The organism is Pseudoalteromonas piscicida (genome assembly GCF_002744175.1).
Taxonomy (GTDB): domain Bacteria; phylum Pseudomonadota; class Gammaproteobacteria; order Enterobacterales; family Alteromonadaceae; genus Pseudoalteromonas; species Pseudoalteromonas piscicida_B.
The window spans coordinates 1-57,671 of the sequence record NZ_NKHF01000050.1 but is presented as its reverse complement, the minus strand read 5'-3'; the positions used below and the strand labels follow the sequence as shown (position 1 = coordinate 57,671).

48 protein-coding genes are annotated in these 57,671 nt (G+C 44.0%); 20 read left to right on the top strand and 28 right to left on the bottom strand.

All coding sequences use genetic code 11. The features are described 5' to 3' along the window. The first annotated feature begins 64 nt into the window (after positions 1–64). The gene (locus tag CEX98_RS11475) at positions 65–793 is read left to right on the top strand and encodes a transporter substrate-binding domain-containing protein (protein ID WP_099642207.1); all 729 of its coding nucleotides are present in this window, start codon (positions 65–67) and stop codon (positions 791–793) included. A 232-nt stretch (positions 794–1,025) separates the two neighbouring features. Here CEX98_RS11475 and CEX98_RS11470 read toward each other — a convergent pair whose 3' ends face one another. The 5 genes from CEX98_RS11470 to tesB form a co-directional block, all read right to left on the bottom strand. Beyond that, a complete protein-coding gene (locus tag CEX98_RS11470; RefSeq protein ID WP_099642206.1) occupies positions 1,026–1,826 on the bottom strand; it encodes a VOC family protein in 801 nt (266 codons plus the stop codon). 82 nt (positions 1,827–1,908) lie between these two features. Beyond that, entirely contained in the window at positions 1,909–2,568 is a 660-nt protein-coding gene (locus CEX98_RS11465; protein ID WP_099642205.1) for a DUF799 domain-containing protein, read from the bottom strand. Then, positions 2,565–2,918, bottom strand: a complete 354-nt coding sequence (locus CEX98_RS11460; RefSeq protein ID WP_099642204.1) for a DUF4810 domain-containing protein — start codon at positions 2,916–2,918, stop codon at positions 2,565–2,567. Before CEX98_RS11460 ends, CEX98_RS11465 begins: the two co-directional genes overlap by 4 nt. 3 nt (positions 2,919–2,921) lie before the next feature. After that, positions 2,922–3,590 (bottom strand): CsgG/HfaB family protein, encoded by a 669-nt coding sequence (locus tag CEX98_RS11455; RefSeq protein WP_099642203.1) that lies wholly within the window; start codon positions 3,588–3,590, stop codon positions 2,922–2,924. Positions 3,591–3,898: 308 nt separating this feature from the next. Beyond that, the gene (tesB, locus tag CEX98_RS11450; protein ID WP_099642202.1) at positions 3,899–4,756 is read right to left on the bottom strand and encodes an acyl-CoA thioesterase II; all 858 of its coding nucleotides are present in this window, start codon (positions 4,754–4,756) and stop codon (positions 3,899–3,901) included. Between the two features lie 125 nt (positions 4,757–4,881). On the opposite strand from tesB, the gene CEX98_RS11445 reads away from it, so the two are divergent. Next, complete coding sequence (locus CEX98_RS11445; protein WP_099642201.1) at positions 4,882–5,343, top strand: EVE domain-containing protein; 462 nt, start codon at positions 4,882–4,884, stop codon at positions 5,341–5,343. Here the strand turns inward: CEX98_RS11445 and CEX98_RS11440 are convergent. Both CEX98_RS11440 and CEX98_RS11435 read right to left on the bottom strand, forming a co-directional pair. Further along, positions 5,340–5,522 (bottom strand): hypothetical protein, encoded by a 183-nt coding sequence (locus CEX98_RS11440; protein WP_099642200.1) that lies wholly within the window; start codon positions 5,520–5,522, stop codon positions 5,340–5,342. The genes CEX98_RS11445 and CEX98_RS11440 overlap by 4 nt on opposite strands. Then, positions 5,522–6,601, bottom strand: coding sequence for a potassium channel family protein (locus tag CEX98_RS11435; protein ID WP_099642199.1), 1,080 nt, complete (start codon positions 6,599–6,601; stop codon positions 5,522–5,524). Before CEX98_RS11435 ends, CEX98_RS11440 begins: the two co-directional genes overlap by 1 nt. Positions 6,602–6,723: 122 nt before the next feature. On the opposite strand from CEX98_RS11435, the gene CEX98_RS11430 reads away from it, so the two are divergent. The 5 genes from CEX98_RS11430 to CEX98_RS11410 all read left to right on the top strand — a co-directional run bounded on the left by CEX98_RS11430 (position 6,724) and on the right by CEX98_RS11410 (position 13,994). After that, positions 6,724–7,668 carry a chemotaxis protein CheV gene (locus tag CEX98_RS11430; protein WP_099642198.1) on the top strand — a complete coding sequence of 315 codons (945 nt, stop codon included), beginning with the start codon at positions 6,724–6,726 and terminating at the stop codon, positions 7,666–7,668. 145 nt (positions 7,669–7,813) lie between these two features. Continuing rightward, entirely contained in the window at positions 7,814–9,979 is a 2,166-nt protein-coding gene (uvrD, locus tag CEX98_RS11425; protein ID WP_099642197.1) for a DNA helicase II, read from the top strand. Then, positions 9,957–12,026: a GNAT family N-acetyltransferase gene (locus tag CEX98_RS11420; protein ID WP_099642196.1), complete on the top strand. Its 2,070-nt coding sequence runs from the start codon at positions 9,957–9,959 to the stop codon at positions 12,024–12,026. The genes uvrD and CEX98_RS11420 overlap by 23 nt, the downstream gene beginning before the upstream one ends. Continuing rightward, positions 12,007–13,101, top strand: coding sequence for an ABC transporter substrate-binding protein (locus tag CEX98_RS11415; RefSeq protein ID WP_099642195.1), 1,095 nt, complete (start codon positions 12,007–12,009; stop codon positions 13,099–13,101). Before CEX98_RS11420 ends, CEX98_RS11415 begins: the two co-directional genes overlap by 20 nt. Positions 13,102–13,145: 44 nt before the next feature. After that, positions 13,146–13,994 carry a CZB domain-containing protein gene (locus CEX98_RS11410; protein WP_099642194.1) on the top strand — a complete coding sequence of 283 codons (849 nt, stop codon included), beginning with the start codon at positions 13,146–13,148 and terminating at the stop codon, positions 13,992–13,994. Positions 13,995–14,078: 84 nt separating this feature from the next. Here the strand turns inward: CEX98_RS11410 and typA are convergent, their stop codons facing one another. Then, positions 14,079–15,899 carry a translational GTPase TypA gene (typA, locus tag CEX98_RS11405; RefSeq protein WP_099642193.1) on the bottom strand — a complete coding sequence of 607 codons (1,821 nt, stop codon included), beginning with the start codon at positions 15,897–15,899 and terminating at the stop codon, positions 14,079–14,081. A 496-nt stretch (positions 15,900–16,395) separates the two neighbouring features. On the opposite strand from typA, the gene glnA reads away from it, so the two are divergent. Together glnA and CEX98_RS11395 are read left to right on the top strand one after the other, a co-directional pair. After that, a complete protein-coding gene (gene glnA, locus CEX98_RS11400) occupies positions 16,396–17,802 on the top strand; it encodes a glutamate--ammonia ligase (protein ID WP_099642192.1) in 1,407 nt (468 codons plus the stop codon). Between the two features lie 255 nt (positions 17,803–18,057). Further along, positions 18,058–18,588 (top strand): DUF4124 domain-containing protein, encoded by a 531-nt coding sequence (locus CEX98_RS11395; protein WP_242441691.1) that lies wholly within the window; start codon positions 18,058–18,060, stop codon positions 18,586–18,588. Here the strand turns inward: CEX98_RS11395 and CEX98_RS11390 are convergent. Then, positions 18,585–18,968, bottom strand: coding sequence for a hypothetical protein (locus CEX98_RS11390; RefSeq protein ID WP_099642190.1), 384 nt, complete (start codon positions 18,966–18,968; stop codon positions 18,585–18,587). The genes CEX98_RS11395 and CEX98_RS11390 overlap by 4 nt on opposite strands. Positions 18,969–19,121: 153 nt before the next feature. Here CEX98_RS11390 and glnL point away from each other — a divergent pair, with 153 nt between their 5' ends. The 4 genes from glnL (at position 19,122) to CEX98_RS11370 (ending at position 23,354) form a co-directional block, all read left to right on the top strand. Then, positions 19,122–20,204: a nitrogen regulation protein NR(II) gene (gene glnL / locus CEX98_RS11385; RefSeq protein WP_099642189.1), complete on the top strand. Its 1,083-nt coding sequence runs from the start codon at positions 19,122–19,124 to the stop codon at positions 20,202–20,204. Further along, positions 20,201–21,598 (top strand): nitrogen regulation protein NR(I), encoded by a 1,398-nt coding sequence (gene ntrC / locus CEX98_RS11380; protein ID WP_099642188.1) that lies wholly within the window; start codon positions 20,201–20,203, stop codon positions 21,596–21,598. The genes glnL and ntrC overlap by 4 nt, the downstream gene beginning before the upstream one ends. A gap of 145 nt (positions 21,599–21,743) precedes the next feature. Beyond that, positions 21,744–22,769 carry a tetratricopeptide repeat protein gene (locus tag CEX98_RS11375; RefSeq protein ID WP_099642187.1) on the top strand — a complete coding sequence of 342 codons (1,026 nt, stop codon included), beginning with the start codon at positions 21,744–21,746 and terminating at the stop codon, positions 22,767–22,769. Between the two features lie 123 nt (positions 22,770–22,892). After that, positions 22,893–23,354 carry a Crp/Fnr family transcriptional regulator gene (locus CEX98_RS11370; RefSeq protein WP_099642213.1) on the top strand — a complete coding sequence of 154 codons (462 nt, stop codon included), beginning with the start codon at positions 22,893–22,895 and terminating at the stop codon, positions 23,352–23,354. 773 nt (positions 23,355–24,127) lie between these two features. Here the strand turns inward: CEX98_RS11370 and CEX98_RS11360 are convergent. The 7 genes from CEX98_RS11360 to CEX98_RS11330 all read right to left on the bottom strand — a co-directional run bounded on the left by CEX98_RS11360 (position 24,128) and on the right by CEX98_RS11330 (position 34,274). After that, complete coding sequence (locus CEX98_RS11360) at positions 24,128–25,363, bottom strand: cysteine desulfurase-like protein (RefSeq protein ID WP_099642185.1); 1,236 nt, start codon at positions 25,361–25,363, stop codon at positions 24,128–24,130. Between the two features lie 9 nt (positions 25,364–25,372). Then, positions 25,373–26,005: a 2OG-Fe dioxygenase family protein gene (locus tag CEX98_RS11355; RefSeq protein WP_099642184.1), complete on the bottom strand. Its 633-nt coding sequence runs from the start codon at positions 26,003–26,005 to the stop codon at positions 25,373–25,375. A gap of 244 nt (positions 26,006–26,249) precedes the next feature. Further along, a complete protein-coding gene (gene acnB, locus CEX98_RS11350) occupies positions 26,250–28,847 on the bottom strand; it encodes a bifunctional aconitate hydratase 2/2-methylisocitrate dehydratase (protein ID WP_099642212.1) in 2,598 nt (865 codons plus the stop codon). 304 nt (positions 28,848–29,151) lie between these two features. Then, complete coding sequence (locus CEX98_RS11345) at positions 29,152–30,207, bottom strand: OmpA family protein (protein ID WP_099642183.1); 1,056 nt, start codon at positions 30,205–30,207, stop codon at positions 29,152–29,154. A gap of 152 nt (positions 30,208–30,359) precedes the next feature. Further along, entirely contained in the window at positions 30,360–32,138 is a 1,779-nt protein-coding gene (locus tag CEX98_RS11340; RefSeq protein ID WP_099642182.1) for an ABC transporter ATP-binding protein, read from the bottom strand. Beyond that, a complete protein-coding gene (locus CEX98_RS11335) occupies positions 32,139–33,554 on the bottom strand; it encodes a protein adenylyltransferase SelO (RefSeq protein WP_099642181.1) in 1,416 nt (471 codons plus the stop codon). It lies immediately after the preceding gene. A 39-nt stretch (positions 33,555–33,593) separates the two neighbouring features. Next, positions 33,594–34,274, bottom strand: coding sequence for a DNA-3-methyladenine glycosylase I (locus CEX98_RS11330; protein WP_099642180.1), 681 nt, complete (start codon positions 34,272–34,274; stop codon positions 33,594–33,596). Positions 34,275–34,540: 266 nt separating this feature from the next. Between CEX98_RS11330 and CEX98_RS11325 the strand changes: the two genes are divergently transcribed. Then, positions 34,541–35,053, top strand: coding sequence for an RNA polymerase sigma factor (locus CEX98_RS11325; RefSeq protein WP_099642179.1), 513 nt, complete (start codon positions 34,541–34,543; stop codon positions 35,051–35,053). On the opposite strand, the gene CEX98_RS11320 is transcribed toward CEX98_RS11325, so the two are convergent. Next, on the bottom strand, positions 35,050–35,487 hold the full coding sequence (locus CEX98_RS11320) for a TerB family tellurite resistance protein (protein WP_099642178.1): 438 nt from the start codon (positions 35,485–35,487) through the stop codon (positions 35,050–35,052). The two genes, CEX98_RS11325 and CEX98_RS11320, sit on opposite strands and share 4 nt — an antisense overlap. 54 nt (positions 35,488–35,541) lie before the next feature. On the opposite strand from CEX98_RS11320, the gene CEX98_RS11315 reads away from it, so the two are divergent. After that, on the top strand, positions 35,542–35,916 hold the full coding sequence (locus CEX98_RS11315) for a hypothetical protein (RefSeq protein ID WP_099642177.1): 375 nt from the start codon (positions 35,542–35,544) through the stop codon (positions 35,914–35,916). Positions 35,917–36,172: 256 nt separating this feature from the next. Here CEX98_RS11315 and CEX98_RS11310 read toward each other — a convergent pair whose 3' ends face one another. The 6 genes from CEX98_RS11310 to fabR all read right to left on the bottom strand — a co-directional run bounded on the left by CEX98_RS11310 (position 36,173) and on the right by fabR (position 42,477). Further along, positions 36,173–36,763: a hypothetical protein gene (locus CEX98_RS11310; protein ID WP_099642176.1), complete on the bottom strand. Its 591-nt coding sequence runs from the start codon at positions 36,761–36,763 to the stop codon at positions 36,173–36,175. Between the two features lie 77 nt (positions 36,764–36,840). Continuing rightward, positions 36,841–37,440: a 3-isopropylmalate dehydratase small subunit gene (gene leuD, locus CEX98_RS11305; protein WP_099642175.1), complete on the bottom strand. Its 600-nt coding sequence runs from the start codon at positions 37,438–37,440 to the stop codon at positions 36,841–36,843. Then, complete coding sequence (gene leuC / locus CEX98_RS11300) at positions 37,437–38,840, bottom strand: 3-isopropylmalate dehydratase large subunit (RefSeq protein ID WP_099642174.1); 1,404 nt, start codon at positions 38,838–38,840, stop codon at positions 37,437–37,439. The genes leuD and leuC overlap by 4 nt, the downstream gene beginning before the upstream one ends. A 15-nt stretch (positions 38,841–38,855) precedes the next feature. Then, on the bottom strand, positions 38,856–39,932 hold the full coding sequence (gene leuB / locus CEX98_RS11295; protein WP_099642173.1) for a 3-isopropylmalate dehydrogenase: 1,077 nt from the start codon (positions 39,930–39,932) through the stop codon (positions 38,856–38,858). Beyond that, positions 39,929–41,476: a 2-isopropylmalate synthase gene (gene leuA / locus CEX98_RS11290; RefSeq protein ID WP_099642172.1), complete on the bottom strand. Its 1,548-nt coding sequence runs from the start codon at positions 41,474–41,476 to the stop codon at positions 39,929–39,931. The genes leuB and leuA overlap by 4 nt, the downstream gene beginning before the upstream one ends. A gap of 377 nt (positions 41,477–41,853) precedes the next feature. Beyond that, complete coding sequence (gene fabR / locus CEX98_RS11285; protein ID WP_099642171.1) at positions 41,854–42,477, bottom strand: HTH-type transcriptional repressor FabR; 624 nt, start codon at positions 42,475–42,477, stop codon at positions 41,854–41,856. 125 nt (positions 42,478–42,602) lie between these two features. Between fabR and CEX98_RS11280 the strand changes: the two genes are divergently transcribed. Then, a complete protein-coding gene (locus CEX98_RS11280; RefSeq protein WP_099642170.1) occupies positions 42,603–43,730 on the top strand; it encodes an acyl-CoA desaturase in 1,128 nt (375 codons plus the stop codon). Positions 43,731–43,765: 35 nt separating this feature from the next. Next, on the top strand, positions 43,766–45,202 hold the full coding sequence (gene sthA, locus CEX98_RS11275) for a Si-specific NAD(P)(+) transhydrogenase (RefSeq protein ID WP_099642169.1): 1,437 nt from the start codon (positions 43,766–43,768) through the stop codon (positions 45,200–45,202). Between the two features lie 57 nt (positions 45,203–45,259). On the opposite strand, the gene CEX98_RS11270 is transcribed toward sthA, so the two are convergent. Next, the gene (locus CEX98_RS11270) at positions 45,260–46,501 is read right to left on the bottom strand and encodes a hypothetical protein (RefSeq protein WP_099642168.1); all 1,242 of its coding nucleotides are present in this window, start codon (positions 46,499–46,501) and stop codon (positions 45,260–45,262) included. Further along, entirely contained in the window at positions 46,482–47,129 is a 648-nt protein-coding gene (locus CEX98_RS11265; RefSeq protein ID WP_099642167.1) for a methylamine utilization protein, read from the bottom strand. Before CEX98_RS11265 ends, CEX98_RS11270 begins: the two co-directional genes overlap by 20 nt. 192 nt (positions 47,130–47,321) lie before the next feature. Between CEX98_RS11265 and CEX98_RS11260 the strand changes: the two genes are divergently transcribed. Then, complete coding sequence (locus CEX98_RS11260) at positions 47,322–49,364, top strand: glycoside hydrolase family 97 protein (RefSeq protein ID WP_099642166.1); 2,043 nt, start codon at positions 47,322–47,324, stop codon at positions 49,362–49,364. 55 nt (positions 49,365–49,419) lie between these two features. Here the strand turns inward: CEX98_RS11260 and CEX98_RS11255 are convergent, their stop codons facing one another. Continuing rightward, complete coding sequence (locus CEX98_RS11255) at positions 49,420–50,832, bottom strand: glycosyl hydrolase family 18 protein (RefSeq protein WP_099642165.1); 1,413 nt, start codon at positions 50,830–50,832, stop codon at positions 49,420–49,422. Between the two features lie 280 nt (positions 50,833–51,112). On the opposite strand from CEX98_RS11255, the gene CEX98_RS11250 reads away from it, so the two are divergent. Further along, the gene (locus CEX98_RS11250) at positions 51,113–51,766 is read left to right on the top strand and encodes an XRE family transcriptional regulator (protein ID WP_099642164.1); all 654 of its coding nucleotides are present in this window, start codon (positions 51,113–51,115) and stop codon (positions 51,764–51,766) included. A 38-nt stretch (positions 51,767–51,804) separates the two neighbouring features. Here the strand turns inward: CEX98_RS11250 and CEX98_RS11245 are convergent, their stop codons facing one another. Beyond that, positions 51,805–52,977 carry an MFS transporter gene (locus CEX98_RS11245; protein WP_099642163.1) on the bottom strand — a complete coding sequence of 391 codons (1,173 nt, stop codon included), beginning with the start codon at positions 52,975–52,977 and terminating at the stop codon, positions 51,805–51,807. An 80-nt stretch (positions 52,978–53,057) separates the two neighbouring features. On the opposite strand from CEX98_RS11245, the gene CEX98_RS11240 reads away from it, so the two are divergent. Further along, complete coding sequence (locus CEX98_RS11240; RefSeq protein ID WP_099642162.1) at positions 53,058–53,870, top strand: AraC family transcriptional regulator; 813 nt, start codon at positions 53,058–53,060, stop codon at positions 53,868–53,870. A 113-nt stretch (positions 53,871–53,983) separates the two neighbouring features. Here the strand turns inward: CEX98_RS11240 and CEX98_RS11235 are convergent, their stop codons facing one another. Further along, the gene (locus tag CEX98_RS11235) at positions 53,984–56,878 is read right to left on the bottom strand and encodes a TonB-dependent receptor (RefSeq protein ID WP_099642161.1); all 2,895 of its coding nucleotides are present in this window, start codon (positions 56,876–56,878) and stop codon (positions 53,984–53,986) included. Positions 56,879–57,671 lie beyond the last annotated feature (793 nt).

The following is a 57,671-nucleotide window of genomic DNA, read 5'->3' as shown; positions in this document are numbered from 1 at the left end:
TCGTTTTTACCACTTTTCGGCAGTTTTGCTACAGTTAAAGAGCTCGCACCAGCATGGACTTGTTATGAAACTCGCATTCAGCACGCTACTTTTTTGTACCTTTAGTGCAACCACATTCGCATATCAAATTAATGTAAGTGAACTAGTGGCATATCAACTTGGGCAACAACAAATAGAGCAACTGATGCAAAAAATATATGCGCCACTTGGGATCACGCCTCGCCTAATTATTTTACCCAGTGAGCGAGGTTTGGAATATGTCAATGAGGGAGTTTATGATGCAGAAGCTGGGCGTACCCATGCGGTTGCCGCTACTTACTCTAATTTATTGCAAGTACCAGAACCGCTTGCAACGGTTCAAATGGCTGTATTTTGTATTAAGAAAGAGCATTGCGCTTTATCAGATCAACAAGATTATGTGGTGATCAAAGGTAGCTTAGTGACTGAGCTGGTCTGTAAGCGTAAAAAGCTCATATGCAATGCCGTTTTCAATGATGTTTCAGTGTTTCAAGCCTTGCAAAAAGGCCATGTTGAACAAATACTTGCTGATGACTTATTTGCTCTCGGCACGTTGTGCCAATCAGGGCTTGAGAAAGTCTATGTGCGCAGATTACCAGACGCAAGCTACCCTATTTACCACTATGTAAATGTCAAACACCAAGCATTACTGCCACAATTAACCAAGTCAATCCAGAGGCTTAATAACAACGGAGAGAGCCATACTATTTTTTCTACACTCGAAAAGCACTTCTCCACATGCCAAGGCAAAGTCATTGAACTGAGCCCTGACTAACCTGAGATTTGGATAAGAAACGAACTAACTCATTGTTTTTAAAATCACATTAAATTATTGCCTTATCTAGCCAGAGTTTTAGGGATAACTCCGCTCCCGCGTCCTGCTACTGCCCTGATACCTACATCCTTGTAGGCAAAGCGAATTTACGCCTGGATATTGGAAGTGAACTGAACGCAGTTAGCGCTAAAACTGGCTGCAAGAAAGGCATTCATTATCCTAAGCTCAGGGACTAAGTCGTAATCTCATCCATTGCGGACTCAATAATAGAAAATACAGCACCTTGAGGGTCGGTTATTACACTGAAACGACCAACTTCTGGAATATCTGTCGGTGGCACACAAACCTCTCCCCCTAGTTTTTTGGCATATTCAGCCTTACTTTCACAGTCTAAAACGGCAATATAAATCATCCAGTGTGGTGGGATGTCATCTCCCCACTCTTCTGTCATCTCAAGCATACCTGCTACGGGCTGGCCACTTACCGTAAATAGTGTGTACTCCATATTTCCCATGTCTTTGACTTCAATCTGCCAGTCAAACAAAGCAGAGTAAAAATCTCGACTTTTTATGCTGTCTTTACTCACCAGCTCAAACCAATATGGTGTATTAGCCTCTAAACAACGCTGCGTACCGATGTGTCCAGCTTCTTGCCACAAGGCGAAAATGGCGCCTCCAGGCTCTTGCAACATTACCATACGCCCTGCACCTGAGATGTCATGAGGTCCGGCTAACACTTCAGCGCCTAATTTATGTGCTTTCTCTAAACACTCATCAACATTTTGCACCGCGACATACGCAAGCCAATGGCTTGGTAGCCCACTTTGCTGTTGCTCAGCCGTCATTTGATACATAGCTGCAATGTCATCCGACTCTTTTTGCAGCATAGTGTAATAACAGTCTTCGCCGATAGGCTGATCCAGAATTTGCCAGTCGAATAACTGACTATAGAAAGGTTTTGCAGACTTCCAATCGCTAGAACATAGCTCAATCCAACAAAAGTAACCGGGTCTGAATTCGTTAATTAATGCCATACACAATCCCTCAATCAATCTGCGTGTTATGAATATAGCAGTATTAGGCCGATAAGAAAGCCACAACGAGTTGTGTTTCATCTTACTGCTTTATTTGCCCATATTTGGGCGAACGAGGGCCGTAAAGTAAGCCATTGGTTGAATCGGCTGAAAGTAATCGTTGCGACGCACGTTGCGACACCTCAAACCCTTTATCTGATGCGCTCTCTATCACTTGGTTCAATACAGCACCAATTAACGCGCCAGCTAAACTAGTGTCACTATCATCGCGGTCTTCGCTGCTAGATGCCTTCGAACGACCTTGCCAAATGACTTGCCCAGTTTTTAAGTCCACCAACTTTGCTGATAGCGCTACGGTTGTATCGCTGTCTATAACTACATAAGAAGTACCATAATCTTGGATTTCAATATATAAAGCGGCATCCGCTGCAAAGATCTCATAGAGCTTGTCTATCGCAACATTGTGGACATCATGCGCTACACTTAATCCATTATTTTTGAAGGTTTCACTCACAAGGGATGCTGGAAAGACATAGTAACCCGAGTCGGCCAGAGGCTTGACCACGGTAGCCATTACACCATAAGGTGCAATCACTTCATTTGAATTATTAATAGGCGGCAAAACCAAGATTGATTTAGGGTCGCTTTGGATAAAAGCACTGTAATCTTGTGCTGGTGTAGTACTACAACCGTTCACCAAAGAGAAGGTGAACAGTACCAAAGTTACTTTAATCCATTTCATTTCGATTCACCCGTCTTTGCATTCTTAATCAAGAAATTAATATACTGTGTAGATTCAGGGTATAGCTGCTTTTCCTGCTCGAAGTAATTAAATCCTTTATCGCTATCACCTTGAAGTAAGTGCAGATAGCCAAGGTGTGCATACATACCGGGCGCGGGGTTAGCTTGATGTGCTTCTGCACGTGCTACACTCGATTCTAACTCAACAATTTGCTCACTAAGTGGTTGACCATCTCCACGAAAAAACTCATAGAGGTTATGCTCATAAGAACCATAATAGTATTGGGGCGCGGTACTTTGACACCCCGACAATAGCAAAAGAAAAGCCGCAATAACGATTGTGTTTTTCATAATTTATAGAGGCTGCCAGTCGCCTTTCTCAATACCGTTAACTAAATTATTTACCGCCTCGCGAATAGCTAAATCAAGTACTTTACCATTTAGCGTCGAGTCGTATCCTGCTGTACCACCAAAGCCAACCACTTCTCGGTTAGATAGGCTGTATTCTCCTGCGCCTTGCACCGAATAAACCACTTCAGAGCTCGTTACATCAACGATATTGAGATTGACTTTAGCGTAAGCTACTTGTGACTTACCTTTACCTAGAATGCCAAATAGCTGTCGGTCACCCACTTCCTTTCGACCAAACTCAGACACGTCACCGGTAATAACAAAGTTTGCACCTTTAATATGCTGTTGAGCACCAGAGAATCCTACCTCTTGCGCCATTTCTGTCATGTTTTCTCTATCTAGGACAGTAAACCGATTACTCTGTTGTAAGTGTGTGGTAAGAATAGTTTTTGCTTGAGAGCCTAAGCGATCGGCTCCTGAATTGAATACACCATTATGGTAAGCAGAGCGATTCTGTAACTTACCCACCGCAAGCTGGCTTTTTGGTCCGCTATAAGCTTGGTTGTAAGAAGCGACTTTTGGCGCCTCTACTGTTCTAGATGCTTCGGTTGCACAACCTGCTGTTAATCCTACAAAGGTCAGAGCAAGTGCCGTCATAAGTTGTTTATTCATTATCAAATTCCCATTAAGAGTAAATACATTGGTTGCTGATAATGTAGATAACTTTGACGTTCTTTAGTGTTAATTTTTGTTTGAAAAAATAGCAGAAAGCTACATTTTGGCGCGATCACGAAAGATAAGCACTAAGCCCTCAAGGTTTCAGTTCATAATAAAGAATAAGAAAGCCGTAGCAGAATAAACCAAAAGAGATTAACCCAATAAAGACAAGAAATTAGCGTGGTGATGTGTAGACCTATGTGAGTACTGTCTGGATACTCAAGCACGCCTACACCTCTTTGCATTATACATTTTTCAACAATTTAGCGCTGACGCATCACCCCTTCTTGAATGGTCGAAGCCACAAGTTCGCCTTGACGATTAAAAAACTGGCCGCGCACCAAGCCCCGCCCATTGGACGCACTTGGACTATCAACACTGTATAAAATCCAATCATCCATTCGAAACGGGCGATGAAACCACATTGCATGATCGATTGTCGCTACCTGCATATTCGGCTGCATAAACGACAGTCCATGCGGCTGAAGCGCCGTTGGTAAAAATTCAAAATCTGATGCGTACGCCAATAAGTAATTATGGATCCTTCTATCGTCAGGCATATCACCATTAGCCTTAAACCATACATTTCTCACCGGATCTTGTTTTTTGGGCTTAAACGGATTTTGGAAGTTAACAGGACGCATATCCAATGGCATTTCTTGTGTGAATTTAGCCCGTAATGACTCTGGAATTAAGTCTGCATGCTCCTGATAAAAATGGAGCGAAGACTTTAGATCTTCAGGCTCTGGCACATCAGGCATGAGTGATTGATGGGACAGACCAGGCTCATCGCCTTGAAAAGAGGCCGTCATATAAAAAATCGGCTTACCATATTGAATCGCACTGACTCTGCGAGTACTGAAACTACGGCCATCACGAATATTTTCAACGTCATACACAATTGGTTTGCTCGCATCACCGGGACGCAAAAAATATGAATGCAGTGAATTGACATATCGCCCCTCAGGCAAGGTATATTTTGCGGCTGACAGTGCCTGCCCCATCACCTGCCCCCCAAACACTTGAGGAAAACCAAGGTCTTGGCTTTGACCTCGATATATTCCCTGCTCAATTTCTTCAAGGCTTAGTAAATCCAACAGGTTTTGTAAAACTTGACTCATGTTGCACTCCGAACGTCTAGTAGAACTGGCGATAGTCGTTATAATGAGATAATACCCGTAGCAAACCAAGTACATTGCTCAAATGAGTATAATACATCATAACTCAAACTATTGGACTAACCCATATGGCTTATTGGCTGTTTAAAACAGAACCCGACGCATTTTCTATTGATGACTTAAAAAGCGCGCCTGAGCAGCAAACATTTTGGGAAGGCATTCGCAATTATCAAGCACGTAACTTCTTGCGGGATCAAGTAAAAGTAGGCGATTTAGTCTTTATTTATCACTCCAGCTGTAAAGTACCTGCCGTTGTAGGAATCGCAAAAGTTGTCAAGGCTGCAGAGCCGGACCCCTATCAATTTGACCTGAATAGCGATTATTATGATGCGAAGTCTGCTCAGGATAATCCACGCTGGGTTGGTGTGACTCTAGCCTATGAGCAACATCTTCGCCCTGTTACCCTAAAAGCTATCAAAGCGAACCCTGCGCTAACCGAGATTGCACTAAAAAAAGGTGGCCGATTATCCATCATGCCCGTGACTGACACTGAGTGGCAGGTTATTTTAGAAATGTCAGGGCAAAGCTAGCGTTTAGCTTTACCCTTTTGTCTACCATGCTTTGGCACCATGCTAAAATAGAGCAACAAGGCTACCCAAGAAAACAACAAGGTTCCGATTAACCAGCCGTTTTTTTCATGGCCTTTGGTGCGCTTGCTTCCAGCTATCAAAGCAACAGGAAGCAAATAAGCGCACACAATGGCTATCATTAAGAAGAGTTCTTCGAACATAGTGATGACCAATTGACTTCAGTAGCAAGAACACGTTGCGGCGCAATATAATGTAAAATATCACCACCTGATATCTTGTAGTCTAACGGTGGGTTTAAGTCCATATTGAGTGCGTTGATATCATGGGCAACGCCTAGCAAAGTCGCATCATGGTGCTGCTTAAAATAGCCAAAAATATCGCCAAAGGTTAGACACCCCACCTCAGCTGGCAATGCCAGACTAAATTGCGTGTCACCATGTAAAGTGGATAACAGCTCCTCTTGCACACGGCTTGAACCTGGGTCTTGCATAGCTCGTACTAGAATCTCTGCCGACATAGAAGCAGAACACTCAACATTTTTACAATGCTCTCGCAGCAATTGCGCCTTAGTGTCGTCTAAGAAGTGTGCACTGATGTGTGCTGCCGGTTTAACCACTCGGCTCAGTTTAAGCGCCGTAGTAAATGTTTGATTATCATCATCGCCATCTATGATAATTTTGTCAGCGCATCCAATATTAATACGACTTAACTGCTCATCATCGGTGAAGCTAGTTAACCGGACAAATGCCACTTCAGGGTAACTCAACAGCGGATGTTCCATCACTTCGGTGACGGCCAATACTATTTTTCTGTCCTCACGCTTATTGTCTCCTAAAATATAGTCCACCATCTTTTTCGTTCTCACATCGTGCCAACCAAAAATTACAATATGGTTTTGTAAATGTGCAAAATCTTTTTCCCCTGTCATGCCTCTTCTCACCCAATACGTTACAAATTGTCCAGCCTTCCCCAGTAATACACCAAATAGCGCCAGGCCAAATGGAATTTGTATTATGGCAACGACCCAACGTCCTAACTCCGTTGTTGCACTAAAATCGCCATAGCCAACCGTAGAGGTTGTCACTACGTAATAATAAAAGAATGTACTTATTGGCAGTAACGCCGACTCATTACTCAGCCACAGTAACCCCCAAGTGACTATCATGTGAATGAGCGTTGCCGTAAACAACAGTTGCCAGCTAGCCTTATCCACATGGGCTCGCATTAACACAACCAAACGCTTAAAAAATATAGGCATATTGCTTCCCTATCATATATATACTGCTACCTTACTGTAGATTTTACCCAAAAAACAACACGACATATCGACTTCTTTGATATAGTCTTAGAAAAGGTTACAAGAAGTAATGAGGGGTTAACATGGCTGGCGTTTTGGCCTCAGTAGATCAACGTACACAACTGGTGGGAGAAAACCGCCTTGAGTTACTATTATTTCATCTTCATAGCCGCCACTTTTTTGCACTTAACGTGTTTAAAATCAAAGAGGTTGTCAAGCTCCCTAAGCTTAACAAAATGCCCAATGCTCACCCTAAAGTTTGCGGTGTAACCAATATTCGTGGTGAGTCTGTTCCGGTAATAGATTTGCGTGACGCTATTTGTATGCCTCCGTGCGATAGAGATCCCGACAGTAACCTTGTTATCACTGAATACAATCGTTCGGTTCAAGCTTTTCTGGTTGGAAAAGTAGATCATATTATCAATACAACGTGGACCGACATCATGCCGACACCGAAAACGGCCGGCCGCAACCATTATTTAACCGCACTGACAAAAATTAAACGCGATGACGTGGAACATATCGTCGAAATAATTGATGTCGAAAAAGTGTTGGCAGAAATCATTGAGTATCAAGTTGAAATACCACAAGATATTCTTGATAAAGAAATCATCAACGAGTTTCACGGCCGTAAAATCCTGCATGTGGACGATTCACCTACCGCTCGTCGCCAAGTAGCAGATACGCTAGCACAATTGGGAATTGAAATTATCCCTGCCACAGACGGCCAAGAAGCACTCAATGTGCTAAAACACTGGGCCGATGAAGGGATAGACGTTCAAAAAGAATTACTTGCGGTGATCACTGATGCAGAAATGCCTGTGATGGATGGCTATCGGTTGACCTATGAAATTCGCAACGATAGCCGCCTTAAAGACCTTTATGTCATTCTCAATACTTCATTAAGTGGCAGCTTTAACCATGCTATGGTAGAGAAGGTAGGCTGTAACGCTTTCCTCTCAAAGTTTCAACCCGACCTACTGGTCACTGAAGTACAAAATCGTCTAAAAGAAATACTGCAAAAGTAATGCTAGACACTGTATAAAAAAACAGTTTATGTTTCTTTATAAATCATAAGCTTGCTTTGATTATAGTCGGTTTGGCTTGTGCTACGCTGGGATTTACGCCTGTGACTCGGTATACTTGCCATCATTTGAGCAAATAGGCAAAGCAATGGACGTATCAGAATTACTCGACGGCCTTAACGACAAACAGCGCGATGCAGTCGCAGCTCCTCTGCAAAACATGTTAGTGCTCGCAGGTGCGGGTTCGGGTAAAACGCGAGTACTGGTTCATCGTATCGCTTGGCTTATGCAAGTTGAACACGCCTCCCCATTTAGTATTTTTGCGGTAACCTTTACGAATAAAGCCGCCAAAGAAATGCGTGCTCGTGTTGAAGCAACACTCAATGGTCCGGTAGGTGGCATGTGGATAGGCACTTTTCACGGTCTTGCTCATCGTATGTTACGCGCCCACCACCGAGAGGCTAAACTCCCCGAGTCGTTTCAAATCTTAGACAGTGATGATCAGCAAAGGATGATCCGCCGTTTGCTCAAAGCCATGAATATCGACGAGAAGAAATGGCCGCCAAAGCAATTAAGCTGGTACATTAGCGCCCGCAAAGATGAAGGATTAAGACCAAAAGATATTCAAGCATATGATGTCAACGAGCAGCTGATGCTAAACGTTTACAGTGCCTATCAAGATGCCTGTGATAGAGCTGGCCTTGTAGATTTTGCCGAAATTTTATTGCGCTGTTACGAGCTATTACAACAGCAACCTACATTGCTACGCCACTACCAACAGCGTTTCCGTCATATGCTGGTTGACGAATTCCAAGATACCAACAGCATTCAGTACTTGTGGCTGCGTCTGCTCGCAGGCAAGGAAAATAACATCATGATCGTTGGTGATGACGACCAAAGTATTTACGGCTGGCGTGGCGCAAAAATAGAAAACATTAAACGCTTTTTAGACGATTTTAATGCCGAGACAATCCGTCTTGAACAAAATTACCGTTCTACAGCAACGATCCTAAAAGCATCGAATGCGTTGATTGAAAACAACGCAGAACGAATGGGTAAAAGCCTTTGGACCGACGGTAATCAGGGCGAACCTATTTCAATCTACGCTGCATTTAATGAGCTTGATGAGGCTCGCTTTGTTGTAGGAAAAATCAAGTCTTGGTTACAAGCTGGTAATGCGCTCAGCGACAGTGCCGTGCTCTATAGAAATAACGCTCAATCACGGGTCTTAGAAGAAGCCCTACTCCAAGAAGGACTAAAATACCGCATTTATGGCGGGATGCGCTTTTTCGAGCGTCAAGAGATTAAAGATGCCTTGTCCTACTTGCGCATTATTAGTAATCGTAATGACGATGCAGCATTTGAGCGTGTGATAAACACGCCAGCCCGTGGTATTGGCGACAAAACCTTAAGCCATATTCGCGATTGTGCTCGCCATGAGTCGCTCTCTCTTTGGGATGCAGCCAAAGCAGTATTGGCGCAAAAGCATTTGGCAGGACGAGCTGCAACAGCAGTAACCAAATTTATTGAACTGGTAGAGCAGCTTGACGATAAAATTGCCGAACTTGAATTGGCACAGCAAGCACAAACCGCCATTGAACAATCGGGCCTACTGGCTATGTATCAGGCTGAAAAAGGTGAAAAAGGCCGTGCTCGAGTAGAAAACTTAGAAGAATTAATCAGCGCTTGCGGTCAATATGAACTACCTATAGATGAAGATTTTACTTCACCACTTCAGGGCTTTTTAGCCTATACCTCGTTGGAAGCGGGTGAAGGCCAAGCTGACGAACACGAAGATGCGGTACAAATGATGACGCTGCACTCAGCCAAAGGTCTTGAGTTTCCGTTGGTCTTTATGGTTGGTGTGGAAGAAGGTATGTTCCCATCACAGCAAAGTAATGAAGAATCAGGCCGCTTAGAAGAAGAACGTCGTTTATGCTACGTGGGTATGACACGGGCAATGGATAAGCTTTATATCAGTCACGCAGAAAGTCGTCGCTTGTATGGTCAAGAGAAACACCACAGTCCATCAAGGTTCTTACGTGAGATTCCAGAAGACTGCATGGAAGAGATCCGAATTAAAACCCAGATTTCTCGTCCAGCCAATTCGGGAAGATTCAGCCCATCAATTAGCCATGCAACCTTTGAAGACAGCGGTTTTAATTTAGGTCAGCGTGTCTTGCACGCCAAATTTGGCGCAGGCACAGTGCTTAACTATGAGGGTGCAGGAGCACAGTCACGTATTCAAGTTAACTTTGACGACGTTGGTAGTAAGTGGCTAGTTACCGCCTATGCAAGACTCCAAGCACTCTAACCTTCCAAAATTACTTACTCAACTTGCCGGTGCGCGTCATCGGCAACTCTTACTGGTTACGGGTAACCCAGCGTGGTGCTATGAACAATCAGAGAAGCTATTAACAAACGCCGACAACTGTCTGGTCTTGAGCAATCACACCGCTCTGAAGCAAGCATCTTGGCCCGAGCATCTACATCAAATACTTGGGCAAGAGTTCGATCACCTAGTTTACGACGGCTTTAGTGGCATATTGCCGAATAAGATCGCTGCGGCTTCGGGCACAGTGAAAGCCGGTGGTCTTTTATTATTGTTACTTCCTGAGCTTGACGCGCTCGAGCATTGGCTTGATCCTGCCATTACACGCTGGAGCTCTGAGGGCCAAACGCCAAAGCACAGTCACTTCTTGAAACGATGGCAACAACTATGGCAGCACGCCCCTGTTTGGCAGATCAGCGAGCAACATGGCGTAACGCTACCTGATAGTTATATGGCACCTACTACCAGTATGCATGGTATTGAGGAGCAACAGGAAGTTCTAACAAAGATCGTCACAGCGCTCGAAAAAAAGCGCTCTCCCATCTTACTCAGTGCAGACCGAGGCCGAGGGAAAAGCGCACTGTTAGGCTTGTTGGCTGCGCGACTTTCTACACAGCAATTCGTTATTTGTAGCCGCCACTTTCATGCACTACACAGTTGCTTTGCCATGCTAGCCCATGCGCTCAACACGCCCGTTGACGTGAAAAGCAAACAACTGGCTAACCTTAAGTATCTGGCCCCAGACGCGTTATTGCAACAGGCCTCATCACTTGACAGCAACACCATTATATTGGTTGATGAAGCAGCAGCTCTCCCCGTACCATTTTTGACGCAAGTCACTCAACTTGGGCTGCGCTGCGTATTTTCGAGCACTTTGGTCGGTTATGAAGGCAACGGTAGAGGCTATACATTAAGGTTTAAGCAATATCTAGCCTTGCACCATCCAAACTATCTAGATTTCACTCTACAGTGTCCGATTCGCTATGCGCCAAACGATCCACTGGAGCGGCAAATTCGAGATTTGTTTGCGCTGGAGTGTCACATTCCTGCGCCCACATCCGCTAAGCAACTCACGATGCGCGCCATTTCGCAAAGTGCCCTTGTTAAGGATACAAAATTACTTGAGCAGGTTTTCTCCTTACTTGTGCTCGCGCATTACCAAACCAGTGTCGACGATTTACGGCAGTTATTAGATGCCCCTGATCTCCACTTACACGGCGCATTTTGTGAGGACAAGTTAGTTGCTATTTGTCTTGCTGTTGTCGAAGGAGGACTACCCGAAGCACTTGCAACGGATATTCTGTTAGGAAAACGCCGCCCTGCTGGACATTTAATGTCTCAACAATTGGCGACTACTTTTGGCGAGCCCCAGTTTATTACATCTCACAGTGCTAGGGTGATTCGAATTACAGTACATCCGGCTCTACAACATCGGGGGATCGGCAGCCAGTTATTACAGGCTTTTGAACGCAGTTTACCTGATCATATCACTGCAATTGGCACCAGTTTTGGCCTTACAGCCCCCCTACTTAACTTTTGGCATAAGCTTGGCTATCAGCCGTTAAAAATCGGATTTAAACAAGACAAGGCCAGTGGTGAATTTGCACTCTTAATGCTAAAAACAAGAAAGAAAGCATTATCTTCAGCTTATACCTCGGCGTTTAAACAAGGTTTTTTCTATCAACTACGCACGACCTATCAATACCTTGACGTCGATACAGTGAGCGCGGTCCTAACGACACTTCCTGTTGAGCCGTTCACTAATGAACAACTGAGCTACCTGCACTTTATCAATCAAGGCGCTCCCAGTGAGCAACAAGTATGTCCTTTTTTATGGCAACTACTGACAACCGATCCGCAATTGATTAAAAAATTAACTAAAGTTTCCAAAGCATTAATTATTAGACTAATATTACAGCAGCATTCAACCCAAGTCGTACAGCAACAGCTTGGACTTTCTGGTAAAAAGGCCTTGGTCACAACGTTAAGAGAGACAGTGCAGCAAGTATATGAAAATGTTCGGTGTTAAGTTTTTGCTGTTGGTATTAACCGCTGCGATATCGGGTTTTGTGCGCTCTGCTGAACCTGTGATAAAAATTGGTATGTCTACTGCACTTTCCGGCCCTGCACAAGAGATAGGCCAGCAACTAAAGGCCGGAGCAGAGCTGCATTTTGATTACTACAACCAACATAAGCCCAAGCATGCTCCACTGCTGGAGTTGCAGGTATTGGATGATGGCTATGAACCTCATAAAACCGTGATCAATGCTCGTAAACTGGTTTATGAAAATAAAGTAGACGCCCTATTTGGGGTGATGGGAACACCTACATCCTATGCAATTAAACCCATCCTTGAGCACTCTAATATTCCATTTTTAATGCCTTACACTGGCGCCGACTTCTTACAAAACCCTTTAACCTTCAAGGTGTTTAATTTACGTACCAGCTATAATAAAGAAGCACAGGATATTATTCGCTACTTTGTTGATGAGCAAAAATTCAAACGTGTAGCTTTACTCATCCAAGCCGACGAGTTTGGCCTTACCGTTGAAAAAAACCTAACCAAAGCTTTGATGGAACGCGGTATGCGACCTGTCGTTGTCACTCGCTTTAGACGCAACAGTGAAGATATAGAAAGAGCACTTGAGCAAGCACAACATCATAAAATTGAAGGCCTCGCTATGGTCGGTACTTACACGCCATTGTCTAAGTTTATTAACCGAGCAATGGAGGTAGGCCTTGAAACACAGTATGCGGCGGTGTCGTTTGCTTCTTCAAATGAGCTATTTGCACGACTTAAAGGCAAACCTAAGGTGCTTGTCACTGAAGTGGTTCCAGACCCTGCCGTTTGTAAAGGTCAGCTGTGCGAGGGTTTTCGACAAAGTATAAAACAAGCGAATCTATCTTTGAACGAACAAGTATTTGAAGGCTATCTGAACGCCTATCTCCTCACCAGCGCAATCCAATCTTGTGCACTCCCAATTCAGAGTCATTGCTTGCTCTCAGCTTTACAGCAAGAACTAGAAAGCGACCCAGTTATTCGTGAGGTGTTTATGCTGCAAGCTGAGCAAAAGAAATTACCAGTTTACCGTTCCTTTTTCTAATAATGTTCTATGCTTAGTTGATAATGACTATATGCGGGGCTGACATGGATCTAATTAACTTTCGCGTCGGGAAAAAAACAATATCACTGCAAATCCTCGATATTTTATTAACTGAACGCTACGAAGAAAACTTAACTGACTTACCTAACGACAATCCTAGTTTTCTTGGTGTTAAGGACTATATGGGCGTGCCTACACCGATTTTTGATTTAGGAATAATCTTGAACAAGCGCTCTTCCTATGACACCAATCAAGAGCTAGTCGATATGCTCAAACAACGGGAAGACGATCATAAAGACTGGTTACATGCACTTGAGGCAAGTCTGCTTAACGATGTGCCATTCACAAAAGCAAAGGACCCTAAGCAATGTGCATTTGGCCAATGGTACTACAGCTTCAAAACTGAAAATGACGATCTCAAAGCACTATTAAAGCGGTTTGAAGAACCGCATGCCCAGTTACATGCACTGGCTGACACGCTCTTGTTGATGTGTGCAAAAGGCGATAGGCAAGCAGCCATTGACACCTTAGCTCGAGAAAAAAGAACCACTTTTAATAAACTCATGCGACTATTTGAGTCAACTCGAGACCAAATTATGTTAGATCACAAGCCCATCATTGTCTTTACCACCCAAGATGGTCAAAGCCCGCATATTGGACTACTGGTCGATAAGGTTGAAGACAATGTCCATTGTGATGAGAGTGATATTAAGTCTTTACATGAAATGACGAATATAGGGTTTGAAATAGACGCTCAAACTAAAAAATTGATGAAGGGGTTGGTAAAAATGGGTGACCGTCATAGTGTACTCATCGATCCCAGCGCCATTTTCCGGCCAGAGCATTTACAGCATTACGAGCCCGAGGAAACCGAAGAATACGGCTTATTTTAACTTCACAAACAAAAAACGCCGCAAGTGCGGCGTTTTGGTAATAATAGGTAACCTGTTGCAAGCTGCCTATTATTAAAGCTGTATTTACTTAGCTTGGCGGCTAGCGCGTTTACGCTCGCTTTCAGTAAGTAATTTCTTACGAATACGGATGCTCTCAGGCGTCACTTCTACTAGCTCATCGTCATCAATGAACTCAAGTGCTTGCTCTAGTGACATCACGATAGGTGGTACAAGGTTTTGCGCTTCGTCAGTACCCGCTGCACGTACGTTAGTTAACTGCTTACCTTTAAGCGCGTTAACCGTTAGGTCATTATCACGGCTATGAATACCGATGATCATCCCCTCGTACACTTCAACACCGTGACCGATAAATAGACGACCACGCTCTTGTAAGTTGAATAGCGCGTTGGTTAGTGCTTTACCTGGTGCATTCGCAATCAGTACACCGTTCTTACGCTGACCAATGTTACCGCCTTTATGTGGGCCGTAATGTGAGAAGGTGTGGTACATCAAACCAGAACCAGACGTTAGTGTCATGAATTCAGTTTGGAAACCAATTAGACCACGTGCTGGCATCATGAAATCCATGCGTACACGGCCTTTACCGTCTGGAGACATGTCAGTCATTTCAGCTTTACGAAGACCTAGCTGTTCCATGATAGAACCTTGGTGCTCTTCTTGACAGTCAATTGTTACCGTCTCATAAGGTTCTTCAATCTGACCGTCAACTTCACGCAAGATTACCTCTGGACGAGAAACGGCAAGCTCGTAACCTTCACGACGCATATTCTCAATAAGAATACCTAAGTGAAGTTCACCACGACCAGATACACGGAAGCTATCAGGGTTATCTGTTTCTTCTACACGTAGCGCAACGTTGTGCACAAGCTCAGCTTCTAGACGCTCAAGGATATTACGAGAAGTAACGTATTTACCTTCTTGGCCTGAGAATGGAGAAGTGTTTACAGAGAAAGTCATCGTTACTGTTGGTTCATCAACAGACAATGGAGGTAAAGCTTCAACGTTATTTTGACAACAGATAGTGTCAGAAATTTTCAGCTCACCAAGACCAGTGATTGCGATGATATCACCTGCAGTGGCTTGCTCAACTTCATGACGGTCAAGACCTAAGTAACCTAATACTTGGCCAACTTTACCGTTACGCGTCTTACCATCAGCACCAACAATAGTAACTTGTTGATTAGGTTTAACTGCACCACGCTTGATACGACCAACACCGATAACACCTACATATGAGTTGTAATCTAGCTGAGAAATCTGCATTTGGAACGGACCTTCAGGATCCGCATTAGGCGCTTCAACTTCGTCTACAATCGCTTGGAACATTGGTTCCATGTTGTCAGACGGCTCATCTAGGTCAAGTGTTGCCCAGCCGTTGATTGCTGATGCATAAATTACTTTAAAGTCTAACTGTTCGTCAGTTGCACCTAAGTTATCAAACAGGTCGAAAACTTGGTCCATTACCCAATCAGGGCGAGCGCCTGGCTTGTCGATTTTGTTGATAACAACAATTGGCTTCAAACCTTGAGCAAACGCCTTTTGCGTAACGAAACGCGTTTGTGGCATTGGACCTTCTTGCGCATCAACTAGCAGTAGTACTGAGTCAGCCATCGAAAGAACACGTTCTACTTCACCACCGAAGTCGGCGTGTCCTGGAGTATCTACGATATTGATACGGTAGTCGTTCCACTTGATTGCGGTATTTTTTGCAAGGATGGTGATACCACGCTCTCTTTCAAGATCGTTTGAGTCCATCACTCGCTCTTCATTACCACCGCGCTGCTGTAGTGTACCTGATTGCTCAAGTAGCTTGTCTACAAGCGTTGTTTTACCGTGGTCTACGTGCGCGATAATCGCGATATTTCTTAACTTTTCGATGCTCATATTATTACTCAGTGAAGTTGGCCCTCAGTGATCCTAGTCGATCTACGCAAAAATGCGCGTTGAGATTGCCCGATTGAGAATTAAAGGTCGCGTATTATCTACTATTAATGTGACAGATGAAAGTTTATCCAACATTTTTTTCAAATGAAGTGCTGAAACTTCAATAAATTTGCATTAGTTAATAGAGGTTTCAAGCAGTTAGCTAATCAACTAAAAAAAGCGTGGGATCTTTGATAAATCACCAGAGCTCGACTATAAAGTTAAACCGATAATCAAGTGGTGTAGTAACCAAAAACACAAAACAAACTGCACCAAAGTTACGCACCACCATGAAACAATAACGCACCAAGGTGGTGCAAACCTGCCATGGGACATTTTGTTATTTTAAACAACACCAATATAATCAACAAGTTAAAAACATGGCACAGATCACGCTTACTAGTGTGCAAATGCAGTACATTGCAGCAAAAAAATAACCCAACGAGTTGGAGGACACATGTCACAATCGGTTTTAGATTTTATTAAAGAGCATGACGTAAAATTTGTTGATTTACGTTTCACTGATACAAAAGGTAAAGAACAACACGTATCGATCCCGCATCATCAAGCCGATGAAGACTTCTTTGAAGACGGCAAAATGTTCGACGGCTCCTCTATTGCTGGTTGGAAAGGCATTAACGAATCTGACATGGTGCTTATGCCAGACGCAGAGAGCGCAAAGCTAGACCCATTTGCAGAAGAAACAACTCTAATCGTACGTTGTGACGTTGTAGAACCAAACACACACCAAGGTTATGAGCGTGACCCTCGTTCAGTATCAAAACGCGCTGAAGAATACATGCGCTCAACAGGTATCGCAGATACCGTACTATTTGGTCCAGAACCCGAGTTTTTCCTGTTTGACGACGTAAAATACAAGACCGATATGTCTGGTTCTATGTATAAAATCGACGCTGAAGAAGCGTGTTGGAACTCTGACAAAGACTATGAAGGCGGCAACACAGGTCACCGCCCTGGCGTAAAAGGAGGTTACTTCCCAGTAGCACCAGTTGACTCATCACAAGACTGGCGTAGTGCTACTTGCCTAGTACTAGAAGAAATGGGCCAAGTCGTTGAAGCACACCACCATGAAGTGGCAACCGCTGGCCAGAATGAGATTGCAACTCGCTTTAACACTATGGTACTTAAAGCAGATGAAATCCAAGAAATGAAGTATGTTATTCACAACATGGCACACCTATACGGTAAAACGGCAACCTTTATGCCTAAGCCAATTGTTGGTGATAACGGCTCAGGTATGCACTGTCACCAGTCACTCGCCAAAGATGGCAAAAACATCTTTGCTGGTGATAAGTACGGTGGTTTGTCTGAAGACGCACTTTACTATATTGGCGGTATTATCAAGCACGCTAAAGCGATCAATGCCTTTACTAACGCTTCAACTAACTCATACAAGCGTTTAGTACCTGGTTTTGAAGCACCAGTTATGCTTGCATACTCTGCACGTAACCGCTCAGCTTCAATCCGTATTCCAGTTGTTCCTTCAGAGAAAGCTCGTCGTATCGAGGTGCGCTTCCCTGACCCAACGGCTAACCCATACCTTGCATTTTCTGCAATGCTGATGGCAGGCCTTGACGGTATTAAGAACAAAATCCACCCTGGGGATGCAATGGATAAGGACTTGTACGACCTGCCAGCAGAAGAAGCAGCAGAAATTCCAACCGTTGCAGCGTCACTAGACGAAGCCCTTGCTGCGCTAGATGCAGACCGTGAGTTCTTAACTCAAGGCGGTGTATTCACTGACGACCTAATCGACGCATATATCGCGCTTAAGTCGAAGGAAGTTGAAAAGTTAAATATGACAACTCACCCTGTTGAGTTCGAAATGTACTACAGCGTATAAGCGCTGTGTTCTGACAAGCTACTTGGCTCAGTACTGTGGTACTGAGTCTGTAGAGCCGAAACTCATTATGCGTTTCTGGCACTCTTAATCATATGTGTTCTCAAGCCCGCTATTGCGGGCTTTTTTATTTACCCTTTTTACTTAACAAGTTATACCGCTTAGTTTGTTGTTATTATAGGAATTATCCATTTGAAACTCGCAATTCGATCTACTCTATACTAAAGTATGATAAGTAGTTTGGTCGGGAGAATTGTGGTGCGTCAGTGGTTTATTCTTATGTCGGTTAGCATGATGCTAGCCTTACCAAGCATTGATGCTACAGCCGAATCCAACCCCAAAATATATCGCTGGAAAGACAAAAATGGGCATTGGGTGTATTCTGATGTACCAAAACCAGGCTCCAAAGAAGTGAAACTCCACTCTAACGCCTTAACGATGCCAAGTGTCGATACCACTATCTTAGACCAGCAGGCAGACACCGGCCCAGCAATACAATATCAAGCCAAAATCACCGCGCCTGAACACGAGCAAACTATTCGAGATAACAGCGGTAGTGTTTACGTGACGGGCTCGGTAGAGCCAAGGTTCACTCAAGGGCTAAGCGTGCAACTTTTCCTTGATGGTGAAGCGACTGGACCAAAACAAGCGAACGCCCAATTTTCATTGCGTAATGTGAACCGTGGTGAACATTCGTTGATTTTGAGGGTTTTTAATCAAAAAGGCCAAGTGGTTGCGCAAAGTAGTACGCATAAATTCTACTTACATAAAACAACACTCAATAATTAACGACACTGGCTTTTAACCAAATGTTGGAGACACTCTAACGTCATTCCCTCGGGGATAGAAAGGGTTAAGCGAGTCAACTCATTGTGTTCAATCCATACCTCACGGCTACTCAGTAACACCTCAAAGCGAACATCGCCCTTAGCTTGAGAGAAATATTTATCTTGCCAACTAGGCTGGGTAATTCGCATTTTCCCCGTGAAAATGACATCACTACCTTCAGAATGTTCTAGTTGGCTGGCAACCTGACGAGGAAAACAATTCACATACTCAACACCTTGATTGGATGCGACCTCACTCCCCCCAATGCCCAACATGAAACCTAGGCTTACCACGCACAAGCAGGCTAACTTTACTACCCGGAATAAGGCACGATTAATCATGTTATTAGCCTAAAGTTGGCACGCTTTATTAATGCTAAGTGTAGCGTGCCAGTTAGAAAACATCCTATTTTCTGAGCTGTAGCAATAAATTACTTTAAAGCACGAAAAGCTGTGCTATTCTCATTGCACCATATTGGTGCACGGTGAACATAAATGGATCAAAATAATTCGATTGACTTAGATAAAGTTTGGCAATCTCTCTCAACCGCGATAGTAGTGCTAGATCACAACTTGATGATCCACTATGCCAATTACAGCAGTAGTGAGCTGCTAGGACTCAGTACCAAACGTCTTATCGGCCTAGCGATCAATAGCGTATTTAACCATCACCACATCGACCTACCAAGACTATCAAAGTATGTGCTTCAAGATGGTGTAGACTGCCAGCAGCATAGAGTTGACGTAGTATTCATCGATAATCGAGTTGCAACGTTGAGCTTGCATGCGAGGCGAGTTTACTTAGCGGATAAGCCCTTTATTTTAGTTGAGTGTCGCCGTGTTGATGATGCCCTACGTTATGACCAAGCATCCAATCAAATGCATCAATTTCAAGCCGCACGAAATCTTATTCGCGGTCTAGCCCATGAAATTAAAAATCCGCTTGGTGGGATCCGCGGTGCGGCGCAATTATTGCAGTACGAAACTGATCAACAAGAACGGGAAGAATGCGCAACACTTATTATTGAACAGGCTGATAGATTACGTGAGTTAGTAGATAGATTACTTGGGCCAAACCAACTACCACAAAAAGAACCGTGCAATATACACCAAGCGCTAGAGTCAGTGATTAAATTGACAACCTTAGAGCATGATGCACAAATCAAGCTGGTAAAAGATTATGACCCCAGTATTCCGGCAATCGTAATAGACCAAGCTAAAATTCAGCAAGTACTGCTCAATATGCTTCGCAACGCACAGCAAGCGCTACAACACGATGGCACCATTACCATTACAACACGTATTAAACATCGCTTGCATCATGGTGAGCGCTTGCTTAAAAAAGCACTCCTGATCCGCATTAGTGACAATGGTCCAGGTATTGCGGAAGAAGTGAAAGAAACGTTGTTTTTCCCAATGATCACGAATAAAGAAGGTGGCTCAGGGCTTGGGCTCTCTATTGCGCAAACTCTAGTTGAACAGCATCAAGGGTTTATTGAATGCGATAGCTGGCCGGGACACACCGAGTTTAGTATTTACCTTCCGTTTGACAACACAGAAACAGGAAACGTGCAATGAAATCTGTTTGGTTAGTCGATGACGACGCTTCAATCCGGTTTGTTTTAGAAAAGGCATTAAAGCGAGCAGAGTTTGAAACCGAAAGCTTCGCCAGTGGTCAAGATGTATTAACAGCTCTTGAATATGAGCAACCAGCTGTGCTCATTTCTGATGTCCGAATGCCCGGTATAGACGGGATGGCCTTATTAGACAAAATAGCAGAGTCACATCCCAACCTACCGGTCATCATTATGACCGCCCACTCTGACCTTGATTCTGCGGTAAATGCTTTTAAAAAAGGCGCATTTGAATACCTTGCCAAGCCATTCGATTTAAATGAGGCTGTTTCACTCGTACAGCGAGCCTTTCGTGCCGGCCAACAAACCAAAAAACACAAACGTGCGAGTGAAAAAGCCTCCAGTCCAGATATTATTGGAGAAGCCCCTGCGATGCAGGAAGTTTTCCGCGCCATAGGCAAGCTCTCTGCATCAAGCATGAGTGTACTCATTAATGGGGAATCTGGTTCAGGTAAAGAACTGGTTGCAGGTGCGCTACATAATCACAGTCCCCGTAAAGACGCTGCGTTTATCGCATTAAATATGGCGGCCATACCAAAAGATCTGGTCGAGTCCGAACTATTTGGTCATGAAAAAGGCGCTTTCACTGGTGCGGACAGCATGCGCCGAGGCCGTTTTGAACAAGCCGACGGTGGCACCTTATTTTTAGATGAAATCGGCGATATGCCATTGGACGTGCAAACTCGGCTATTACGCGTACTCGCAGACGGCGAGTTTTATCGTGTCGGTGGACACAACAGTGTAAAAGTGGATGTTCGTATCGTCGCAGCTACCCACCAAGATTTAGAAACATTGGTCAAGCAAGGTAAATTCCGTGAAGACTTATTCCACCGCTTAAACGTCGTCAGGTTGAAGCTACCAGCGCTGCGCGAACGTCCTGAGGATATTGCAGCGCTGTGCGACCACTTTCTCTCGAAGAGCGCCAAAGAGCTAAAAGCCGAGCCAAAGATAATCTCTAAACATGCACTGCAAAAGATGCAAGCCTATCATTGGCCTGGCAATGTTCGCCAGCTAGAAAATACCTGTCGCTGGCTAACGGTTATGGCACCGGGTGAATTGGTGACGCCTGCAGATTTACCGGAAGAGCTCGACAAACCACAGCAACTAAACACACCTGAACAAGAGAATTGGTTAGACGCATTCCAAGCGTGGCTAGACTCCGAGTTACGTAAAGGCAAAGACCATATTTGGCCCGATGTACAGGCACAACTAGAAACTAGACTCATTAAAACAGCATTAAATGCTTGCCACGGTCACAAGCAAGACGCCGCACTTAAAATCGGCTGGGGTCGCAATACGTTAACGCGAAAACTAAAAGAAAGAAATATTCAGGACTGACTCGATTGCCTGAGTCACATAGCTCCGCTATGTGGGCAGCAATTAAGTCAGAAAAAGAACTTAACCTAATGTGTATAAGAGACTTTAAATATTCATCAGGACCGTCTACACTCCCTAAATTAGGTTCAGTTGAATAGTTGCAAGTGTGTCATCTTTTATAGCCGCTTTAATAATAGCCTCAAGTGCTTTAGGTGCAGGGGAAGCTAAGGTAGAGCATACCTATGAACTTGATAGAGCCGAGTATTTTCTCAACAAAGCCCCTGCTCGTGCTTTGCAAATCATTCAGCAGGTTGAGCCTGATAGGAAAACGAATAAAGCTCAATATATCAAGAGGCAGCTTTTAGAAGCGAAAGCACTGATGCTGCTGAGAGATAATGATGTTGCGCAACAGCCTGTGGCACGGCTTTTTGAGCTGTCTCAGACCGCGGAGTTTCGAGGCGAGCTTTTCCAGATCACCTTTTTATCCGCAACTTTACTGAGACGTGCAAATCGCTTAGAAGACGCCACACAGGCCTATACTTGCGCACTTAAACACACAACTAATTTGAAGCAACAGCTGAGGGTATTAAATGGACAAGCAAACACACTCAGAGAACAAGGACGATATCCAAAAGCAAGCGCCATTTACGGTCAAGCAGTCAAGGTCGCAGAGCAACTCCCTGATAATATAGCCATAGCTTCTATCTACAACAACTTAGGGGTGCTGCATCTAGATGCCAATAACTTAACAGACGCTAAATCAGCCCTCAAGCATGCCTTTGAGCTTTCCCAGCTCCCCACTGTCAAGTCAGCCGTTTTAAACTCCGGTCTCAACCTTCTACTCGTCGCTGTGTTAAGCAAAGATGAAGCGCTTTATCAGCGCCTCATCCCCAGATTACAAGCATTAACAGAGGATTACTTAAATGAGTCTCGAACTGCTTATCTTGACTGGATAAAAGCAGGCCATGCGTTTTCCCAAGGAAGCAGCCTCAACGGATCAGAAAAAGCCAAGTTAGCGGCATCTTTTTTACAAATAGATGACTTAGGCTTAAAGCGATTACTAAAAACACACTTAGCTGTACCAATGAACGTGCACCTAGATGTATCAGCATTTAAGCAAAACGCGTTTTCACTGAGTAGCTCAAAAGCAGATCCTGTGTGGGTCAAAAAATTACTCGCTTGTAACTGGTGAGTTGACTTATTCACGGCAGCTTGTATTCATACCTCAGAATCAACCTGCAAACAGGGTAATCATTGACGCGAAAGCCAAAAGCACGCAATATTCATGAATAAATTTGATTACCGAATGGGTTGCATGAAGTTACTTGAAAATATCCCACTGTTTAAACAACTAGAGATTATAAATCGCTTAGCTTTTTTTAGAGAGTTTACACTCACTGAGCGCCAAGCGCTGCTGGAATCTTTTAGTCATCTATATCTCGTGCAACAAGGACGCCATGCTTTTAAGCGATTTGAAAAAGACAACCGACTTTACATCGTATTGAGTGGCGAGTTTTTGATCTTTAAGCAAGACTCCGCCCATGATTTAGGCAAAGTTGGTCCTGGTGAGTTTTTAGGTGAGGGAGCATTTATCTCCCATAGAGAGCGTAGCACCAGTGCACAGGCCCTAAAAGACAGCATTATATTAGCGATAACCCCCGATGCACTCACACGACTTCCCAATGTGATCCGAGAGAAAATTAAAGATAAGCTTATTGAGGGCATGAGTCTGCGTATTGCCAAACTAAATGCATTTATTGAAGGTGCAACTGACTAAGTAAAGTAGCCCAAGCAAAGCATAAAAGAATGGCACTACACCAAAGCAGCTTATCTTGCTCTTTGTGATTAGTAATCCACTTTGACTTTGAAATGACATACTGAATAAGCATCATGAGCGGGATAGTAAAACAGATAAGTCCGTAAAAGAGATAACTTAGTGTTGCCGCCCACCAGAAGTGTGGACTCGTTAAGTCCGTTTCATTCACCATACCAACCATGGGTACAGGAAGCTGATATACATAAATAAATATAAGTGATAGAAGCCAACAGAATAAGGGGATACAAAGCAGTTTTAACATATACACAGCATCCTAAACCTCGGCTCCTAAATATTATATTGTAATAGTTTATACTACTATTTTAGACTTCCAGTTTAACTAACATTCAATTTAGTGTGCTGACCTGTAAGTGTATGCGCACTCTTTAGCCATGTAATAATAGCCACCTCCCCCGTTAGGAAACGCCCAAACCTCACATGAGTATTCGAAATATCCATATTCAAGTCGACTATCTATCACTCCTGTCCGGCCCCCCCACCCATTTGAACCTCCTGAAACCTGGCGTCTCAATGCAGGATCAGTGACCTTCTCTCCTCCGGTCACTTCATCTGGATCAGTGGAGTAACCAGAATCATCAAAGTTAGGATCACAAATAGAGAAATCAACAGGAATTGCAGCGCAGAAACGTAAAAGCGAATATACATAGCCTATATAAAACCTCCTTTTTAGAAGGTTTTATATAAACACAAAGAAAAAAAGTTGTAAAATAATTTTATTTTAATAGCTCTGTGAATGCTTCAAACAAGCTATCTAGTTCTTCTATGGTATTGTAATGCATACAACCAACGCGAACTACGCCACCTTTATCCATCACCCCAAGCTGCTCACACAAGCCTTGAGCATAAAAGTTGCCATCCCAGACGCACATGTGCTTATTGCCCAAGAATTCTGATACTTTACGCGGTTCGATATCATCAAATGTCAGTGCAAACGTTGGTGTGCGCTCAGCTAGTCGCTCAAGTGACTCGATACCGAAAAGTTTAATCTTTTTAAACTCAGCTAGACGCGTTAAGAAGTGCTGACTGAGCTGCATCTCATGCGCTTTGGTGCGTGCAAAAGCTTCGATCAGTTTCTCACGGCGTGGTGTATCAGCACTCATCTCGCTTAATGACGCAATATAGTCAATCGCCGCAACCACACCCGCAAGCCCTTCAAAACTCTGCGTACCAGTTTCCCAGCGGCCTGGAATAATGTCTTTTGCCGGTTCAACCTTGTACGGCGTAAAACCTTCTAAATGCTCACGCTTACCATACACAATGCCAACATGCGGACCAAAGAACTTATAGGCAGAGCACGCTAGAAAGTCGCAATCCAATGCTTGTACATCGATCAGTTCATGAGGTGCATAATGCACAGCATCAACATACACCAATGCACCAACTTGGTGCGCAAGCTCCACAATACGGTTAATATCGTTGATAGAGCCTGTTGTATTCGATGCATATGTCACTGCAACCAACTTAGTCTTGGCGTTTAGTAGTGATTTAAAATGCGCAAGATCAAGCGTGCAGTCGGTTTCATTAATACGCACTGCATGCACCGTCGCACCTTTATCTTCGGCGGCTTGACGCCAAGAAGAAACGTTTGAGTAGTGATCTGCATTGGTCACAATGACTTCATCGCCCGCTTGCCATTCGCGAGATAACGCACGGCTGAAGCTAAACGTAAGGCTGGTCATGTTAGCACCAAATACAATTTGATCCGCACTTGGCGAATTAAGCAGATCAGCAACGGCTTGACGTGCTTCACTCATCAAACTGACGGTTTTATCGCTCGAAAAAAATGCACCGCCTAAGTTAGAGTTAAAATAACCTAGGTAAGCTGACATCGCGCTCAACACAGATTGAGGCACTTGAGAGCCTCCAGGGCCATCAAGAAAAACTGGAGCGGTTCCACCAACACTTTGCATTAGTGCTGGGAACTGACGACGCACTTGATTTAAATCCATACTACCCTCTTAGGCTGTAAATACGAAACAGTCTAGGTAACCTACTTTGTCGGTATCTAGCTTGTTCATCGGTGTTGCGTTGTGCCACACTTCGCGGTCATTCACTAATGCGAATAAACCATCTTTGATTTCCATTTTGAAACAAGGTTCGGCTTCTTTATGCTCATAAACCAACAATTCACCGCCAGCGATATTTTCGTGAGAAACACCGCAGACACAAACATGGTCAAAACCATCTTGGTGCACACCTTCCGGTGCTGGTGGCGTATCACTTTCAATCGCTAACATACGAAACTGATGTACTTCGATGTTAGTATCGTCAGCAATTCCCGTCATCGCTTTAAACTCGCCAAGCATATGCTTAAAACCATCGGTATTTAACATGTCCTGTTCAAGGTTTTCGTAAACACGCTCAATATTACCTTGGAAAGTATTAATTGAGTCGTCTTGCACGAAAGCTTTCGTCGGTTGCAATGTCACTTCACCATCAGTGAATTTAACCACTGAATAACGGCGTTTTCTGAATGCACCATCCGCGTAAGGGTTGTCTGGAAGTTGGTTAAAGTAAGGCTTAACGGCGTCGATATGCGACTGCGGTAAGAAGCGTAGTTGTAATAAATTCTGGTTGTTTACTGTTGTCATGATCCTCTCGCCCATTGATGAGAATTTGCCGACAATTCTAATAAAACCAGAGAAAATTACTGTTTAAAAAATTGGAATTTTAGCCATCAAAACGCAATAAAAATCCAACTATAGGTCACCTAAAAGATTATTTATCTATATTTAAAATGAAGCTTGATAACACCATTTAACTTGAGCGTTTTCTGTGCATAAAAAAAGCCAGCTTACGCTGGCTTTTTATCTCATTGTATTCGAAAACGAGTTATTACACCGCTTGTTGAATGATCACTGAGTCTGCCTTTTTAGTGTACTGAGGCATCTTGTGGAAGTTCAAATAACGGTACGTGTCTGCAGCCGTTGCATTGATCTTCTCTGCATACTCTTGATATTCAGCAGGCGTTGGTAGTTTACCAAGGATAGCCGCTACCGCTGCAAGCTCTGCTGATGCAAGGAATACGTTTGCACCTGTACCTAAACGGTTAGGGAAGTTACGAGTCGAGGTAGACACTACCGTTGCTTTATCAGCAACACGTGCCTGGTTACCCATACATAGTGAACATCCTGGAGTTTCGATACGTGCACCTACACGACCGTAAATACCGTAGTAACCTTCGTCAGTTAACTGATCGCGGTCCATCTTCGTTGGTGGAGCAACCCATAGTTGCGTTGGTAGACGACCACCGAAGTTATCCAGTAGTTTACCAGCTGCACGGAAGTGACCGATGTTAGTCATACAAGAACCGATGAATACCTCGTCGATCTTCTCACCAGTTACCGCTGAAAGTAGACGAGCGTCATCAGGGTCATTCGGTGCACAAAGGATTGGCTCTTTGATATCAGCAAGATCAATCTCAATAGTGTGTGCGTACTCTGCATCTGCATCCGCAGTCATTAGCTCAGGGTTTGCTAGCCACTCTTCCATCTTAGTGATACGACGCTCAATAGTACGTACATCACCATAACCTTCAGAGATCATCCACTTAAGCATCACGATGTTAGAGTTTAGGTACTCTTCAATAGACGCTTGTGAAAGCTTAACTGTACAACCAGCAGCACTACGCTCTGCTGATGCATCAGATAGTTCGAATGCTTGCTCAACCGTTAGGTGCTCAACACCTTCGATTTCAAGGATACGACCAGAGAATTCGTTGATCTTGCCTTTCTTCTCAACCGTTAATAGGCCTTGCTGAATTGCATAGTAAGGGATAGCGTGTACTAGGTCACGTAGTGTGATACCCGGTTGCATTTCACCCTTAAAGCGAACAAGGATTGACTCAGGCATGTCTAGTGGCATTACACCTGTAGCTGCTGCGAATGCTACCGCACCAGAACCTGCAGGGAATGAAATACCTAGAGGGAAACGAGTATGCGAGTCACCACCAGTACCTACGGTATCTGGAAGTAGCATACGGTTTAGCCATGAGTGGATAACACCGTCACCAGGACGTAGTGATACACCGCCACGGTTCATGATGAAATCAGGTAGTGTGTGGTGAGTATTTACGTCAATTGGCTTAGGATAAGCTGAGGTATGACAGAATGACTGCATAGTTAAATCAGCAGAGAAACCTAAACAAGCAAGGTCTTTTAGCTCATCACGCGTCATTGGACCCGTAGTATCCTGAGAACCTACTGTTGTCATTGTTGGTTCACAGTATTGACCTGGACGTACGCCAGGCATATTACATGCCTTACCAACCATCTTCTGTGCAAGGGTAAAGCCTTTACCTGAATCTTCAACCAGCTTAGGCTTACGGAAAATATCTTCCGCTTCAAGACCTAAAGAGGCACGGGCTTTATCTGTTAAGCCACGACCAATGATCAGTGGAATACGACCACCAGCACGTACTTCGTCAAGAATTACGTCTGATTTTAATGAGAATGTTGAGATAACTTCGTCAGTGCCATGGCGCTTCACCACACCTTCGTAAGGGAAGATGTCAATTTGGTCGCCCATGTTCAATTCATCAACTGGAAGCTCAATTGGTAGTGCGCCTGAATCTTCCATTGTGTTGAAGAAGATTGGTGCAATCTTACCACCTAAACATACACCGCCAACGCGCTTATTTGGTACAAATGGGATGTCATCACCCATAAACCAAAGAACAGAGTTAGTTGCAGACTTACGAGAAGAACCAGTACCAACAACATCACCTACGTAAGCAAGAGGTAGACCTTTGCTGTTTAGCTCTTCAAGCTGCGCAATAGGACCCACTTCACCTGGTTTGTCAGGATTAATACCATCACGCTCGTTTTTCAGCATCGCTAGCGCGTGTAATGGGATATCAGGGCGAGACCAAGCATCTGGTGCTGGAGATAAGTCATCCGTATTTGTCTCACCAGTTACTTTAAATACTGTAACCGAAATTTTCTCAGCAACGGCTGGCTTTTCTAAGAACCATTCAGCATTTGCCCATGACTCGATAATCTGTTTAGCAAACTCATTACCTGCTTTTGCTTTTTCTTCTACGTCATAGAATGCATCGAACATCAACAATGTGTGTGAAAGGCCTTTAACAACGATAGGCGCAAGCGCTGCGTCGTCTAGTAGATCAATCATAGGCGCGATGTTGTAACCACCAAGCATAGTGCCAAGTAGTTCAGCTGCATACTCTCTTGAAATGAGCGGTGATTCCGCTTCGCCTTTCGCTACTGCAGCCAAAAAGCCTGCTTTTACGTATGCGGCATCATCTACACCAGGCGGTACACGGTTGATAAATAGATCAACGATGAACTCTTCTTCACCGGCAGGTGGAGTTTTTAGTAATTCGATAAGGTCAGCAGTTTGCTGCGCGTCTAACGGCTTAGGCACGATACCTTGCGCGGCACGCTCTTCTACGTGTTTACGATATTCTTGAAGCACAATATTGCCCTCTTGGTGACGTGGACAGACAAGCAAATGATCTGGCAGCGATTGTCGGTGCAACCGGCTGAACCATTCCCTTGACCATAAAATATAATGAACAATTATAAGGTCTTTGAGTATAGATGAAAATCTTGCATGCGATACCTCGCCTTATAGTCACTATAAATACAATGAATAAGCATGTGGAAACAAGTATATTTTGATGAATATTAGTCAAACGAGAATCATTTGAACTTTGGTCGAATATAAGATCAAAAAAGGCTCCAGTAGGAGGAGCCTTTTTTCAGTATTAATCGTTAGATTAACGTTTCACTTTTACTTTCTCTTTGGTAGATAAGTGAGCTTCAACACGGCGATTTTCTGCGTGTGCTTCTCGCGTATTAGCAGGGTTCTTTAAACGCTCTTCACCGTAACCTACCGTAGTAATACGCATTGAATCAATGCCCATGTCAACTAGCTTTTCCGCCACGCTTTTAGCTCGACGCTCAGAAAGCTTTTGATTGTAATTTGCATCGCCCACAGCGGAAGTATGGCCTTCAATCACAACACTCGCACTTTTATGTTCTTTCAAGAACTTAGCGACAGCATTGATGTCATCAACATACTGCTGAGAGAAGGTTGCATCATCGTGAGGAAAACGTACAAGAAGACTCACTTTATCTTCTTTTATCTTGTACATAGTACAGCCTGAAGCATCTACAGCATCAGTCATTGGCGTATTCGCACATTTGTCTTCACTGTCTACAACACCATCCTTATCAGAATCTTTTGGCGCTTCAGCAACAACTGGAGTAGGCGCTGGAGCTGGCTCAACCGCTTCCGACTTACCTGCGCTGCCGAATGAATAGTTAATACCAATTTTACCGCCTACATCCGTGAAACCAGCTTCTAGACCTTGATAAACAGCAGCTTCTGCGTTCACAAATAGGTTGTCAGTAAAGAAGTGGCGAACACCTGCCCCGACATTAGCAAATGTATTATCGGAGACGACATCAAGGTTCATCTTTTTAAGACCTACCAATCCATAAAATGGACCACCATCAAAATGGTACAGACCATCAATACCATAGCGTTCAGCATCTAAAGAGCCATTGCTGATACCGCTTAAATCAAAGTCCATATCTGCATACTCTAGACGACCACTCCAGTACTTATCAAAACGGTAACCTATTTCCGCACCCCACCCCGTAGAGTCTTCAATATTTAGCCCAGGCACATCACGGTGTTCCTGCCAGTCTGCATCATAGAAATCACCGAACACACCTAAGTAAACACCTTCAGTCGGTTCAGTTGTGTTTGCATTTGCATTGGCTGTGACTGCCATCGCAACTAGTAAGCTCAAAGTTTTAATTTTCATCATTCCTTCCCATCTCTGTTAGTTTACGCATTGAGTAGTTAACTCATAATAGTATATCAAAAAGCGTTAACCGATTACGTTGCATAAATAATATTAGCTCGTCTATTAATGTTTACTTAACGTTACATAAGGAATTTTTGCTAAATAACGAATTAATTTTGGTGGCCAAAAAGAATTTGATAGAGCCCCCGTTCCTCTAGCAACTCCTTGTGTTCTCCATATTGAGACACTTCTCCATCATCCAATACATAAATTAAATCAGCCTGCTTTATTGCACTAAGGCGATGCGCAATAATCAATGTTGTCCTGCCCGATAGGAACTTTTGCAAATTTCGGTGAATTTTCGCCTCCGTTTCAATATCTAATGCAGAAGTTGCTTCATCTAGTACCACCACCTTTGGATCGGCAACTACCATTCGCGCAATTGCTAGCCGCTGCTTCTGACCACCTGACAACTTGATGCCATTTCGACCGACTTGAGCCTCTAACTTATCAGCCAAGGCCAGTACCGTTTCTGCCAGCTCAGCAACTTGCAATGCTCGCCAAAGCACATCATCGGCAACTTCTCTTCCCATCGCCAAGTTTTCACGAATACTGGTATTGAAGAGTATAGGCTGTTGTAGCACAGTCACTATATTGTCTCTCACCGCTTCGTAACCAATTTGCTCCACGGGTATGTCATTAATATGAATATCGCCCCTTTGCTTTTCATAAAGCCCCAGTAGTAATTGTACCAAAGTGGATTTTCCCCCTCCTGATACAGCAACTAACGCAACCTTTTTCCCTGCAGGAATATGTAAAGACACCTGTTTAAGTACCGGTTGCTCAGTAACGTAAGCAAAGTCTATGTTGGCAAACTTAATATCAACTTGAGATGAATCAAAAGCCGATTTCGTAGCAGGATATTGTGGCTCTGTCGCAAAGTTGAAAACTTGATTTAACCTACCTAATGCGGCTGAGGCGCCATAATAAGCATATTGAATCCCCAAAATTTCTTGGACTGGCCCCATCATAAACCAGAGATAACCAAAAACAGCAAAGATCTGCCCTACGGTTAAATCAGAAAAGACCACCATAAACATAGCTACCGCTCGGAAAAACTCAAAGCCCACTAAAAATACAGTAAAGCTCAAACGATTGACCGCATCAGTTTTCCACTGTGATTGCACCGCAAAATGTTTTAAGTCGCTGGCGGCAAGTTTTACTTGTTCAAAATAATTGCCCTCACGGCGTACCGCTTTTAACTGAGAGATAGCATCGAGTGTCTCTACCAATGAAGTCTGAAGCGCTTCAAATGCGGCATTTTCTTCCTTTTTCAACTTTTTGACATGCTTGCCAAATTGCCTAGAAAAATAAATAACGGCAGGATTGAGTAAGAGAATAACCAAGCCAAGCACCCAGTCGATCCATAATAAAATTGCAGCTGTGCCAACAATAGTGAGTAAACCAATTAAGAAACGAGATAGTGTCTGGCTAATAAACTTATCTAGGGTTTCAACATCGGTAATACAGCGTGAACTGATCGCTGCACCTCCTTGGCTCTCATATTCCTTGAGTTGTACCTTTGGTAAATGAGTAAGGAGCCGTTCGCGGATCTGGTAACTTATATCCTTGCCAATAATGGTAAATTGCCGCGACTGCATGACACCCAAGACAAGACTGGCAAGGCGCATTGCTATCACCGCCAACAAGATCACCACAATATACGCACTTGGGCCATGCCAGTGTGCAGGTAACACCGAATTCATCCATGCGACCGCGGGGCCTGGGGTATTAAGTAGCACCTCGTCTACTAACAGCGGCATCATAAGCGGGATAGGCACACTCACCAACGCAGCGAGCAATGCAATAATGTGCGCTTTTATTAGCGGTCGTTTGTGTTCAAGGACTTTACGTTTAATTTCTTGCCATGAAAGTTGCTGTTTAACCATTTAAGTTCCACAAAATGTTTGATAATGCTCGGGTGTTGATGAACTCATCCAAGCCTCAGGATAGTCTTTATACTCATAAGGTGTAGTTAGCGCGTTTAACCACGCTGCCAATGTATGGCTAGCACCATGTTGATTAAACTGTTCGATCTCAGCTTCGACTAATGCGTTTCGAGGGATTAAAATTGGGTTGGCTTGACTCATCAAGTGTGCGGCATCAGCTGCTCGCCTTTGTTGCCACCGTTGCTGCCAAGATTCTAATTCACTGGGGATGCGCAGGGTCTTATTTGGGTGACCCAACAACGAGTTAGTAAGTGCCGCAAAGGTATTGGTAAAATCAAGTTCATGCTCGGTCATTAACTTAAGCAAATCACCTAGTAAGATATCATCCGCTTCATGCCACTCATCAATGCCTAATTTAGCCGCCCACATATCTTTATATTTGCGATTAAAAGACTCTGAAAACTCGGCTAAGGTATGACTTAGCGCCTCCAGCCCTTGTTGCTCATCTTGCCACAATACCAACAAAGATTCTGCCAGCCGAGCGCAATTCCAGTTCATAATGTTTGGCTGGTTGCCAAATGCATATCGCCCCTGACGATCAATAGAGCTAAACACCGCGTTAAAGTTAAATTTTTCCATCATGGCACACGGACCATAATCAATGGTTTCACCACTGAGTAAAATATTGTCGGTATTCATAACTCCATGAATAAAGCCAACACGCATCCAGTCTACAACCAAATCAACAAGTCGCTCACACACTTCTCTGAATAGCTCTATAACATCACGCTCGGTATTGACCTCAAGACCATCAAATAATTGTGCACCCAGTAATTTAAGTAGCTGCCATATTGCTTCGTTATCTTGCTGAGTCGCAAGATATTGCATTGTTCCAACACGAATATGGCTTTGTGCCACACGACAAACAACCGCACCTGGTGTTTGTCCCTGGCGATAAACCTGCTCTCCTGTTGTCACCACAGATAAACACTCGGTTGTAGGGACACCCAAGCCGACCATCGCTTGACTCATGACAAACTCCCGTACAGCTGGACCAAGTGCACAAAAGCCATCACCGCCACGAGAAAATCGGGTAGCTCCCGAGCCCTTTAAATGTAAGTCATATTGCGTACCGTCTAGACCTTTTATCCCTCCAATGAGGTGCGCACGACCATCACCGAGTAAAGGGTTAAATTGACCAAACTGATGGCCGCTATAAGCCAAACTCATCGGTGCAATATCACCAAGCTTGCGCTGACCACTTAACAGCTCTGCAAGATGGTCTGTACTGTTTTCTGCCAGCCCAAGCTTTTTCAGCAATGGGGCATTAACCAATAGCAAGCGAGGCTGAGTAAACCTCGCGGGCTGCTCATCAAAAAGCAGCGTGGAGCCTTTATAAGGCTGAAAATATGTCATGCGGCTACCTCCATTTTTTGGCACACTTTGATTGTTCGATTAACGCACGTTTTCACCGACGCTCATTGATACAATTTGACTTAACTCTTGAAGGCTAAGACCACTGTAGTCACGCATCTCGTTAAAAAACTGCTGTGCAGCATGAAGCGACTTTTGACTTTGCAAGCCGCCATCGATGACTGCTTCTGCACGTAACACTGTTTCTACGTCTTTGCTAAGTAAAAAGGTGTCTTTTCCCAACACTCTTAGTGCGTAAGGACCCGTGTTTCCTCCTAAACGCGCACCATGCTTTTTAAGGTACAGCCATAATCCAACGATATTATCTTCAGGCCAGTTCGCAACAAACTCGCTAAAGCGACCATGTTGTTGCTGCACTTCAAAAATCATATGGCAATTGTCAGCAATACTTTTTACTTTCTTAGCATTACGAATGATCCGTTCATCCTGACTACGCTGTTCATACATTTCTGGTGACATCATGAGTAATTTCTCGATAGAAAACTGCCAGAATACTTCTCTAAAACCATCCCATTTATTATCAACTACTGCCCAATAGAAGCCGCTTTGGAATACTTTTCGAGTAAACTCCTCTAACCACTGATCATCGCTTAATGCTCGTAACGCCTGTGGTTCCAGTGGTTTTGTAAGTTTGGCTTTTAATGCAGCTCCTGAGCCCTTTCGCTGGGCAGCTCTTTGATAAATATCTTCAAATACTTTCATGCTGATGATCAACTTTGCTAGTGCTAATTACAGGGTAAACAATCTATATGATTTAAGAAGTGAATCATAAACATAGTACCAAAAAAGTGAAATAGGACTCCAATATCGACACAATGAAAATAAAAAGTTAACTATCAGTGTAAGTAAATGAACAATAATATTAATTTAACTTGACATGAACCCAGAACAGGAAATAAGATCGCACAACAAATGATAAGCGTTATCATTTACACTTAACTGATACAATTAACATGGGAGTATGGTCTGTGTCCAAGTTTGCGATTAAGTGGGCTCAAGTTATTTCAGACAACAAAGGAAAAGTGCTCGCGTACCTCAACAGTATTTTAAAGTGTCCTTACCTTGCTGAAGACGCATTACAGGACACCTTTATTCGTCTTTGTGGTATGTCTAGTACACAAAATGCCGAAATCAGTAATACCACCAGCTTTTGCTTCCAAGTGGCAAGAAACATCGCTATCGATATGCTTAGAAAGCAAAACAGAGAAGGCTTGGTCGCACTTGAAGCTACACATGTTGACCATATGTCTGATAAAGATTCCAACATCGAAATAAAAGTTGAGTTAGCGCAGCTCGACAAACGCATGGACTCCACAATTCAAAAACTCTCAACTCGACACCAGAACATATTTAGCTTTTATCGTAGTGGCCGCTTCAAACAAAAAGAGATTGCCAAATTATATAAAATATCTCCTACCCTGGTTAACTTTATGCTCAAAGAGGCAATAAATAGCTGTCAAAAAGAGCTGGTAAGGCATTAAGGTTGCGCGCGAAGTTTTGCGGCAATAAAGTCGGCGTGTGCAACATAAAATAGCCCTGCTATTTTACGAATAATATGGTCTTCATGGCTGTCTAATTCGCCATCTGCATACGCCACATGCCAAAGTAACTCTATCACTTCAATTCGCTCTATATCTGAGGTGTGATTGTTGACCTGCTTAGCAAATGAATACATGTCTACGGCTTGCTCAACGAGTTGTTGGGCTTCTTCGATAAGTATATTAACTTGAGCCTCGGGTAACTCACAGCGCGTTTTCAGTAGTTCAGCAATCTTGTCAAACTCCGACTGCTGCAACTTGCCATCTGCTCGCATCACCTCTACCAATAAAGCAGCCAAGGCAGTATTAAAGTCCAGCTCTTCTTTTGAAGACGTTTCATGCAAGCTTTGGAACAGTTTTTTTAATTGGTTAAGCAAGTGGCTAATCTCCTGTGTGATATAATAATAAGGTAGCAGATTAAAAGGACGGTTATGCCTAAGTTATCATTGAGACCGAATGTGTTAAAGCTAAGTTCCCTTATCGCGAGTGCAGCCCTGCTCAGCGCTTGTCAATACACCCCAGTGCCCAAAGGCGAACCTGAAAAGCACTATGACTTTGACCACAAGGTCCATTACGAACAAATCACTTATAACGATGACTTGTACAGACTCGCAATTAAGCCCGATAGTTATACCCACTTTAGGCAACAAAGTGTATTTTTGTTGCGCCATGCTAAACGCCTCTGCCAAGGCAGTCACCCACAACTGACTTTACTCAGTGGTGTGCAAGAATTTGACAAACTACCACTAGAGCCAAGGCCTTACCAAAATGACTTAACGGTAGAGGTAAAGTGTGTCGCTAAATAGCCTGAGGCTTAGATAAGAAATGAGCTAACTTATTTTTTAAAATCACATTACATTATTTCCTTATCTAGCCAAAGCGTTTTGGGGATAACTCCGCTCTCGCGTCCAGCTACCGCCCTAGTACCTACATCCTTGTAGGCAAGGCGAATTTACGCACCTATAGCTGGGCTAAAATTGGCTGCCAGAAAAGTATTAATTATCCGAAGCTCTTAAATAGTCACACACTTTATATTCGCCTGGTTACTGCTCAGCGCTGAACTCAGTCTTTGTATCCCCATGGCGCTTTTGGTGCGGTGACAGGTTCGGTTAAATCAAAATCCACACGGAACTCTCGTCCTTCACGTACCAAGCGATAAGTAAACTTCTCAGGGTAAATATACATTTGCCAAGTATTTCCAACAGATTGTGGGATCCCTTGTTCAACAAAAAGCTGCTTAGAATATTCATCAGCAGGAAACGACTGCATGGTGCCGTATCCCGCATCTAGAGTGTGACCACCGTACATAGTAGATGTGTCATCGCTACCGTCTTCATGACGATGGTCGTGCTTTAAGCTTAAGCCACTGCCAGTCTTGGTAATGATCCAAGTTCGTGAGGCATCTTTTCCAACGTGAAATGGAACTTGCAACTCGGTATCGTTGCATCGGCGAACATGCATCACCAAACGCGCTTCACTAAAGCTACTTGGACCTTGATTATCTACCGTCACTTTACCTTCATAAGCTTTACCACAGTGCGCTTTAATAGCGTCAAAAAAAGCATCATGACTTGGAATAGAAACCAAAGGGGCTGGACGAGCGAACGCGGCACAACTCACTGTTGCAAGCAGCGCTAAAGTCAGTTTTTTCATTGGAAACACCTTAAACAAATAAAGCCAGAGCTTAATCAGCTTCTGGCTTTATGGCAAAGTTATTCGACCAAGTGACATTATTGCCAAGGTCGAGCCTGAGCAAGTTGTTGCTCGAATGCGTCGATTTGCGCGTTTAATAATTCCGTTTCACCAATAAAATCAAGGCCACTCAATAAGCGTGATTTGATATCTTCGCGCACCTCAAAATCAATCGTTGCAATACCAGCTCCACTTATTGTTTGTGCTTCTAAGTCGATACTTACATGCACTAGGGGCTGTTGCTCGCATGCCTCAAACAGCGTATCTAGGGTACTTGCTGGTAAAGCAATACAAAGCATTTGGTTATTACCACAGTTATTGAAGAAAATGTCGGCAAAGCTCTCGGCTAAAATCACCGTAAAACCGTATTGTTTTAACGCCCAAGGAGCGTGCTCACGAGAAGAGCCACAACCAAAGTTATCACGCGTTAATAAAATAGAGGCGCCTTGATATTGCGAATAGTTCAGCACAAAGTTCGGATCCGGCTGACCGTCGTCAAGATAACGCCAATCATAGAAAAGTGCTTTATCAAAGCCATCGCGACTGGTTGAGGTCAGAAACTGCTTGGGAATGATTTGGTCTGTATCGACATTATTTTTGTCTAATGGTGCAACTAAGCCCTGATGAAACACGCTCATAACGCTTCTCCTCGAATATCGGTAAAGTGACCCGCAATTGCAGCGGCGGCAGCCATCGCGGGGCTCACAAGATGCGTGCGCCCGCCTCGCCCTTGACGTCCTTCGAAATTACGGTTTGAAGTCGAAGCACAGCGTTTTTCCGCGCCAAGACGATCGTCATTCATCGCCAAACACATAGAGCAGCCAGGTTCGCGCCACTCAAATCCCGCGGCCTTAAAAATCTCAGCTAAACCCTCTTGTTCCGCTTGCTGTTTCACCAATCCAGAACCAGGCACAATCAATGCTTCAACCCCAGTTGCAACACGTTTCCCTGCAACTACGTGTGCTGCGGCCCGCAAGTCTTCAATGCGACTATTTGTGCAAGAGCCAATGAATACAGTGTCTACCTTAGCATCACTCAGTCTTTGCCCTGCAGTTAAGCCCATATATTTCAGCGCGCTTCGCATTGCATCAGCTTTGACTAGGTTTGGTTCGTCATCAGGGTTCGGCACCAAGTCATTAATGCCAATCACTTGCTCAGGACTAGTTCCCCAAGTTACTTGAGGTTGCACGCTGTCGGCATCTAGCTCAACCACACGATCAAACTCAGCATCAGGGTCGCTATGTAGGGTTTGCCAGTAGCGCACCGCAGCGTCAAATTCTTCCCCTTGGGGTGCAAATGGGCGCCCGCGTAGATACTCAAATGTCTTCTCATCAGGTGCTATCAGCCCAGCTTTAGCGCCCATTTCAATGCTCATATTACAGAGCGTCATCCGTGCTTCCATCGACAACGCTTCGATCCCTGAGCCACAAAACTCAGCCACATACCCAGTCCCACCAGCAGTACCTAATTTACCTATTACCGCAAGAATTAAGTCTTTTGCAGTTACGGTCGGGCGCAATACGCCATTCACTTGAATTTTTAACGATTTAGCTTTTTTCTGTTGTAGTGTTTGTGTGGCCAACACATGCTCAACTTCTGACGTGCCGATCCCATGAGCTAACGCCCCAAATGCACCATGCGTTGAAGTATGGCTGTCGCCACATACAATGGTTGTACCTGGCAAAGTGATCCCTTGTTCCGGCCCCATGACGTGGACTATGCCCTGATTAATGGAGTTTAAGTCGTATAGAACAATCCCAAACTCTTCACAGTTTTGCGCCAATGCTTGCAGCTGATTTTTGCTCACTTCACTGGCCGCATCAATCGAGCGACTTTTAGTCGATACATTATGGTCCATTGTCGCAATGGTTTTCTCTGGACAGCGTACTGGACGGTTTTTCTCTCTCAAACCCGCAAACGCCTGCGGTGAAGTCACTTCATGGACTAGATGACGGTCGATATATAATAGATCGGTTTGCTCATTTAACTTGGCTACCACATGGGATTGCCAAATTTTATCATATAATGTTTTTGCCACTTGCTCTTACCCTTATTAAACCCTGTCGACGATCGCTTGTGCGACATCCATAGTCGTGAACCCAGCTTGGGGATAAATATCTGGCGTACCTACGCCATCTTTCACCGCTTCTGCTACTGCCTTTTCAATTGCCCGCGCGGCTTCGTCTTGCCCCAGTGAATAACGTAGCATCAGCGCGGCACTTAAAATTTGTGCAATTGGGTTAGCAACACCTTTACCGGCGATATCTGGCGCAGAACCACCAGCTGGCTCATACAACCCAAAACCAGATTGATTGAGACTTGCCGACGGGAGCAACCCCATAGAACCTGTGATCATGGCGCACTCATCGGAAAGAATGTCACCGAAGAGGTTATCGCACAGCAATACATCAAATTGGTTTGGTTGCTTTACAAGTTGCATCGCTGCATTGTCGATATAAATATGATCAAGTGTCACATCTGGATATGCTTTGGCGACCTCATTTACCACTTCACGCCACAGTACACTGGTTGCCAATACATTGGCTTTATCTACAGAGGTAACATGATTGCTTCTTAGTCTTGCGGCATCGAAAGCAAAGCGAGCAATGCGCTCAATCTCTTTACGGGAATAGGTTTGAGTATCGAATGCCGACTCGCTTTCGCCCTCACCTTGACGACCTTTTTCACCAAAATAAATACCACCGGTTAGCTCACGGACACACAAAATATCGAAACCTTGTTGGCTAATATCACTACGTAACGGCGAAGCTGCACTCAATGCTGGTAATAGCTGCGCGGGACGTAGATTACAAAATAGCTGAAAGTGCTTTCTCAGAGGTAGTAGGGAAGCACGCTCAGGTTGCTCGTTAGGTGGTAAGTGCTCCCACTTTGGACCACCCACAGAGCCAAATAAAATGGCATCTGCGGCTTCACATGCGGCTAGTGTTGCTGCTGGCAAGGCTTCACCATATTGATCTATGGCCGCGCCGCCAATCGCCTGCGGTGACTTTTCTAAAGCAAAGTTGAACTTAGTCGCCACTTTATCTAATACCAGCTCTGCGGCTTGCATCACTTCGGGACCAATTCCGTCTCCGGCTAGTACTGCGATTTTGTAGTTTGCTTGACTCATCCTGCTTTCCTTTGTTGTTTTAGGCTAGACACTTTTTGTGCTCTATCGATTAGGTTATAGACTCGGATCATGGCTCTCACCGACGCTTCCACGATGTCGGCTGCCAACCCCACACCGTGGTATCGCTTGCCATCAAACTTGGCAATAATATCGACTTGACCAAGTGAGCTTGCGCCTTTACCGGTCGCATCTAAGTTATACTCCACCACTTCCACTGCCATGCCTGTGATACGTTCGATGGCCAAGAATGCCGCCTCCACGGGGCCGTTGCCAGTTGCAGCTTCTTGTTTAAGCTCACCATTTTGAGCAATGCCCACAGTCGCACTCGCGATCGATTGAGAATTAGAAGACGCATTCACAAACTGCAGCTGATAGTGCTCGTCTTTGTCTTGAATTTGGTTGAAATAAATCATCGCTTCTAGGTCGTAATCGTAAACCGTTCCTTTTTGGTCGGCTAACGCTAAGAAGCTTTCATACAGGCTATCCATATCATAATCCGATTTCTGATAGCCTAGTTCAGCAAGGCGATGTTCAATAACATGTCTTCCTGAGCGTGAAGTCATATTTAACTGGTTACTTGGCACACCAACCGTTTCTGGTGCCATAATTTCATAGGTATTTTGCGCTTTTAAGACACCATCTTGGTGAATACCTGAACTGTGCGCAAAGGCATTTTCGCCAACAATCGCCTTGTTTGGCTGCACCGGCATATTACAAATTTTTGATACTTGACGAGAGGCTCGATAAATTTCTTCGCTACGAATATCAGTATGGACCTTTAAATGGTCTTGGCGCATCTTCATTATCATTGCCACTTCTTCGAGTGAACAGTTACCTGCACGTTCACCAATGCCATTTATCGTGCATTCTATTTGTCTTGCACCGGCTTGCACTGCTGCAATTGAGTTTGCCACAGCAAGTCCTAAATCATTATGACAATGGACGCTTAATCTGGCTTTGTCGATGTTAGGCACATTATTGCGAATATGATAAATCATCGCGGCATATTCATCTGGCGTAACGTAACCTACGGTATCCGGAAGGTTAATCGTGGATGCACCCGCACTAATTGCAGCCTCAACAATGCGGCAAAGATCTGGGTAAGGCGTGCGGCCTGCATCCTCACATGAAAATTCAACATCATCAGTGTATTTTCTGGCTTGAGTGATCGCTTTTACCGCCATTTGGGTAGCATCATCTAGACTCATTCTTAACTTATGCTCTAAATGCAATGGGCTGGTCGCGATAAAGGTATGGATGCGTCGTTGCTCAGCCCCTTTTAATGCTTCACCACAGGCGTCAATGTCTTTGCTAACCGCTCGCGCCAGTCCACAAATTGCAGGACCTTTCACTTCTGTAGCAATTCGTTGCACTGCTCGAAAGTCGGCAGGGCTAGATACCGGGAAACCAACTTCCATGACATCCACATTGAGACGACTAATGGTATGCGCCAGTTGTATTTTATCTTCTTCTGTTAAGCTGGCCTTTAATGCCTGCTCACCATCCCTTAACGTTGTATCGAAAATCCAAACTTTGTCTTGCATACCCTTATCCTCAGCCAAAAAAAACCCCGCAAATGCGGGGTGTCTACAGTAAGTGTCGCTCAATTTGCGCAATTACACCCCACCCCTCTGGTTTACCAGTAGGAGGTTAAGAAGGAGTGAAATACGCAGCATATTTTTCATTGAGCTAAGTGTTCCTGTTGATGAATTGGTTATGTTTTAGCATGCTTCAAAAGAGACAATCAAGCATAATTTATCCCAAAAACAACATACACCGGCCCTCATGATGGAATATTTACTCAGGCGTAAGTTATATTATGAAAATAAAATTCACATAAAGCAGAGAACACAGATAGGATATGAATTGAGCAAGGTTATTTTGAATTTTAATTACTAGTAAAAAAATAGCCTAAATTAGGCTATTTTTTTGGTGGTTCTGGGTGTTTGGCATAACCAGAGGCGCCCTTGGCAATGTACCTTAGCTGCCATTTTAACCGTTCGGTGAGTTCTGCCCGTTGCTGTGGTTCTTGATCCAATGCTTCAGCACCAGAACTAAACACCAGTGTCACCATCGCCTCAGCTTGCATATGCGCATGGTGTGTATCCACGCCGGTTTCCGTTTCGAGATAATGGGCCAACTCTAAAATAAAGTGTTTAATCTCTCTGGCAACAGCAGCACGAAACGCAGGTGAAGTGCCTGAACGCTCACGAAGTAGCAAGCGAAACTGGTTGCTCGACTGCTCAATAAATTCCATAAAGGTGTGCACCGAAGTATTGATGACACTGCCTCCTTTGGCGATTCTGCGACGCGCTTGCCGCATTAACTGCCTGAGCGTTAGCCCCGCTTCATCTACCATTGTCAGCCCGAGCTCGTTCATATCCTTAAAGTGACGATAAAACGAAGTGGGTGCAATACCCGCTTCTCGCGCCACTTCTCGCAAGCTCAAATTTGAGAAACTATGCTCCGCACTCAATTGATTAAATGCCGCTTCGATAAGCGCTTGACGGGTCTTCTGTTTTTGTTGGGCACGCACGCCAGCCATGGACTTTCCCCAATTCGCTTCGAAAAATTAGAACAATAAACTGCAGTCTAAACCTTGACGCGGCAAGAATGAAATACTATTTTAGCGTACAGTTGTACGCTGAAATTAGATTTTGAGATTACTTGATGAAAAAACCCCCCATTTTATGGACCAATGTACTGTTCTTTAGCTTGTCATTTTTAGCAGCTATTACTTTGGTTCCTTGGTATGGCTTTGAGTACGGTTATACCACCAGCCACTGGGTAGCTTTTGTTGCCTGTATGTTTTATGCCGGCCTTTCAATCACCGCAGGCTACCACCGCTTGTGGGCGCACAAAGCTTATGATGCGCACCCCGTTATTCAGGTTGTTTTTGCGCTAGGTGGAGCATTTGCACTGCAAAATAGTGCTCTACATTGGAGTAGTGACCATCGTATTCACCACGGCCAGGTCGATGATCCCATCAAAGATCCTTATGCCGCCACACGAGGCTTTTGGTATAGCCACATTGGCTGGATGCTAAGAGATTATCAGGGGGATACCTATGGCGACTACAGCAACGCCAGAGACTTACAGCGCAACCGCATTGTGATGTGGCAACACAAGCATTATATGAAGTTAGTGTTATTGACCAATATTGGTATTCCTTTGCTGCTTGGACTATTGCTAGGTAATGTAGTAGGCATGTTGTTGTTAGCTGGTGTGCTCAGGCTAGTATTAAGTCAACACTTCACTTTTTTTATCAATTCACTTGCCCACATTTGGGGAAGCCGCCCCTATACAGAAAAAAACACAGCCAGAGATAATGGTTTATTGGCATTATTTACCTATGGTGAGGGCTACCATAATTTTCACCATATTTTTGCAAGTGATTACCGCAACGGTATTCGCTGGTATCACTATGACCCTACCAAGTGGCTGATCCGTACTTTTGCCGCATTGGGTCTGGCGAGTAAACTAAAGCGTACGCCAGTCGAGCGGATTGAAAAAGCCAAAGCTGAGACCTTGATGAATAAGACTAAAGTCAGCCTCGCAAAATTGCCTTTAGCGCAAGATAAGCTTACATTGTTACAACAAGAGTATGATTTGCTTCTTAAAAAGCTCCAAAATTATTGTACCGTGCAAAAGCAGGTACTTGAGGCGAAAAAAGAAGCCGTATTGGCACAATGCGAACATTCAGCATTGATGCAACAATATAAGGAGCTAGAACAAGCTTGGGAAACCCAAAAACAAGCTTGGATTGCACTAAATTCGAGGCTACTGAAAACAGCATAATATTCAGCGGCCTCAACAACTTAAGGGGTGAGGCCGTGAGCAAAAAAGCTGCAGAAAAAACCGATACAATTCCAGAATCCTATCAATACGATGCCATTATCATAGGCACTGGGCCTGGCGGCGAAGGCGCCGCCATGAACCTCTCCAAAAGCGGTAAAAAAGTCGCAGTAATTGAGCGCCAACACGCCGTGGGTGGAGGCTGTGTTCACTGGGGTACTATTCCTTCTAAAGCACTCCGCCACTCTGTAAGCCGTTTAATTGAGTATAAAGCGAATCCACTTTATCGTTTTACTGAGCGCCCACAACGTCATACCTTTCAAGATATTCTCCATCATGCCAGTGATGTGATCTCAAAGCAGTCGACGCTACGCTCTAGTTTTTATGGCCGCAATCGCATTCACTTATTCCAAGGCGATGCCAGTTTCGTTGATGCACATACCGTGCAAGTGATCCATCAAGATGGTTCGCAAGAGTTGTTGACGGCTCAAACCATCGTAATTGCGACAGGGTCAAGACCATATCGTCCACCAGGCGTAGACTTTAATCACCCTCGCGTCTATGACAGTGATACAATTTTAAGTTTAGAACATAATCCTCAACGCGTGTTGATATACGGCGCTGGGGTGATCGGATGTGAATATGCCTCGATCTTTAAGGGACTGGGCGCGAAAGTTGACCTTATCAATACTCGCGACCGCCTATTGGCCTTTATGGATGCCGAGATCTCTGACGCTCTCAGTTATCACTTTTGGAACAATGGGATTGTTATTCGCCATAATGAAGAGTTTGCCAAGGTAGAAACCCATGACAAAGGAGTAATTGTTCACCTTCAGTCAGGTAAAAAGGTGCGCGCAGATTGTATTTTATGGGCCAATGGCCGCTCAGGAAATACGGAAACCTTAAACCTTGATAAGGTTGGTTTAAAGGCCGATAGTCGCGGCCAACTCAAGGTCAATGAACACTACCAAACCGAAGTGGATAACATTTTTGCTGTGGGAGATGTAATTGGTTACCCAAGCCTTGCCAGTGCTGCATTTGACCAAGGTCGAATTGCCGCAAATGCCATCGTTCATGGCGCATGTGATGAGCGCCTTATCACCGATATTCCAACGGGAATTTACACCATTCCTGAAATGAGCTCAGTGGGAAAAACAGAGCAAGAGCTCACCGCAGCTCGCATTCCTTATGAAGTAGGGCGTGCGCAATTTAAACACCTTGCACGCGCTCAGATAACGGGCACTGAAGTTGGCAGCTTAAAAATTCTATTCCATGCTGAAACCAAAGAAATACTCGGTATTCACTGCTTCGGTGAGCGAGCATCGGAGATTATCCATATCGGCCAAGCCATTATGGAACAAAAGGGCTCTGGTAATAATGTGGAATACTTTATTAATACCACGTTTAACTACCCAACCATGGCAGAAGCCTATCGTGTGGCTGCGCTTAATGGGGTTAACCGCCTGCTAGATTAAAGCTAAAACAATCCAAGCTTAGATATAAATAAAAGTGACGCAGGTGCGTCACTTTTACTATAAGGTAAAGCGATATTCTGCACTGAGGCGCCAAACACGGTCCGTTTGCTTGGGTTTCCCGTTAAAGGCGTCACGATTCGCGACTGTCGTTTTGAGATCCAACCACTCAACACCAACTAACCAATTCGAATTAATCTGATATTTTGCCGTCGCTGTGAAGGCATGACCATGGCTTTGGTTTGGATCAAACTGCCAGTCGTCTTTATCAATGACCTTAAATTGCTCCGCTCGCACACTAAAACGCCATGCATTGTGCTTATGAGTTAACAACAAAAACCAACTATTAAAGTCATTATCGACACCACGATTAGCTCCCATTGCTGTATTACCTGCCATCCCTTGGAGCAGTAACTGTATTTTTACTGTTAACTTATAACGCCAAGCGGCACTAATGAATTTAGTATCCCACGCATACTGGCCTGTGCGATAGTTAACTTTGCTTGGATCACCATTATTGTCATACCAATATACATTGACCGCACTGCGGGTCGAGAAGTCATGATGATACCCAAGGTAATAGCCAAAACGGCCATCTATTTCAGTAAATGGTTCCACATACTGCGCTTGATGCTGTAGTTGTGGCGTATTTAACGACTCAACTGCGGCAAATGGTATGCTTTCATTAAATACCGACTGCCTATCGTGTACAGTAAACCCTCGCCATGCCAACAAAGTACCCGCAGGGTCATTACCTTTAAAAACGCCAGCCACCCCTTTATACCCCTTTCCTCTGCTGCGGCGGGTCGATGGCTGTTCTATGGCTATCTCAGTGCCAAATACACGTACTTCTTCACCGACCCAAGCATTAATAGCAGAATACTGATAATTATACGGAGATGACCAACCGATATCTGGGTTTTCAATGGAAAACTTAGGATAGAAGCCACCAACGCGCACGATGAACCGACGACCATTACTAGGTAGCGTACGATACTGTAAATATAACTCGGTAAACCCAAGCTTATCATCTGGGTCTGGCACATACTGCATTACGCCATGCAAAAACCACGCACTGTCAAAGTCGAGACGCCAATCAATCGCGCCGCGACTCAGCATCAGGTCGGACTCTCCCTTGCCAAATCTAGTAACTCCCCAACCTGGCTGATACCAAGCTTTACGATTATCGTCCTGCTGCCACATGGCTTGCAGTTGTCCATGCCCTGAAACCTCAACAGCACCGCTTTCCCCAATGGCAAATAACGCCAATAAGGAAGTTAATTTAATAATCGTCGAAGTCATCAGAAAAGTCCTGCAATGGAGCCATCAGCGTTTGCTTTATTTGATAAGTGATGGCACTGGTATTATTCAGCCCCGAGAACTGACGCTGTTCTATTTGCTCAAGGTTCTCAAACCGCTCGTGCCAAACATGTAGCTGTAATTCACCTACCTGCGTCGCGCCAAGGTCGATGTTTGCTTTGCCGTTTTTATCGGTTACGGCAAACAAAGGGCTATCAACAACAACGATATAACCCAACATCCAATCGTGAATATTGCACCCGAGCTCGACGATACCGGGCTGATCAAATAACACCTGTTTAGGATCGTCCCGATACAGTTTGAGTTCAAATGCCTTCGTTGATGAAAAAGAGTACACGTGATGCAAAATAGGATCTAAGTTTGGAAATGAGACCTGAGCTCCCGCTTGTACTATGAGGATATGTGGCACAAAAGATTTATCTTTTTGCTCCATTTTAAAGCTAAGCTGGCGCTGCTCTTTTGCGGTGCCTTTCCCTGTAAGCCAAACTGCCGCATTTTCTAATGGTTGTTTATCGTTATCTAGCACTTGTATTTCCAGCGCCATAACAATATTTAATTGGAGCATAGCGAATACGACGACAATGCATCGCAGCAGAGTGAGCTTTTGCATAGGCAGTCCAACCAATCCTTATTTTATATTTTTGCTTGTCTATACTAGACCGAGCGGAATAATTATTACGTTCATCGCATTTACAGGATGAATACGTATGCAACTTTTACGTGAACATTAGCATACAACAGTAAGCTTAGCGTATATGTAAAAGAACACGAATATACGTGTCGACAACAAAAAGGAAACACTATGCGCCCCCTGTCATTTTCCCTGATTGGCTTAAGTTTGTTTACTAGCACAAGCTTCGCGGCTTCTTTAGCTGTAAGCTCACCCGATGGCAACATTACCTTCACACTAAGTGATGATAATAGCCAGCCTAGCTACCAAGTAAGCTTTAACGACAAAACAATTATTCATCCCTCAAAACTTGGTTTTGATTTTGCAAGAGCGGCATCGATGCGCGATGGATTAATGATTACTACACATCATCGTAACAGTGTAGATAGCAGCTGGGAGCAACCTTGGGGTGAAGCAAGAGTGATCCAAGACAAACACAATGAGCTGGCCGTCACGTTTGCTAAACAGACCGATAAATCGCCGCAATATACCGTGCGCGTTAAGGTATTTGATGATGGTGTGGGTTTCCGTTACGAAGTGGCGCAAAACCAATCGCTTTATATTACCAAAGAGCTCACCGAATTCGCTTTTGCGGATAGTGACAAGAGTACCGCATGGTGGATCCCTGCCCGTGGATGGAACCGCTATGAATATGTCTATAACACCACACCATTGCACGACGCCGCTCATGTACACACCCCATTTACCTTAAAAAACCAAGATGGTGTGCATATCAGTGTGCACGAAGCTGCACTTATAGATTATGCGGGCATGACGTTAAATCAACGTCGTCCAGGGACATTTGTTGCTGATTTAACCCCTTGGTCAGATGGGGTTGCGGTTAAGACCAATGGTAAGTTCTATACGCCTTGGCGCACTCTACAGATAGGGAGTGAAGCTACAGACTTACTTAATTCTCATCTTATTTTAAACCTGAATGAGCCAAATAAACTAGGCGATGTTTCTTGGGTTGAACCGGGTAAGTACATTGGTATTTGGTGGGAAATGCACATTAATAAAAGCACGTGGGGAAGTGGAGAAAAGCACGGTGCAACGACCGAGCGAACTAAAGAATACTTAACCTTTGCTGCCGATAATGGCTTTGATGGTGTGTTAGTTGAAGGCTGGAATATTGGTTGGGATGGTGACTGGTTCTTCAATGGCGATGTCTTTAGTTTTACCGAAGCCTATCCTGATTTCAATATTGACGAAATAGCCAAGCACGGTGAAAAAGTGGGTGCTCGCTTGATTGGTCATCACGAAACATCGGGCAATGTCAGTAACTATCGCAATCAAATGGAAGATGCCTTTGCGCTCTATGAAAAAGCCGGGGTACGTCAGGTCAAAACAGGATATGTTGCAGATGGCGGTAACATCAAGCGCATTGATGCGCAAGGAAATGCTCGATTCGAGTGGCATGACGGGCAGTTTATGGTGAATGAATATTTAGACAACATTAAACTGGCAGCTAAACATAAGATCAGTATTAACACACATGAGCCTATCAAAGACACGGGACTTCGCCGTACTTATCCAAACTGGATTTCTCGTGAAGGCGCGCGAGGTCAAGAATTTAATGCGTGGGGCACTCCTCCAAACCCACCTGAACACGTTCCTATGCTTGCGTTTACTCGTATGTTAGCAGGCCCTATGGACTTTACACCGGGTATTTTTGACATGGGCTTTAACGGCCTTGGTGATAAAACTAACCGCCCACAAACCACCCTAGCCAAGCAATTAGCACTTTATGTGGTCCTGTATAGCCCAATTCAAATGGCCGCTGATCTACCAGAGAATTATCTAGCAAAACCCGATGCCTTTCAGTTTATTAAAGACGTACCGACTGACTGGGAACAGAGCATGGCGTTGGACGGAGAAGTGGGTGATTATGTGGTATTTGCTCGTAAAGCACGTAAGCACAAACAATATAACGGTGATGATTGGTTCCTAGGTGCCGTTACAGACGAGAAAGCACGAGAGATCCCAATTTCACTAGACTTTCTTGAAGCTGGTAAACGCTTTGAAGCACAAATCTATGCTGACGGTGACAACGCAGAGTGGAAGCAAAACCCTTACGATATGAACATTTATCGTCAACAAGTCACAAGTAACGACAAACTAACGTTAAAACTGGCTCCTGGCGGTGGTGTTGCTATTCGCTTTAAAGCGCTATAAACATAAAGTGGTCACCCTCTGTAGGGCGGCCACTGTTCTACATTACCACTGAGTATTACTGACACTGATAGCTAGGGGTTAATCCTTTAGCTATTTCCCATTTTGCTGTTAGCAATGATGCAGGACCGTTGCTGTCGTGTGATAGCTCCCAATTCATAATACCGCCCGCATTCAATTTAGCGTACTGCGTTTTGGCGCGGATAGTCGGAATACCATTGTAGTAGCTACTACCATCACTATCACGACATGCATTAGCGGCGTTTTCTTGAAGTAAGGTACGGTACGCCTTCCACGTAGGTCTTGCATAAAATGGCACACCTAATACCGTCTTTTCTTTGCTAAGGCCACGACCTTGCCAGTAAGCGATGGAATCTTTTGCGTATTGCATTGAAGCATGATCAGCATTGTTCGCGTCATACGCCATCAAATTTAAGAAGTCGATATCTTGGAACACAGACTCCAGCACACCACCACCGGTATACCCAAGTGCCACCACTGCTGCTGTCAAAAATTTGCCTCTCGCGCGTAACTCAACACTCAAGGCTTTCATCAGTAATGCATAATTATCTGCCGACGCTCCAGGATCTGGGTATTCCCAGTCCATATCCACGCCATCTAAATTATGCTGTTCTACAAAAGCAATTACTTCTTGCACAAAACGGGCTCGACCTTGCTCTGAACTAGCAAATGTTTCAAATGCACTATCATCACCGCCATTCCAGCCACCAATAGCGATGCCAACCTTCACATTATTGGCATGAGCCGAATTTACTAGCGCTGTCATTTTGCTTAAATTTTCGAGCGGTCTGAGTGTGCCATCTGCATTAGGGAGTAAAAACGAGTAATTAATATGTGTTAGTTTATCAAATTGAATATCGCTTACTGCCCCCTGCCAACTTGGGAAGTAGCCGACAATTTTAAAATGAGGGTCGCCAGGTGGAACATCGTCAGACACGACACTGAAGTTTACCGCACTCGACTCTCCTCGCGCCCCAGACACATCAGTTGCATAGACAGTTAATGCGCGATTACCGAGTCCCTGTGCTTGCCACATCACCTCATAGGGGGCACTGTTATCCGTAGCGACCAATGTACCATCAAGGTAAAATTCGACACTGTCGATTGCAGTGTTTTGTGGGTGGCTTACAGTCGCAGCGAGGCTAACGTCAGAGCCAATGACAACTCGTGCATTGCTACTCGGTGAAGTGATCGCAACCAGAGGTAATGGCGTGACCGGATCACAACGTCCGTTTGCTTGCCAAACATCGTATGTATCTGAGTGTTGTGCAGGATTTTGATTTTGTGTCCACCACTTTGCGGTGTATTTAGAAGACTGATAAGTGACAGCATCACCACCTGTATATACCTGTTGTGATTGCCATTGCGTTAAGTTGCTACAGTCTACCGCCAGTGCAACTTCCATCGCGCCAAGGAGCGGAAGTGCAATTAATAAGCTTGTGTATTTCATTACCTTTATCCATGTTGTATGTCGGCTAAAGCAAGTCATGCCGAGTTTAAAAAAATGTTAACTTGCGATTCTAGCCTACCAGCATGGATAAATTTCGTACAATGCAACTCGCTACGACCTTAGTCTAATGACAATAGAAAACCCCTCTCTCTTTACAGCATCCGTACATCCGTGATTTTGCTCGTTTATAAAGTGTCCAATTAGTGCGGCAAGACTGTACAGATAAGATTTAGCTCAGTATCCTTGCGGTTTTTGGCGTTTTAAAGAGAATAACTAAAAGATGAGTACGGCATTTTCAAGACGATTTGTAACCTTAGTCGAGCAATTTGCAGGCGGTAATAAACGCCAATTTGCCCAACTGACAGGTAAATCCCCTTCCCATATTTACCGTATTTGTCGCGGCTTAAGCCGCCCGTCTATGGTCTACCTTGAACACCTATATAGTCTCTTTTCCGTTGATTTAAATTGGCTGCTAACTGGAGAGCAGCCCTTAGATAAACCGCAAGGCCAATTCAAAGATGAGCTCACACTCATTCCAAAACTTGATATTGAGGCAAGTGCTGGCATGGGTAGCGTTATTGGTAACGAGGAAATCACTGAGCAATTCGCACTGAATCGCCGCTGGCTTAACTCTCATTTGGGCGTTTACTCTGACAAACTCGCTTTTGTTTCTATTCGTGGTGATAGTATGCAACCAACCCTGCTAGACGGTGACATGGTACTCGTAGACCTTTCACAAAACCAGCCAAATAAAGATGCGGTGTACATTGTCCAAACCGAAGATGGCTTGATGGCAAAGCGCGTACAACAAAAGCAAAATCAGCTCAAAGTGATCAGTGATAACCCAAGCTATCCGAGCTGGGAAATCACACCAGAGAATGCCGACAGTCATGGTATCGCAGGACGAGTTGTCTGGTGTGGTCGTAGTATTTAACCTGAGCTAGCGTTATGTTTCAGTGTGATGAACTAGCATCACACTGATTTAGCAAGCTTGGCCTGCTCCTTTTCAATATTTACAAATTGACTTAGTAGCAAAGAGCACACAGCAAGTGCGGCACCAAAATAAAATACTAATGACTGATCGTATAGCCACACCATGCCAAAGCTTGCAGGGATCACCACTGCCGCAATATGGTTAATGGTAAAACTCACCCCCGCTGTTGCAGCGATGTCTTCGGGTCGGGCTATTTTTTGGAAGTAGGTTTTCAATGCAATGGCCATGGCAAAAAAGAGATGATCAATCACATAAAGTGCTGCCGCGAAGCTTGCCGATTCAACTAATGCATAACCAATGAATACAATAATCAGACCAATATATTCAATTGTAAGTGTTTTTCGCTCACCGATATGCCCAATCATCTGACCAACCTTGGGGGCGACAAATATGTTTATCAAATGATTCAACATGTACAGTGCGGTGATCTGCGCAACATCAAAGCCAAACTTTTCTACCATTAAGAAGCCCGCAAACACCATAAAAATTTGTCGCCTCGCACCGGAGAAGAATATCAAGGCGTAATATAAGCTGTACTCTTTTCTTAGGATCAGCTTTTTATGTTGTGTGGTGTGTATTTCGAAGGTAGGAAAGCCAACAAACATAAATAACGCAATAATAAAGCCCATACCACCAATAAGCAGATACATGACTTGGTAATCCGCAGAAAGGTAACTAAAACCTAACCAAATTATTGCGTACGTTATCAGTGAAGCGATGGATTTAATTGACAACAACAGGCCTAATTTGGCGGGCGCTTCATCCTTATTAAACCACTGCAAACTGAGCGATTGGTTTAGCGTTTCAAAATAGTGAAAGCCTATAGACATTAACACTGTGGTGGCATACAAGCCGTAAATAGTCGGGAGCAAGCCGGTAATAGCAACACCGAGCGATAACAAACATAAGCTGATCAGTGCGAAAGTTTGCTCCTTCAACACCAATAAAACAAATACTGCAGTGAATGCCAAAAACCCAGGGATCTCCCGCAGAGATTGCAACATCCCCATATTGGCACCATTGAAATCAGCAGCTTCAATCGCGAAATTATTCAACATCGCCATCCAACCTGCAAAGGTGACCGCCATAATAATGGTCGCAAGTACCAAAAAATTAAAAGGACTTTGCCATCCTTGAGAAACATTTTTCATGATCATCTCCACATAAAGCACAACTATAAAAAGGTTATGGCTATAATATGGCTACATAATGCTTTCTGATATACATAATTATGCCAAGCTATTTATCAAAACAGACAAGCTCTCCATGGCGTATTCAGCCAAAGTCAAAGCGCTTTTTAAAACCAGCACTTGGTCGACCAATTCTTCCTAGAGCCGTAAAAAAAGAAGAGTGGGAGCATGTCCAGCAGCATCAGCATGAGTGGGGACAGCTTGCATATACCAGTAATGGCGTGATCACGATTGTGACCCCAGAAGGCACATTCGTGATCCCTCCTGACCAAGCACTATGGCTTCCACCAAACCTCCCTCACGAAACATACTGTCGCTATGGTGGCGATTTTCGTAGTGTTTATATTGATACTAAATATACTGAATTACTCGGGAATAAAGCCAAGCTGATTGCTGTGGATGAACTACTAAAGCAATTCATCTTGGAGATCTGTACTTGGCACGAAGATTACCATTTAGATGCCAAAGCTGAGCGATTTATCGATGTTTTTATTGATAGATTAACGTCAGCTGCAACGTGCCACTTTTTTATTCCAAGTGCACAAGATGCTCGGATCTTACCTATTGTGACCGAGCTACATACTAACCCGGGATGCAAAATAAGCTTAGAGGCTTGGAGTGATCAGGTTGGCGCATCAACTCGCACACTAAACCGCTTATTCCATAAGTGTTTTATGATGGGTTTTAGCGACTGGCGTCAAAAGTTAAGGGCTATCAAAGCAATCGAATCGTTAAAGGATGGACACTCTCAGCAGCAAGTAGCACTGTATTTAGGTTTTGACTCAACCGCAGCGTTTAGCAACGCATTCAAGAAAGTATTTGGAAAACCACCAGGACAATATCTAAAAAAGTGAGCGAGCTGTCTCTTTATATATTGATAGTTGAGTAAAAAGCAAAAGGGTATGCAACTACATACCCTTTGAAGCTATCATTTTTGATCTATCTCTTAAAACTCTAAGATCTACATTTAAAATTGATAAGTAAAGGCACCGTAATACATCCGTCCGATATTATCATAGCTTGCACTACTTGCACCTGTGCCCCTAGTGTAGCCTGGTAAATCTCTATCAAAAACGTTATCAACTCCAAGTTCCAACGTAATGCCATTGTCGAAACGATAACCACCACGTATATCTGTAATAAAGTAGCTGCCATAGCTCATTATGTTACTAGGATCTGGGTTTTTATTTAGAGCCTTATCGGTATATAGGCTAACTCCATCTAAGTAACGTGTTTTCGAGCTAAACTGCCAGTTACTGACTTTATAGCCAAGTGATACCATGGCTTGCCATTCTGCTTCACCAGTAGTACCTGCGTACTCTTCAGAGTCTGATAAGTCAGACTGGAAAGGATATTCTTCACGACTCTTCAGATAGGTACCTATCAGGCTAGAAGTCATACGACCTTCGAATAAGTCAAAATCATAGCCAATCTCGAAATCTATCCCTTCCGCGTTCTGTTTAGCAACGTTTTGCGTAATTGAACGAATACCTGTTAACTCTCCATCCTCATCTCGTGTCACCAACGCACAGAACTGGTTATCAATACCACTTAACGAATCAACACATTTATCAAGAATGTCTTGGCCTGAGATATTATCAATTGCGTCTTCAATCTCAATTTCCCAGTAGTCAAGCGTTATTGAAAGGCCCGATATTGCTTCTGGCGTATATACTACACCAAATGTAAAGCTATCAGATTCTTCTTCTTTGAGGTCTGGGTTACCACCAAGTACGCCCGGTATGGAAGAAACAGTCGCAATTGCATCAAAATCTTCTGGGATACCAAGTGCATCACAGTTCGCTCTGCGGTTCGCATCTTGAACTTGACCGCGTTTACAGGGGTCAGTGATTCTGCTAAAGAAGTTCTCACTTTGAGGCCCGTATAACTCCGAAATATTTGGTGCTCGCATCGCTTTAGACTTAGTCGTGCGAACTCGTAACTCATCTGTTAGTGTCCAGTTTAAACCCGTTTTCCAGCTTACGGTATCTCCAATAGTTGAGTAATCAGCATAACGTACAGCTACATCTAATGATAAATCCTGTACTAGCGTCATATCTGCAAGTAATGGAACCGAGATTTCAGAAAAGGCTTCTCTTACATTGAATTCACCATGCTCTTCTAGGATTGCATTCAAGAATGTTGCACCTGTTGCTGCAAAGGCATCTGGGAAAGAATCACTTTCTTCTTTTCGGTACTCTAGACCAAACGATATGCCCACATAACCTGCTGGTAATTCAAATAACCCGCTATTACTGATATTGGCATTCAATACTGTTTGCTTAATCTCTGACTTGCTGATACTTGTTGTATTGAACCAAGCTGCAGCTTCGTCACTCACTGCACCATAGCCGAACATGCTTGTTGGTACACATCCTGCTGCACGAGCTTGCTCATCACGACAAACAATATCACCATTTTCTAATCGAATAGCATCAGCTGACTGCTTAATACGTGCTTTAATCGTATTACCCGTATTGGTCTGCATGACCTCAGTCTTACCATACACAGCAGACGCTTCAAAATCCCAATCCTCTGCTACAACGCCACTCAGCCCTGCAACAAAGCGTGTTGTCTCACGCTCATTCAGCTCATAGCGACGACCTGCGTCCTCCATGAAACGGTGCATTTTAAATTCATCGACGCCATTTCTATCCATCAACTGTGCTAAAGACTCATGCATATAAGCATTATCTCTTTTGATCACAAATGCGCCTGTCCCATGACTATCACCATACTCAAAATACGATGGCTGGCCAATTGAATCTGCTTCAGATTTTGTGTACTTTGCAGAGGCGTATACATTCAAATCTGACGTAATATCGTAGTTAGCTTTGATATTTACGTTTGTATTTTCAAACGTTGGCTGTAATTCTTCATAACGAGTTAAGTCAAGAATATCACAGTCACCAGAGCAAATTGCCCAGTCATTTTCATAGGTTGTTCCTAGTTTTTGTGGTCTAACACTGCCGTCTGGGTTAAAGGTATACCACACTAACTCTCCATTTTCCTGCTGATAAAAGTTACCGTTGACGGAGTCATCATAGTAGCCTGCATTCGTGATTGTTAACCTATCAGCAATCCCATCATGGATATAGTTACCATCTTCCCCTTCGATATCACCATCATTAGGATTAGTGATTGAGCTAATCAGCTTATTTGTTTGAGCGCGGTCGGTAGCATTCATACCATCTTGGCTCACATGAGATACTGAAATACCTACGTTGCCTTTGCCACCATCAAAGTCTCGGCCATAAGATAGGCTGAACTTTTCATTTTCATACGGCCCTTCTGCAGCAGTACCCTTAGACACACTTAAGTCAAAACCTTGAATGTCCTTTTTCAAAATGAAGTTAACTACACCCGTTACAGCATCAGCACCATATACTGCAGATGCACCACCCGTGATGATTTCAACACGCTCAATCCAATTTGAAGGAATATTATTAACATCAACAGATGCGGAGCCCGGGCTACTTGAAACATGGCGCTTACCATCAACCAACACCAGTGTTCTTGCAGTACCCATACCTCTTAAGTCAAGTAAGCTGAGACCTGCGGTACCAATACTTCTTCCTGCATTTGCAAGGGAGTAGGTATTTGCTAACGCAGGCATATCATTTAATGCTTCTCCGATGCTTGTTACACCACTGGATAATAATGCCTCACCGCTGATAACTGTAACTGGGGCAGGGGAAATCGCCCCTTCTCTTAAAATGCGAGAACCTGTTACTTGGATTTTCTCTATTTCATCAATACCAGAGCTTTGTTCAGCAAGCACATTCATTGAGGTTGACGCGATGGCACAACTTACGGCAAAAAACACAGGAGTTTGTTTTGTTATTAGATTTGTTATATTCATTTATGACCTTATTCTTTTTATGTACTTAGTTCCCTATTAAGCAACAACATAAGCTATTTCTTTACGAAGAAAAGATCAAGATTTTTTATAAAAAACATGAATTTTTTTACTTTTAATAAGATAACCACAAGATCTGTAAAGCCAAAAAATAGAAAGCAGTAATAACAAGCTGAGAACAATTAATATCATTCGTTATCGAGATGAGGCTAAGAACTGTAACCAACCTAGCGCTGACTGGCTGCTCGGACTTATTTTAGAGCATTCTATCTGTTACAAGAGATGCAAAATCCATTAGCTACTCCACCTCCCTATACAACAGGGCTAAGCCTTATTGAACTGTCATGAAGTTAGTTGTGACTACATTTAACTGTAAAAACTACGAAGACACTCTGAAGATGTGACGGCTTCATTAAAGTCACATAACGTTTAATTGATATGCGTTTTAGAGGATGAAAAAATTAAGATAGATTGCTATCACGTCACGGCCGCTATGGTGGGAGGTTGAGTAGGAGCGAGTTTACCTAGTGAGGTTTTTTAAACCGCACATAGCAAAAAAGCCACCGCTTTACTTCAGCGGGGTTGATGAATGAATACTTTTCGTTGGCCGTTTATTTGACTCAGTTCGCTACGAAGTAGGATGTTTTCGTTCTTCTTGCTAGCTCGGCGGGTGAACCATCTCCTACCATGCTGAGGCTGGGGTAGGAGCGAGTTTATCTCGCGAGGTGTTTTTTGATCTTTGGCGTCTTCGACTCGAATGTGTATGCACACAAATCGGCGGGTGAACCACCTCCTG

Excerpts from the sequence above, each read along its gene's own strand:
- glnA (WP_099642192.1), top strand. The coding sequence starts at position 16,396 with ATGTCACAATCGGTTTTAGATTTTATTAAAGAGCATGACGTAAAATTT.
- CEX98_RS11310 (WP_099642176.1), bottom strand. The coding sequence starts at position 36,763 with ATGAAAAAACTGACTTTAGCGCTGCTTGCAACAGTGAGTTGTGCCGCG.
- fabR (WP_099642171.1), bottom strand. The coding sequence starts at position 42,477 with ATGGCTGGCGTGCGTGCCCAACAAAAACAGAAGACCCGTCAAGCGCTT.
- CEX98_RS11475 (WP_099642207.1), top strand. The coding sequence starts at position 65 with ATGAAACTCGCATTCAGCACGCTACTTTTTTGTACCTTTAGTGCAACC.
- CEX98_RS11280 (WP_099642170.1), top strand. The coding sequence starts at position 42,603 with ATGAAAAAACCCCCCATTTTATGGACCAATGTACTGTTCTTTAGCTTG.
- glnL (WP_099642189.1), top strand. The coding sequence starts at position 19,122 with ATGGATCAAAATAATTCGATTGACTTAGATAAAGTTTGGCAATCTCTC.
- CEX98_RS11440 (WP_099642200.1), bottom strand. The coding sequence starts at position 5,522 with ATGATAGCCATTGTGTGCGCTTATTTGCTTCCTGTTGCTTTGATAGCT.
- CEX98_RS11235 (WP_099642161.1), bottom strand. The coding sequence starts at position 56,878 with ATGAATATAACAAATCTAATAACAAAACAAACTCCTGTGTTTTTTGCC.
- CEX98_RS11315 (WP_099642177.1), top strand. The coding sequence starts at position 35,542 with ATGCCTAAGTTATCATTGAGACCGAATGTGTTAAAGCTAAGTTCCCTT.
- leuD (WP_099642175.1), bottom strand. The coding sequence starts at position 37,440 with ATGAGCGTGTTTCATCAGGGCTTAGTTGCACCATTAGACAAAAATAAT.
- CEX98_RS11430 (WP_099642198.1), top strand. The coding sequence starts at position 6,724 with ATGGCTGGCGTTTTGGCCTCAGTAGATCAACGTACACAACTGGTGGGA.
- CEX98_RS11415 (WP_099642195.1), top strand. The coding sequence starts at position 12,007 with ATGAAAATGTTCGGTGTTAAGTTTTTGCTGTTGGTATTAACCGCTGCG.
- CEX98_RS11445 (WP_099642201.1), top strand. The coding sequence starts at position 4,882 with ATGGCTTATTGGCTGTTTAAAACAGAACCCGACGCATTTTCTATTGAT.
- CEX98_RS11270 (WP_099642168.1), bottom strand. The coding sequence starts at position 46,501 with ATGACTTCGACGATTATTAAATTAACTTCCTTATTGGCGTTATTTGCC.
- CEX98_RS11345 (WP_099642183.1), bottom strand. The coding sequence starts at position 30,207 with ATGAAAATTAAAACTTTGAGCTTACTAGTTGCGATGGCAGTCACAGCC.
- CEX98_RS11335 (WP_099642181.1), bottom strand. The coding sequence starts at position 33,554 with ATGACATATTTTCAGCCTTATAAAGGCTCCACGCTGCTTTTTGATGAG.
- CEX98_RS11330 (WP_099642180.1), bottom strand. The coding sequence starts at position 34,274 with ATGAAAGTATTTGAAGATATTTATCAAAGAGCTGCCCAGCGAAAGGGC.
- CEX98_RS11360 (WP_099642185.1), bottom strand. The coding sequence starts at position 25,363 with ATGGATTTAAATCAAGTGCGTCGTCAGTTCCCAGCACTAATGCAAAGT.
- CEX98_RS11355 (WP_099642184.1), bottom strand. The coding sequence starts at position 26,005 with ATGACAACAGTAAACAACCAGAATTTATTACAACTACGCTTCTTACCG.
- CEX98_RS11465 (WP_099642205.1), bottom strand. The coding sequence starts at position 2,568 with ATGAAATGGATTAAAGTAACTTTGGTACTGTTCACCTTCTCTTTGGTG.
- CEX98_RS11370 (WP_099642213.1), top strand. The coding sequence starts at position 22,893 with ATGAAGTTACTTGAAAATATCCCACTGTTTAAACAACTAGAGATTATA.
- CEX98_RS11260 (WP_099642166.1), top strand. The coding sequence starts at position 47,322 with ATGCGCCCCCTGTCATTTTCCCTGATTGGCTTAAGTTTGTTTACTAGC.
- CEX98_RS11265 (WP_099642167.1), bottom strand. The coding sequence starts at position 47,129 with ATGCAAAAGCTCACTCTGCTGCGATGCATTGTCGTCGTATTCGCTATG.
- CEX98_RS11435 (WP_099642199.1), bottom strand. The coding sequence starts at position 6,601 with ATGCCTATATTTTTTAAGCGTTTGGTTGTGTTAATGCGAGCCCATGTG.
- CEX98_RS11410 (WP_099642194.1), top strand. The coding sequence starts at position 13,146 with ATGGATCTAATTAACTTTCGCGTCGGGAAAAAAACAATATCACTGCAA.
- CEX98_RS11470 (WP_099642206.1), bottom strand. The coding sequence starts at position 1,826 with ATGGCATTAATTAACGAATTCAGACCCGGTTACTTTTGTTGGATTGAG.
- CEX98_RS11340 (WP_099642182.1), bottom strand. The coding sequence starts at position 32,138 with ATGGTTAAACAGCAACTTTCATGGCAAGAAATTAAACGTAAAGTCCTT.
- CEX98_RS11250 (WP_099642164.1), top strand. The coding sequence starts at position 51,113 with ATGAGTACGGCATTTTCAAGACGATTTGTAACCTTAGTCGAGCAATTT.
- CEX98_RS11240 (WP_099642162.1), top strand. The coding sequence starts at position 53,058 with ATGCCAAGCTATTTATCAAAACAGACAAGCTCTCCATGGCGTATTCAG.
- typA (WP_099642193.1), bottom strand. The coding sequence starts at position 15,899 with ATGAGCATCGAAAAGTTAAGAAATATCGCGATTATCGCGCACGTAGAC.
- CEX98_RS11420 (WP_099642196.1), top strand. The coding sequence starts at position 9,957 with ATGCAAGACTCCAAGCACTCTAACCTTCCAAAATTACTTACTCAACTT.
- ntrC (WP_099642188.1), top strand. The coding sequence starts at position 20,201 with ATGAAATCTGTTTGGTTAGTCGATGACGACGCTTCAATCCGGTTTGTT.
- tesB (WP_099642202.1), bottom strand. The coding sequence starts at position 4,756 with ATGAGTCAAGTTTTACAAAACCTGTTGGATTTACTAAGCCTTGAAGAA.
- leuA (WP_099642172.1), bottom strand. The coding sequence starts at position 41,476 with ATGCAAGACAAAGTTTGGATTTTCGATACAACGTTAAGGGATGGTGAG.
- CEX98_RS11460 (WP_099642204.1), bottom strand. The coding sequence starts at position 2,918 with ATGAAAAACACAATCGTTATTGCGGCTTTTCTTTTGCTATTGTCGGGG.
- CEX98_RS11245 (WP_099642163.1), bottom strand. The coding sequence starts at position 52,977 with ATGAAAAATGTTTCTCAAGGATGGCAAAGTCCTTTTAATTTTTTGGTA.
- uvrD (WP_099642197.1), top strand. The coding sequence starts at position 7,814 with ATGGACGTATCAGAATTACTCGACGGCCTTAACGACAAACAGCGCGAT.
- CEX98_RS11455 (WP_099642203.1), bottom strand. The coding sequence starts at position 3,590 with ATGAATAAACAACTTATGACGGCACTTGCTCTGACCTTTGTAGGATTA.
- leuB (WP_099642173.1), bottom strand. The coding sequence starts at position 39,932 with ATGAGTCAAGCAAACTACAAAATCGCAGTACTAGCCGGAGACGGAATT.
- CEX98_RS11255 (WP_099642165.1), bottom strand. The coding sequence starts at position 50,832 with ATGAAATACACAAGCTTATTAATTGCACTTCCGCTCCTTGGCGCGATG.
- CEX98_RS11390 (WP_099642190.1), bottom strand. The coding sequence starts at position 18,968 with ATGATTAATCGTGCCTTATTCCGGGTAGTAAAGTTAGCCTGCTTGTGC.